The sequence below is a fragment of the Jejuibacter sp. L23 genome (assembly GCF_050815825.1).
In the GTDB taxonomy this organism is placed as follows: Bacteria; Pseudomonadota; Gammaproteobacteria; order Enterobacterales; family Enterobacteriaceae; genus Jejubacter; species Jejubacter calystegiae.
The window spans coordinates 4229262-4286932 of the sequence record NZ_CP138199.1 but is presented as its reverse complement, the minus strand read 5'-3'; the positions used below and the strand labels follow the sequence as shown (position 1 = coordinate 4286932).

Genomic DNA, 57671 nt, shown 5'->3' with positions numbered 1-57671 from the left:
TTAATAACGGCGTGACCAATACCTATACCGATCATGGCTATAGTCCGTCGCTGGTATTATCCATTTCACAAATGCTGTACGACTTCGGCAAAGTCGACAGCTCGGTGCGCGAAGCGAACGCCGCCGTGGCGCAGCAGCAGGCTATGGTGCTGCTGAGCATTGATAAAATCGCCCACGACGCCGGTGCGGCGCTGGTTCAGGTTCAGGGCTATCAACGGCTGGTAGCCATTGCGCAGGAACAACTGGCGGCACTGGATAAAATCGGTGTGCTGGCGCGTCAGCGCAATAGCGAAGGCGCCAGTTCGCTGTCGGATGTGGTGCAGACCGAAGCGCGTATCGAAGGTGCCAGAGCGACGCTGACCCAGTATCAGGCCAGCCTTGAACGCTGGCGGGCCACGCTCTCCACTTATCTGGGGTGGGAACAGACTCAATCAGTCAGTGACGTTTTCCCGCGTCAGATGGATGGCGCCTGCCAGGTATCGCATATCGACGACCAACTGGTACCGCAAGTGCTGGCAGCCCATGCCCAAATGAATCAGGCCGTGGCGCAGCTGGATAGCGCGAACGCCCAACTGCTGCCCACCATTTCTCTGGAACCTGAAGTTACCCACTACCTGAACGATCGCTATGCCAACAGTCAGACCCTGGATCGGACCCAGTATTCTGCCTGGGTCCGGGTGCAGATGCCGCTGTATCAGGGGGGAGCGCTAACCGCCAGTCGCGATGCGGCGCAGCACAGCGTGGCGGCGGCGACGGCGGCGGTAAGAACCGCGCAGTTAGAGGTTCGCCAGCAACTGAGCGAGGCCAGCAACGAAGCGGTCAGTCTGCAGCAGGCGCTATTGATTCAGGCCCGCCAACAGGCGCTGAGCGAGAAGACCCGCACCCTGTATCAGCAGCAATACCTTGAATTGGGCACCCGCCCGCTACTGGATGTGCTCAACATTGAGCAGGAGATCTTCCAGTCGCGCTTCGTGGAACAGCAAACCCGAAGTCAGCTCAGAAGCCTGCAACTCGACTGCCTGTACAGCACCGGGCGCACCCGTAGCGCCTTCTCTCTTGATAAACAAGCCATCCAGGGCGTGGAGATCCGTTCATGAGTGACATCCTTCCAGCGCCGCACGTAGAAACACCAACGGCGCAAGATATTGCCGACTGGCAGCGGGTTATCGCCCAGGTGGCCCGTCATTATCGTATTACATACTCCGCGGGCAGTTTGCAGGCGGTTGCCAACTGGCAGAGCGAACAGCCTCTGGCGCAGGTACTGAAAAACCTGGGACGCCAGGCCGGGCTACAGGCGCGAATTCTGAGCGAAGAGATCGGGCAGATTTCACGCTGGCAATTGCCGCTGGCAGTCCAACTGCGCGACGGTCAGATTGGCGTCATACTCAGCTTTGACGGCGAGGACCAGGTGGCGGTCAGCCTGACGCGCGATGAAGAGCTCATTAATCGCTACCCGCTTCAGGACCTGCTGTCGGAAATCTGTCTGGTGGTGGCGCTGCGCCCGTCGGCCCAGGCGCGGGATCCCCGTGCCAGCCGCTATCTGGAGGCTTTCCGGCCAGACTGGCTGCGTAAGCTTGCGATACAGAAACTGCGCCCTTACGGCCATGTGATGCTGGCTTCGCTGTTTATCAATCTGCTGTCGATGGCGGGCATTATTTTTTCGATGCAGGTTTACGATCGGGTCATTCCGGCTCAGTCGTACCCCACGCTGTACGTTCTGGCGTTTGGAGTGCTGATTGCGGTGCTGTTTGCCTTCGCGCTACGGCTGATGCGCGGCCACATTACCGACATACTGGGCAAACAGGCGGATATTCGTATTTCCGACCGGGTGTTTGGCCATGCCCTGCGACTGCGCAACAGTGCGGTGCCACGTTCTACTGGTAGTTTTATCTCCCAACTGCGCGAGCTGGAGCAGATTCGTGAAATGGTGACCTCGTCCACCGTTTCCGCCGTGGTGGATTTGCCCTTCTTCCTGCTGTTTCTGGTGGTCCTTTGCGTTATTGCGCCTCAACTGGCCTGGATTGCGCCGCTGGCGGCGATCCTGATGCTGGCGCCGGGTCTGATGCTGCAAAAAAAGCTGGCTCATCTGGCCCGTCAGAATGTGCAGGAATCGACCCTGCGTAACGCCGTGCTGGTCGAAAGTATCCAGGGGCTGGAAGACATTAAGCTGATGCAGGCGGAAAATCGCTTTTTGCAGCAGTGGAATGGCTATATCCAGATCACCGCCCAGTCTGGGGTTCGCACCCGTAAGCTGACCCAGGGGCTAATCGCCTGGGGGATGAGCGTTCAGGGCATGGTCTATGCTGGCGTGGTCATGCTGGGAGCGCCGTTGGTGATCGACGGTGACATCACGACCGGCGCGGTGGTGGCCGCTTCGCAGCTTTCTGCGCGCATGGTGGCTCCCATGACCGCGCTGTGCGGCGTTCTGGCGCGCTGGCAGCAGGCACGGGCCGCCAAAGCCGGACTGGACAGCATTATGAGTCTGCCGGTGGAAAATGGTCCGGATGAGCAGCGTATCGCCAGTCCGGTGCTGCACGGCAACTACCGTTTCAGCAATGCGCTGTTCCGCTATCACCAGGATGATCCCCAGGTACCGCTGCGGGTCGCGAAGCTTGAGATCGAGGCCGGTGAGCGTATCGCCGTACTGGGTCGCAACGGCGCCGGAAAATCGACCCTGCTACAGGCGCTGGCTGGCGGTATTCCTCTGATGGAAGGGGAACTGACTCTGGATAATCTGAGCCTGGGGCATATTGATATGGCGGATGTGCGGCGTAACGTCGGGCTGCTGACCCAAAACGCCCGACTGTTTCACGGCACGCTGCGCGAAAACCTGACTCTGGGGGCGCCGAATGCCAGAGACGATGAGGTTTTCGCGGCGCTGGAGGTGTGCGGCGGCGCGGACTTTATCCGCCGTCTGCCGTTGGGGCTCGACCATCTGGTGATGGAGGGGGGCAGCGGTCTGTCGGGCGGCCAGCGCCAGGCCATTCTACTGGCGCGAATGCTGCTACGCGATCCCAATATTGTGCTGCTGGATGAGCCCACCGCGGCGCTGGATGAACACACTGAACGCGACTTCCTGCAACGTCTTGAACGCTGGCTGGGAGGACGCACCCTGGTGGTGGCGACTCACCGCACCGCGGTAATGGCGCTGGTAGACAGAGTGCTGGTACTCAAAGAGGGGCAACTGGTGATGGATATGCCGAAAGAACAGGTGCTTAACCGGGCAGCGGCCCCGGCGGGAGGCGATAATGAAAAACAGTCAGCCTGAACAGGCGCTGCCGCTGCTGGCCGGAGTGGATAGCGACATGGATGATGGCGCGCTGTCCCGCTCCCAACGGGTGGTGGTGGTAATTGCGCTGCTGTTGTTGGTGACTCTGGTCTGGGCGTGGTTCGGCACTCTGGACGAAGTGTCCACCGGAACCGGGAAGGTGATTCCCAGCACACGCGAGCAGGTGATTCAGTCACTGGACGGCGGCATTCTGGTGGCGTTGGGGGTAAAAGAGGGGCAGCGGGTTCAGGCCGGTCAGATAATCGCCCGACTGGATCCGACCCGTTCGCAATCCAACGTAGGGGAGAGCGAGGCCCGCTATCGGGCGGCGCTGGCCGCCAGCGCTCGCCTGTATGCCGAAGTGAACGATCTTCCACTGACCTTCCCGGAAGCGCTTAAGGACTCTCCGCAGCTCATTTCCGCAGAGAGCCGCTTGTATCACGCCAGACGTAGCCAGTATGCCGACTCGCTGACTCAGATTAAGGCGTCTCTGGCGTCGGTAAGCCGGGAGCTGGAGATCACCCAGCGTCTGGTGAACACCGGCGCTGCCAGCAATGTGGACGCTCTGCGACTTCAGCGTCAGAAGGCCGATCTGCAACTGAAGATGCTGGATTTGCGTTCCCAGTATCTGGTTCAGGCCCGGGAGGAACTGTCCAAAGCTAATGCCGAATCCAGCACGTTATCGGAAGTTATTAAGGGACGAGCCGACTCCCTGCGGCGAATGACGGTGACTTCGCCGGTGCGCGGCATTGTGAAAAATATTAAAGTAAACACTATTGGCGGCGTGATTCCGCCTAACGGCGAACTGATGGAGATTGTGCCGATCGACGATAGATTGTTGATCGAGACGCGTTTGTCGCCGCGCGACATTGCGTTTATTCACCCGGGGCAGAAGGCGTTGGTGAAAATCACCGCCTATGACTACGCCATCTACGGTGGTCTGGAAGGGCAGGTAGAGAGCATTTCGCCGGACACTATACAGGACGAGGCCAAACCGGAAATCTACTATTACCGTGTCTTTATTCGTACTGATCACGACTTTTTGCACAACAAAGCAGGCAAACGCTTTTCGATCGTACCGGGTATGATCGCCAACGTGGATATCAAGACTGGCGAGAAAACGGTGCTGGATTATCTGATTAAACCCTTTAACCGCGCCAAAGAAGCACTGCGGGAACGCTAATTTTCCGGGAGGATGGCAATGTCTTTAAGTCATTTATTAGAGCGCGCCTGGCCGCAGGCGCAGACCCTGGTGCCAGAAAAGCAAGGCGATGGCTGGACGCTGTTTTTTAGCCTGGGGTCACCGGAAAGCCGTGCCCGGGTGGTAACGGCACGGGGACGCAGCTTTCCCGAAGCCTGGCTGGCTGGCGCTCAGGCGTTGCAAAAACAGCGCCATAAATCACAGGTGGAGCCCTGCTGGCTGCGGGTGGAGGTGGTGAACAAGATTGAGCCTCTGAACTGGGGTCAGCTTAAGGAAAAACTGGCGCGTACCAAGCGTAATTACTTCCGCTTTGGCCTGAGTTTTGACGCGCAATTCTCCCGGACGCTGCTGGAAATGGAAATCAACGCCAACGCTATTCTCTACGACGGCAAGATTCCGGTCGCCACGCCCAATGCCGGTAATCTGGCGCGCTACGGCGAACAGCGCTTTGGCGAAGCGCTAAGCTGGCCCGAAAGCGACAGCGAAACGCTGTGGCGCTTTACCACCTGCGGCCTGTTTACCGATGGCCGCCAGGTATGGGAACTCACTTCGCAGGGCCGTTATTCCGGTTTCCGGCAGGTAGAAAACTGGCAGCAGACGGCGTTGCCGCAGGCCATTACTCAGGGCTGCGATTTCCTGGCCCGCCAGGTACTGGCGCAAGGCAAGTATGAGTACGGCTGGTTCCCCTGTTTCGACCGGCGAATTGGTACCTATAATGCCCTGCGTCACGCCAGCAGTACCTGGGCGCTGATCGATGGCTGGTCACTGACGCGTAATCCGGAACATAAAGCGGCCATTGAGCGGGCGCTGGACTATTTAACCGGACAACTGATTCAGAATTTTTCATTGCCTGACGGCGGCAGCGCCGACTTTGTGGTGGATGTCGGTGATGAAATTAAACTCGGCGCTAACGCCGTGGCGATCCTGGCGCTGGCGAAGTACAGTGAAGTCACCGGCGAAACCCGCTATCTGGAGCAGATGAACCGGCTGGCGGAAGGCATTGCTTTTATGCAGGATCCGCACAGCGGCGGCTTTGTGCACGTGCTGAATGCGGCGGATCTGTCGCTCAAAGAGGCTCATCGCATTATCTATTACGATGGCGAAGCGGCCTTTGCGCTGATGCGTCTGTACAGCCTGACCGCCGAAGCCCGCTGGCTGGATCGCGTTAAAAAAGCGGTGGATCATTTTATCGTTAAGGAGCACTGGCGCGCCCACGATCACTGGCTGGGCTACTGTATTAATGAGCTGACGATCTACTGCCCGGAAGAGAAGTATTTCCGCTTTGCTCTGGACAATGTCCGCGATCACCTCGATTTTGTTGCCGAGCGGGTGACCACCTATCCCACGCTGCTGGAACTGATGATGGCGGCGCAACAGACCCTGACCCGACTGGCGAATTCTCCTCATCGTGGGCTGCTGGCGGATTTCGACCTCGCTAAATTTAACCGGGCGCTGGAAACCCGGGCGCGCTACTTGCTGAACGGCTTCTTCTGGCCGGAACTGGCGATGTATTTCAAACGACCCCGGCGCATTGTTGGCAGCTTTTTCATTCGTCATCACGGCTATCGGGTGCGGATCGACGATGTGGAGCACTATCTGTCGGGCTATGTCGCTTATCTGACCTGGCTGCGACGCAGTCAGCGCCAGCCGGTGGCATTAACGCCATGGTCCGCCACCCAGATTATGTTTCTGGGGGAAAACTTGCGTAATGTCGGCAACGGCATCGAAGTGGCGATGGCGCGGCGCGCCAGGCTGTTCGTTGAACGGCTGGGGCAGACGCCGTGCATTATGACGTCGGCGTGGAATCCGGCGCTGGGGCAGACGGTGGCGCAGTTTAAAGAGAGTGGCCGACTGCCGCAGGGCGTACGGGTAATGTCGATTTACGACGGACTGCTGGCGATGCGCGATCGCGGGGAACTATCGGCGCTGCCCTGGCAGGTGCCCGGGCCGCTACTGAACCGTACCCGCAGCGATGGTGGTCTGTATCGTTTGCAGTTTGCCCATAAGGACGCTCCGCAGCGCCTGGCGCTGGAGGTTTTTGTGGACGGCCACAGTCAGGCGCTGCTGCTGAAACACTATCAGAGCCGTAACGATCGTTCGGTGCTGACGCGCATCGACTGGCACCAGACCGGAAGCGGCATGGTCAGCTTCCTGAGCGAGTCGGCCTGGCTGGCGGCGGCGCTGAATGCCACTCTGGCGCCTGAGGTGCGCTGGCACTTTATCGTCGATAAAAATCTGCCGTGGCGTGATTTTGTCTTATCCGATCCCAGGTCGCGTTTTAACGCCACGGTGACGTCGGTTATTCATAATACCCACCGTTTGCGCAATGGGAAATTGAAGCAGTCCTACGCGCACCTGCTGGTGGCGGAAGCGCCGGTCGATCAAATTCTGGTGCTGACCCGGGAACAGCATGACGATCTGGTACGCGATGGCGTAAAACCCGAGATGCTGCGAATAATCCCGAATGAGGCTCCATTGGCTGGTATTACACCCACTAACAGGGATAACCGGCGGGTGCTCTATATGGCGCGCTATTCGGCAGAAAAACGTCACGATCTGCTGGTCAGGGTGTTTCAGCGAGTGCTACAGGCGGTGCCGGATGCGGAGTTACACACCTGGGGCGCCGGTCCGTTGCGTCAGGGGCTGGTGCGGCAGGTGGCGCAACTGGGGCTGGAGGCGTCGATAAAGATCCACGGTTTTACCGATGACATCGCCCGGCTCCATAGCGAAAGCTGCTGCGCGGTGCTCTGCTCCGACCAGGAAGGGCAGTCGCAGTTCGGTCTGGAGGCGCTAAGTTACGGGACGCCGTTGGTCAGTATGGCGGTGAAGTATGGTCCGCGCGATCTGCTGGCCGACTTCGACTGCGGCCGCCTGGTGCCGGATGGCGATGAACAGGCGCTGGCCGACGCGCTTATTGAGGTGCTGACCCATCCTGAGCAACAGTCCCGGATGCGCCAGCAGGCGCGGCTAAGCGCGGCGCGCTTCCATCCGGATATTGTGGCCGGGTACTGGCGCACCTGGTGGCAGGCGCGTAGCGAGGCGCCTCAGGCGCTTTTATGTGAATAGACGTCTGGATGGATATATGGTTATTCAATAACGGTATTTCCTCATTATGCAGGGCTGTGCTCCAATGGATGGCATCATTATTATTTATCATTGTGAATTAAAAGGAATTTTAAGATGAAAAAAATTGTAGCCGCCCTGCTGGCTGGCGCCTGCCTGTTGTTGACCGCCTGCTCTCAGGACGATGACAGTAAAGTAAAAGTGGCGATTAACACCGGTCCGGACCAGGCCATCTGGGATGTGGTGAAAAAAGTCGCTCATGAAAAATATCAACTGGATGTCGAAGTCGTCTCCTTTAATGATTACGTGTTGCCCAACGAGGCGCTGCGTAATAAAGACGTGGACGCTAACGCCTTCCAGAGCATTCCTTACCTGGAGGATCAGTCGAAAGAGCGCGGCTATCAGTTCGCGATCCTGACCAACACCTTCGTTTACCCCATCGCAGGCTATTCGAAGAAACTGAAAAACCTGTCTGAGCTGCCGGACGGCGCGACGGTGACTATCTCCAACGAAGCCACGACTCTGGGGCGTAGTCTGCTGCTGCTGGAAGCGAAAGGGCTGATTAAGCTGAAAGAGGATGTTGGCTTCCTGCCCACGACCCTGGACATTACTGCCAATCCTAAGCATCTGAAGTTTGTGGAAGTGGATACTCCGCAGTTGACCCGGACGCTGGATGACGGCAACGTCTATTTATCGATTATTAACAACAACTTCGCCTCGCAAATTGGGCTTTCCGCCACCCGTGACGGCCTGTTTATGGAAGATAAAGCCTCGCCTTATGTCAACGTGATGGTGGCGCGGAGCGAAGATAAAGACGATCCGCGACTGGCGAAGCTGGTTGAGGCGTTTCGCTCTGATGAAGTGGTGAAAAAGACCGAAGAGATCTACAAAGGGGATGCCATAAAGGGCTGGTAACCGGCTGGCGTTTCCAGTAAAGCCCCCATACTGCTCCGGCAGATGGGGGCTTTGTTTTCAGATAAAGAAGTCGCTTAATGCCCGGGCGGTGGCCAGGGGTTGTTCTTCCGGAATAAAGTGGCCGCAGTGGGCGATGGTCTGTCCTTCTATCCTGGTCACGAAGGGGCGCAGCGGTGCCGCCATATCGGGAATCGAACCCCGATCGGCGCTAAGAGCCAGTACCGGCACGTTAAGGGGGCCCGCCTGCTGTAGCTCGCGGTTCTGGCGGGCGGAAAGATCGGCGGCCCGATAGTAAGCCAGCCCCGCCCGCAGGCCGCCGCTGGTGGTAAATACCCGCAGATACTCATCGATATCCTGTTCTGAGAAAGCGTCCGGAAAGGCTGTTTTGCGGCGCAGGAACCAGTCGAGATAGAGCCGTTCGCGCCCGCTTATCAGGGCTTCCGGCAGATCGGCGATCATGTGGAACGCAAAGTGCCATGTCTTCCAGGCTTTATCGGGGGACAGTGGCAGTGCGTCCGGCAGGGTAATGCCGGGAATACCGGCATCAAGTAACGCCAGGCGTTTCACTTCATCGCGATAGCGGTTGGCAAAAGGCCAGGCGACCCAGGCGCCAACGTCGTGCCCGGCCAGATAGTAGCGGTGCACGCCCAGTTGCGCCAGCAGGCCATGGGCCTTATCGGCCAGGGTCAGGGTATCGTAGCCATCCAGCGGTTTATCGGAATCCCCCTGTCCCGGCAGGTCCGGCGCGATAATATAAAAGCGTGAGGCCAGCGCTTTCATGACCTTATGCCAGGCGTACCAGCTTTGCGGAAAACCGGCGAACAGCACCAGGGTAGCGCCTTCTTCATTGCCGCCAGCCACGTAGTGGAGCCGCAGGCCATCGACGGTAGCGTAACGATGTTCAAAGCCGGGAAGCGACGCCACCGGGCGCGATGCAGGGCCGTTGTTTAACGTGTTTGTTGGCATGGTGATTTCTCCCGTTGTGATATTTAGGAAATGATCAATTCCTAAATGGGTAAAATTTTTAGTCGAGCAGCTTCATGATCTGAGCGATGGCGGCATTGCCATCGCGAATTTCCGTCACCTTGCCCATAACGCGCATTCCCAGAGTCAGGCAGAGCAGCAGATCGGCCGTCAGTGTCGGATCGATACCGGCTGCGATCGAGCCATCGCGCTGGCCTTCGCGAATCATTTCGTCAATAAATGCCCGGTTGCGCATGACGGCCTGGCGCGCCAGGCCGGCCAGTTCTTCATCCAGCGCCTGGGATTCCACGGTGCTGCCTACCACCAGACAGCCGCGCCGTCCTTCCAGATCTGCTGCGGATTCCAGATAAAAGCGCAGCCATTCGGCTATACGCTCCCGGCCGCTGGCAAAAGGCGCCAGTCGGGCCTGCAGTGCTGCACTGCGCTGTGACAAATAGCGGGCGAAAACCTGAATAAACAGATTACGCTTATCCTTAAAGGCCTTATAGATACTGCCCGAAGTCAGGCCCATAGCGGTGCTTAAGTCGCCTATCGTGGCGGCGTGATAGCCCCGGTTGCGGAAAACCAGCATCGCCTGATCCAGGGCGCTGTCTGTGTCGAATTCCCGCGGTCGTCCACGCTCTTTAACCTGTGACTGACCCATGGCGCTCCCAAATTAGAAAATGATCATTTCCTAAATGATGGCAAAGAAAGCGCCGGGAGTAAAGCCGTGCCCGACTATACTGACAAACGCTTCCGGGTCCGGGAGTGACTCTGGCTATTAAGGAATTTGTCATGATCGTGAGGAATCACCTTTGCTTAGTTACGCTGTGCTGTCTGGCGTTGTCGGCCGCCCGGGCCGTGGCGGCGGATGGCAGCAGCTTTTCCCATAAGGACTGGGATCTGGTCTGCGATAACACCCTGACCTGTCGCGCCGCAGGCTATTCGCCGGAAGGGACAGAGCAGGCTGCCAGCGTATTGTTGATGCGTAAGGCGGGCCCAGGTACGCCGCTGGACAATCGGGTGCGGCTGGCTGAGTCAGAAGATGGGCAGAGCGCAGGCGATGCGCCGCAATTGATGGTAGCGAACCAGTCACTCGGAATGTTACAGCCCGCTGATGATGACGCCTGGCTGATGAATGGGCGCCAGCTCGACGCCTTTATGGCGGCGTTGCATAGCGGTAGCGCTATTGGTTTTCGTGATGCCCGCGGTACGTATCCGCTTTCCGGAGCGGGATCCAGCGCGGTATTGCTCAAAATGGATGACTTGCAGGGCAGGGTGGGTACCCGTGGCGCGCTGATTCGGCCTGGTACGCGAGATGAATCCGGCGTACGGCAGCCGAATCCCGCGACCGTTGTCGCGAAAGCGCCGGTGGCGGATAAAGAGAGCCGCGCCATGACGGCCGATGAGATCGCGCGGATAAAGCCGAATCTGATATCGCGCATTGAGGCCAGCGGCGATTGCGACGATGAATGGATGGGTGAACACTGGTATTTCGCCCGGCTGGACGATCGCTATGGGCTGGTGGGGGCATCCTGCTGGCGCGGTGCCTATAACAGCGGCGATATCTGGTTTGTTATCGACAACGAGAACCACGAACCGGTGCAGCTGGTGACCACTGGCGCTACGTCTTACCAGCAGGGAAGCCTCGAACTTTATCAGAAGGGACGTGGACTGGGCGATTGTATACGCTTTTCCAGCTGGACCTGGAACGGCCAGCGCTTCGTCGCCAGTTCGGATGGCGATACCGGCCGCTGCATGATGATTCGCCCCGGTGGCGCCTGGACGCTCCCGACCCTGGTTACTCGCCAGGTCCAGCGCTAATGATTTCCGGCGCCGGGCTTTGCCTGGCGCCGCACTCCTGAAGTTTGAACTCCGCCACATTTCCCGATGATTTTCGAAAAGTGCAAGTTTTGATGAAAAACTGGCCTTCTTTTTTCCCTCCGTCATATCAAAAATGCAATATCAATCATTTTTAAAACACAAATTAAACAAATAAATAACAATTCATCTGCGAGGTACCCTATGAAAACCCAGGTCGTTATCGTTGGCGCGGGTCCGTCCGGACTACTGCTTGGCCAGCTGCTGCAAGCTGCCGGAATCAGCAATATCATCCTCGAGCGTCAGTCCCCCGACTATGTGCTGGGCCGTATTCGCGCCGGTATTCTGGAAAGCGGTACGGTTGAGCTACTGCGTGAAGCAGGCGTCAGCCAGCGCATGGATTCCGAAGGACTGGTGCATGAGGGGGTGGAATTTCTGTTCGACGGGCAGCGTATTCCGGTGGCTCTTAAGGCCCTGAGCGGCAAAGCGGTGATGGTCTATGGACAGACCGAAGTGACCCGGGATCTGATGGCGGCGCGGGAGCAGGAAGGGGGCGCCTCGTTCTATGGCGTCAGCCGGGTGGAGCTGCACAGTCTTAAATCCGATAGGCCGCGGGTTACCTTCGAACAGGCGGGGGAACGTTACAGTATCGAGTGCGACTATGTGGCGGGCTGCGACGGCTTTCACGGCGTATCGCGCCAGGCGATTCCCAAAACGGTGCTGCGCGAGTATGAGCGCGCATATTCCTTCGGCTGGCTGGGGCTGCTGGCGGACACGCCGCCTTTGCATCACGAGTTGATCTACGCGCATCATTCCCGTGGTTTTGTACTGTGCAGTCAGCGCTCGTTGACCCGAAGCCGTTACTACCTTCAGGTGCCGCTTAGCGAAAAGGTGGAGCAGTGGTCGGACGCCCGCTTCTGGGATGAGCTGGAGCAGCGCCTGCCCGCCGAACTGACCGCCGGGTTGCAGACCGGACCGTCGCTGGAAAAAAGCATCGCACCGCTGCGCAGCTTTGTGGCGGAGCCCATGCAGTACGGGCGTCTGTTTCTGGTGGGGGATGCGGCACACATCGTGCCGCCGACCGGCGCCAAGGGCCTTAACCTGGCCGCGTCGGACGTCAATTACCTGTGGCGCATTCTCAGCAAGGTATATCACGAAGGGCGAACCGATCTGCTGGAACGCTATTCGGAACTGGCGTTACGCCGGGTGTGGAAAGGGGAGCGCTTTAGCTGGTTTATGACCGGCCTGCTACATGAATTCAGCGAGCAGAGCGGCTTCGAGCGCCGGATCCAACAGGCGGAACGCGAATATTACCTGACCTCCCGGGCCGGGCTGACCACCATTGCGGAAAATTATGTCGGCCTGCCGTTTGAAGAGGTGCGCTGACGGAGAATAAAGGCCCCAGCTTATTGAGCAGGAATTCGGCCACCCCATTAAACTCTTAGTGGGGGGCTTTGTCACCGGAGCATCCCCACAGCATGCGGCAGCTTCTGGCATATTGCCGTCGGTTCCGGTGGGGTGTGCACCGCAGGAGGGCCGCAACATCAGGTTTCCTGAGTCCGGAGGTGATTATGTCCCTGTTATTCAGCCCGCTTAAGGTCGGGCCGCTGACGCTGAAAAATCGCATTGTGGTTCCGCCCATGTCGCAATATTCCGCAGGGAGCGATGGCGTGGTGGCGCCGTGGCACGCGCGGCATATCGGTAGTCTGGCGATTTCCGGCGCCAGTATGGTGATTAGCGAGGCGCTGGGCGTGACGCCGGATGGCCGGATTACGCCGCACTGCCTGGGTTTATGGAACGATACCCAGGCGCGGGCGTTACAGAAGTTACTGACCGATATTCGTACTTACAGTGATACTCCCATCGGCGTGCAGCTTAATCACGCCGGGCGCAAGGCAGGCACCAGCCCGCCGTGGATCGAGCACGGCGCCCCGCTCGGCAGCGAACAGGGAGGATGGCATACGGTCGCTCCTTCCGCCGTCCCGTGGCGGCCGGGATGGTCCGTACCAGAAGCGCTGGATGAGCCCGGGATGGATCGCATTCTTCAGGCCTTTATCAGTGCCGCCAGGCGGGCGCTGGAAGCGGGAGTGGATTTTGCGGAACTGCTGGCGGCTAACGGCTATCTGCTGAGCCAGTTTTTGTCGCCGCTCAGTAACCAGCGTCGCGATGATTATGGCGGCAGTCCGGAAAACCGGATGCGCTTTCCACTGCGGGTGGCCCAGGCGCTGCGCGAGATCTGGCCAGCTTCGCTGCCGTTAGGCGTACGCTTTAACGGTGGCGAATTTGCTGATGGAGGGCTGGAACTGGCAGAAGCCGTTCAGTTTGCCCGGGAGCTGCATCGTCTGGGATATGACTACCTGAGCGTTTCCGGGGGATATAACGTTTATAACGAGACACCGCCCGCCGGGCAGCAGGGCTATATGGTACCCTTTGCCGCAGCGGTAAAAGCGGCGCTGCCTGATGCGATCGTCATTACGGTAGGCATGATCTATGAAGCGAAGCAGGCCGATGCGATCCTTCAGGAGCGCAAAGCGGATCTGATCGCGGTGGGGCGCGCTATTCTTGACGATCCTCACTGGCCGATCCATGCCGCGATCGCCATGGGTGAAAAGGCATCCTGGCCGAAACCTTACGATCGCTTTGGTTCCCGGGGCTGGCCGGGCCATAAACCACAGGAGGCGTAATGACCCTGGCGCGGCATATTCCAATCTTTAAGCTCTATGGCGAACGCCTGCACTGGCCAACGCCGGATCTGCTGCACTGTGAGTCTATTCGTAGCCGTAGCAGGCTACATGAGTGGCATATTCGTACCCATCAGCATACCGATCTTATACAGCTGCTTTATATGCATAAGGGGGAGGTGGAGATCGAGATTGAAGATGTGGTCCGGCGCTACAGCGAGCCCTGCCTGCAGGTGGTTCCGGCCCTGTGCGTGCACGGTTTTCGCTTTGCGCCGGGGACGCAGGGATTTTCTCTATCGTTGGCGGCGCCGCTGGTGGCGCGCTTTGAGCAGCAGTTTGGTCGTCCGTTGCAGGTGCTGAACCAGGCGGCCTGTATGAAGCCGGGGGCGTCCAGTAGTCGGATTAATGCGTTATTTGAGACGCTACAGCATGAATATCGGGCGGATCATGACGCCCGGGATATGATGATCCACTCGCTGCTCGGCACTCTGCTGGTCTGGCTTAATCGTCAGGGCGCGCCGCGTAAGGCGGTGAGTGACCGGCTGGAGCGGCGGCGTGCGGCCATCCGGCGTTTTAACCAACTGGTCGAACTCCACTATCGGGAACATCTACCAGTTGCCCATTATGCCAGCCAGATTGGTATGTCCGGCGCCCATCTTAATACCCTGTGCCGTGAATATCATGGATGCAGTGCGCTAAGCGTGCTGCATCAGCGTCTGCTACTGGAAGCGAAGCGCAGCCTGCGTTATACCAGCATGACGGTCAGTCAGGTCTCCGACTACCTTGGCTTTAGTGATGCCACCTACTTTTCCCGTTTCTTTCGGCGCTGCACGGGCGTCACGCCCAGAGATTTCCGCGACCGTTCCGGCGCGCGCCGCCTGGCGTAGCCCTCTGGCGCTTTCCTCAATACTGTCTCCTGTCACCCGCCTCTTTCAGACAAAGTAAAGATGCGGGTGATTTACACGTTTTCTGCAAATTGCTAAAGTGTCATTGTTAAGGATAATCCTAAAAATTGTTAAGAATGATCTGGTTTTTGATTATTTGCCGGAGAGAGATATTGAAGGACCATCAAAGAAAGTACCTTGCATGGCTGCTGGTCTTCCTGCTGGGAGCGCTCTTCTGGCTCACCCTTTTTCTGATATGGGTATACTGATGACAGCACAGGGGAAGCAGCAACCGCCGGATTCCGGGGAGTCGGAAACGGAAGGGCACAGGCAGATCCGCAACAGGATGGATCGTATGGGGTTGGATCCCGATCAGCGGCGTTTTATCGAAGAGATGCTGGATGACGAAGAGGATGGTACGCCGTCAGAGTGAGCGCCTGAACGGCAATGCTCTTTTCTCCCTCTTCATGAACATCTCTTTTCCCTTTACGGGCGCGATGCCTTAACCCATTCCCCCAGCGGTGCTGGCTGCTGACGAAACAGACGGAATCGCTGAGCCAGAAGCAGTTCTGCGGTGGCGATAGCGTCGCTCAGGGCGTGATGAGCCGGATATTCCGGCAGCCGGTAGCGGCGGCGCAGATCGGAAAGGCGCCAGCTAACGGCGCCGCGCTCGCTGGCCGCTGGGAAGGCCTGTTCTATCTTCAACGTATCCAGCCACACCAGCGGCAGTTCCGGTAGCGCGTTGCGCCGCAGGTACTGACGGGTAAATTCGCGCTCCATCACCGCCCCGTGAACCACCAGCACTTTGCCCGCCATTGCCGACCAGAGCTTATCAAAGGCTGCCGCTTCGCTGACGCCATGTTGCTGCATTTCCGGCACGATATGGTGCAGGGCGACGGCGCTGCCGTCGGTATCGGTCGATGCCTGTAACAGCAAATGACGGGCGCTTTCCAGCGCGATGATGCCCTGATGCACCTCCACCCAGCCCATGCTGACAATACGATCCCTTTCGGCGTTCAGGCCGCTGGTTTCGAAGTCAAAAACCAACAGCGGCAGTTGGCGAATATCCGTCTCTGCCGACGGCAGCGGCGTCCGGAGAATGGCCTGTATCCCCTCCGGCCATCCGGCCTGAACGGGGTCAAGCGCCTGCCGCTGCTGTTCCAGCTTTTTTAGCGGATCCTTTGCCGTAAACCAGTTCACATTAGCCTCCGAACTTCATTTTTGCGGCCTCCTGGAAGCCGGAAACGATGCTAAAGGCGTCTTTCAGGTGCTGGCGCTCGAAACTGCCGAAGCGGGCGGGATCCAGCATGTTGTCAGGCGGTTCGCCGCGGCTCAGGGCCAGACGCTGATGCAGGTAGCGCAACTGGGTCGCGTAGCGCCAGGTGCCGAGCATATCCTGGACAGACGCTTCGTTTAGCGCCTGGCGATCCTCCAGTTGCAGGATGCGATCCTCGGTATTCAGCGTTTCAATATCCGCATGCAGGGCGTAGATACGCACCAGATCCACCAGACAGTGGATGGCGGCGCGCTTGATATTGAGTACCTTCTTGTTGTCGCCGTCTTTTTCCAGCACCAGTTTATGGAAGATGCCCAGCGGTGGCCGCACCCTCAGGGCGTTACGCAACAGCGCCGCCAGTAGCTTAACGTTACGGCTGATTTGCTGGTGGCGATAGTCATCAAGCTGCCGGAACAGCCCGCCGTCGCCCGCCACGTGGCGGATTTCGATAAACACATTCAGATTGAGCAGCCATTCGTATTCCGGGTTGGTGGCCCATTTGCGGTAGTAGTTCTGCCACACCGTCAGACGCTGGCACCAGGTGGGGGTGACCGCCATAAAGCGACCGGAACAGAGGGTATAACCGCAGTCGGCGAGCCCCTTGCAGACGTACATCGCAAAGTGGTTGAAGTAGTGGCGATCGCTGTCAGTGGCGCCGTCGTCCAGCAGCAGGGCGTTGTCCTGATCGGAAGAGAGGTGCACTTCGCCCCGGGCGTGGGAGCCCGCCGCCATCCAGGACCAGGCGCAGGGCGGCTCCCCAAGGTAGCTGATAGCCAGTTCGGTCAGGCGCCGGGTAAAGGCGTCGTAGATCATGGTCAGCACCTGGGCGATAACCGTAGGAGAGACGTTACCGTCCACCAGCGCTTCGAAAATCGCCTGGCGGGTAGGGGTTAGCGCCTGGAGCTCCGCGCTGCTATGGGCCCGGCTAATCTGGTCGATCAGAAATATCGCCTGCACGCTGTTTTTCTGCACCAGTTGCTGGGGCGTGACCAGCCCCACGACGTGGTGCTGACGGTCGATGACCGGGATGTTCTGGATGTTGTATTGCATCATCAGGCCGGTGGCGCGAATCGCCAGTTCGTCCTGATAGACGGTATGCAACTGGTCGGTCATTACGCTGGCGATGGGCTGGCGAATATCGTGGCCGCGGGCCACCACCCGTTTGGTCATGTCCTTGTCGGTCATCATGCCAATCAGCGTGCGGTTTTCATCCACCACAAAGGCGCAGGAGGTACGGACCTGGTCGCGCATTATTCGCGCCACTTCCTGGATGGGGGTCTGGGGTGTGACGACGGCGATATTGCGGTTAGCCACATCCCCCACCGGCCGGAAGAACAGCCCTTTTTCCTGATCGGACCAGCGCACATTCAGCGAGGATTCCATTCGGCTCCAGGCGCTGAGCGCCAGTTGGGACACCACTTCTGGATAGTCGGCGATGGCGTCGAGCAGCGCCTGATAGCCGATACGGTAGATCAGGGTGTTGTCGATGGCCTGTACGCTGTAGTCCGGTGCGGGCTGCTGCCAGGATTCATGCAGCAGCCCGAAACCAAAGATATCTTCATCCCCCAGCCGGGCCCGCAGGCTGCCGTCGGGGTGGCGCTGTTCGATGGCGCCGGTGCGAATAATGTAGAGATAGCCGGTGCCGTCAGTCGGTTTATCCAGGGTTTCGCCCTGGCCCAGATAGAGAATCGCCATCTGCTCTGCGACCCGATGCAGCACCGGCACGGGAAGCTGATTAAAGGGCTTGATGGGCTGCAAAAAGGCGACGATGTTGGGTAGCAGTTCTTCCGTCATGACGACACACACTCCTGAATAAAAAAGGCCCCGCACCTGTCACAGTGCGGGGCCGGACGTCCTGCAGGCAGATTACCAGAACAGGGCGTAGATTACCGCCAGCGCGATGACGATGGCGTAAGCGGCAATGTTGAAGCTCCGCTCGGTGTGGAAGGTTTTGGCGGTCAGCACAATCCCTTTTTCGTCGTCGTCGGCTTCAGAGGTACTCAGGCTGGTCAGCGCAATCACCACCAGGGTGAACAGCAGCGTATAGAGCATCTGGTCCATAAACGGCATGTTCAGCGGCATAAACTTCAGGAACAGCGCGAACGGGATGGAGAGCACCACGCCCAGAATCGCCCCTTTGCTGGTGGTTTTCTTCCAGAACAGACCCAGCAGGAAGACCGCCAGAATGCCCGGGCTCACCAGACCGGTGTACTCCTGAATGTACTGGAACGCCTGGCCAATGTTACCCAGCAGCGGTGCTACCAGACAGGCGACGATCAGCGCAACAACGGCAGTGACGCGGCCCACGTTGACCAGTTTGTGATCGCCCGCTTTCGGGTCGATGTACTCTTTATAGATATCCATGGTGAAGATGGTGGCGGTGGAGTTCAGCATCGACGCCAGCGAAGAGACGATAGCCGCCGTCAGCGCTGCGAATACCACGCCTTTCAGACCAGCCGGCAGGAACTGGGTCAGCCACGGATAGGCTTTGTCCGCATGGGCGGCGGTCGGCATATTGTGGCCCGCAATGCTGCCCATATTAGCCATCAGCTCCGGCGAAGAGGTAATCACGTAGGCTGCAATACCCGGAATCACCACCAGGAACGGCACAATCATCTTCAGGAATGCGGCAAACAGAATACCTTTCTGCGCTTCCGGCACTGATTTCGCCGCCAGGGTACGCTGAATGATGTACTGGTTGAAGCCCCAGTAGTAGAGGTTCGCCACCCACAGACCGCCGATCAGCACCGCAATGCCCGGCAGGTTCATGTACTGCGGGTTGCTCTGATCGAGGATCATCTCGAAGTGACCCGGCGCTGCTTCGTACATTTTGGCGATACCGCTGAACCAGCCTTCGTCGCCGCCGATGAAGTGCACCGCCAGCCAGGTGGTCAGCAGGCCGCCCAGGACCAGGAAGAAGACCTGGATTACGTCGGTCCAGACCACCGCCGAAAGACCGCCGTAGATGGAGTAGACCAGGGCGAACAGCGCCAGACCAATGATGGAGTACATCAGCGGAATACCGAGGATGGTCTCCAGCGCCAGGCCGCCGAGGTAGAGGACGGAGGTCAGGTTAACGAAGATGTACAGGGCGATCCAGAAGATAGCCAGGATGGTCTTCAGGTTCTTGTTAAAGCGCTTCTCAACGAATTCCGGGATGGTGTAGATCCCTTTTTCGATGAACACCGGCAGGAAGTATTTGCCGACAATAATCAGCGTCAGCGCTGCCATCCACTCGTAGGAGGCGATAGCCAGGCCGATGGAGAAACCGGAACCGGACATGCCGATAAACTGCTCGGCGGAGATGTTCGCGGCGATAAGCGATGCGCCGACGGCCCACCACGGCAGGGATTTACCCGCCAGGAAGTAGTCTTCGGTACTCTTTTGCTTGCCTTTTTTGTCTCTGGAAACCCAGAGGCCGACGCCGATGATAATCGCAACGTAGACTGCGAATACCACCATGTCGAGAAGGCCTAAACCTTGTTCAATGTTAGCCATGACTTTTATTCCTACGGCAACCAGATATTCAGAGGCTAATGTAAGCGTTTCCACTGTAATTGAATGTAACCTGATTCACACTTTTATTAAATTTCTCATTGTCTGACATACCGATAAACATGAGTCTTTAAGAATCAACCTGGGTGACTACTTTCAGCCGCATAGTTAACCCGATAAAACATAAGGTGGTATGTGGTTTGCCTCAGATTAATATCCATGATTAGAACAAGCCTATTATCATGGCCTGGCATCGGAGATACCCGTGCGATGATGGCAGAGTCATCGGTGTGTGATAACGGTTACACTGCGGAAAAACGAAAGGCGCGCCGGGGGAAAATCGGTCGCGCCTGGGAGCTATTCATCAAGAATGGGAACAAAGCCGCCAAAGATCATGCGTTTTCCGTCAAAGGGCATTTCATCGCCCAGCGCTTTCATGCGTGGATCGCTCATGAGTTTCTGGTTCGCCGCATCGCGAACTTCCTGGGAAGGGTACTCAATCCAGCTGAACACCACCTCTTCATCCTCCTGCGCCTGCACCGCCATGCGAAAGTCGGTGACATTGCCGTCCGGCACGTCATCGGCCCAGCATTCCACAACGCGCAGAGCGCCAAACTCCTTAAAGAGCGGGGCGGCTTTGGCAGCCATCTCCCGATAGGCTTCTTTATTTGCGGCGGGTACGGCGACGACAAAACCGTCGACATACTTCATAGGTTTTTCTCCGGATTAAAGGGATTGGTCGGGCCGGTGGGGCAGGCCCGAACTAAGTATAGTCCGGGTCAGGCGTTCAGACCGTATTCCAGCAGGATCAGGGCATGACGTTCGATAACCTCCGCCGATAGCGCGGGCTGGGCGGGGCGGCTCTGGGCAGCCAGCGGCACCAGAATCAGGCTGAGCAACGAAGTGAACACCAGGGCGGGTTCAAGATCGCGGTGCAGTTTGCCTTCATCCTGCCAGCGGCGCAGGGTATCCAGCGCCATCTGTCGCTCGGCGCTGCCGTGACGGGCGTACATCTGCTGACGCAGCACTCCGGCATCGCTGGTGACTTCCTGGAGCCACAGCGGTGCGAACCAGGGATGACGCCGGGCCGCATCGGCGATCTTATGAACCAGCGCGCGGATGGCTTCCCGGGGGGCGTTAGCATGCGCAGTAAAGACGGCGGCGATATCACTGCGCAGCGGTAAAAAACGCTCCTCTATCATCACATCCAGCAGTTGTTCGCGGGTGTTGAAGTAGTAGTGAAGCACCGCCGGAGTGACACTGGCCTCTTTCGCAATGGCGTTCAGCGAGGTTTCCGCTATGCCCCGGCGGGCAAACAGATTCAGGGCGATATCGAGCAGATGCTCCCGGCGATCGTGACTTTTGGTCTGGCCCCTGGGGCGCCCTGGCCGACGACCTGCGGCCGTCGCGTTGACTTTCAGTGCTGTCATAATAACGGTATCCATTGACTCCGCGACATCATTATCTGAATATTAATTATTCGGTTAATTAATTTCAAATGAGTTAGGGTTATGAGCGCACAAAGTATAACGCACCGGCAAGGTAAGGCGACCGGCGGCGCACCTTCGATCCGGTTGCTGTTCAGCGCGCTGCTGCTGGTGATGCTGCTGTCCGCCCTGGATCAGACCATTGTCTCTACCGCGCTGCCGACCATTGTTGGTGAGCTGGGTGGGCTGGATAAGCTCTCCTGGGTGGTGACCGCCTATATTCTCTCTTCCACCATTGTGGTGCCGCTGTACGGCAAGTTTGGCGATCTGTTCGGTCGCAAGCGGGTGTTGCAGATTGCGATTGCGCTGTTTCTGCTGGGCTCGGTACTGTGCGGTCTGGCGCAGAATATGACCCAACTGGTGTTGATGCGCGCCCTGCAGGGGCTGGGCGGCGGCGGTCTGATGGTGGTCAGCATGGCGGCGGTGGCGGATGTGGTGCCGCCCGCCAGTCGCGGTCGCTACCAGGGGTTGTTTGGTGGCGTATTCGGTCTGGCAACCGTTGTGGGGCCACTGCTGGGCGGTTTTATCGTCCAGCACGCTTCCTGGCGCTGGATCTTCTATATCAACCTGCCGCTTGGGCTGTTTGCATTGGTCGTGATCGGCGCCGTTTTTCAGGGGGGCGAACGTCGGGCACGTCATGAGATCGACTATCTGGGCGCCTTCTGGCTCAGCCTGGCGCTGCTTAGCATTATCCTGTTCACCAGCGAAGGGGGCAGCGTCTACGGCTGGGATGAGCCGCGCTTGTGGTGCATTCTGGCCTTCGGGTTGGTGGGGATTGCCGGATTTATCTATGAAGAGAGGCTGGCGAAAGAGCCGATTATTCCGCTAGCGCTGTTTCGTAATCGCAGCTTTGCAGTGTGCAGTCTGGTGGGTTTTATCATCGGGATGTCGCTATTCGGTTCAGTAACCTTCCTGCCGCTCTGGCTGCAGGTGGTGAAAGGCTCAACGCCGACCGAGGCGGGGCTGCAGCTGCTGCCGCTGATGGGCGGACTGCTGGTGACCTCGGCCCTGAGCGGTCGCATTATCAGCCGTACCGGCCGCTATCGCATCTTCCCCTTACTGGGAACGCTGCTGGCATCGATCGGCATGGCGTTGCTGACCCGGCTGACCAATGATTCTTCCAGCTGGGCGCTCTGGCTCTATACCGGTCTGCTGGGAATGGGGCTGGGTCTGGTGATGCAGGTTCTGGTGCTGGCGGTGCAGAACAGCGTAGGGGCCGGGCAGATCGGCGTGGCCACCTCCGGGGTGACGCTGTTTCGCTCGGTCGGGGGCTCTATCGGGGTTGCGCTGTTTGGCGCCATCTTTACCCGGGTGCTGAACAATAACCTCTCCCGACTATTGCCTGAAGGGGCGGTACTGCCGCGTGAGCTGAATCCTGCGGCGATTCATCACCTGCCTGAGGCATTGCGTCATGACTATCTTCAGTCCTTTGGCGCCGCTATTCATGCCGCCTTTCTGGTCGCCGCCGCGGTAATGGTACTGGCGTTTGTCCTCTCATGGCTGATTCGCGAAGCCCCCCTCAAAACACATCACTAACGCTTTTCTTCTGCTGCGGCGCCGGCCGGCGCCGCCTCTTTCTTACCGATTCATAACATTTTGCGTGTGATATCTCTCAAATTTTTCAACAATTGCAGAAAAATTTGATAACAATGTGTTTAAGATAAATCCTGTCTGCCGAATGGAGAAGGACAGAGAGATGAAAGATGTGGTGATTGTCGGTGCTGTGCGAACCCCTATCGGCTGCTTTAAGGGCGGTTTATCCGGGCATTCGGCGACCGAGCTGGGTAGCGTGGTGGTGAAGGCGCTGCTGGAGCGTACCGGCGTGGATCCGCAGTCCGTAGATGAGGTGATTCTCGGCCAGGTGCTGACCGCTGGCGCCGGGCAGAATCCGGCACGTCAGACGGCGCTAAACAGCGGACTGCCGTGGTCGGTTTCGGCCATCACCATCAACGATGTCTGCGGATCGGGTCTGAAGTCCCTGCATCTGGCGACCCAGGCGATTCAGTGCGGTGAGGCGGAAGTGGTTATCGCCGGTGGCCAGGAGAATATGAGTCGCGCGCCGCGGGTGCTCAGGGAGAGCCATAATGGGGGGCTACCGGGAGGCGATCAATTGATTGACAGTCTGGTGCACGACGGCCTCTGGGATGCGTTTAACGACTACCATATGGGCGTGACGGCCGAGAATCTGGCCCGGGAGTACGGTATCAGCCGCGAATTGCAGGATGCCTACGCGCTGGCGTCGCAGCGTAAGGCGCGTGCTGCCATTGACGCCGGTCGCTTTCGCGATGAGATCGTGCCGGTACTGAATGACCAGGGCGAGAAGGTGGAGACCGACGAGCAGCCGCAGTTGGATCCCTCTGGTGAGGGGCTGGCGAACCTGCAACCGGTCTTTGATTTTGCCGGTAGTAGCGTGACCGCAGGTAACGCTTCGTCGATTAACGACGGCGCGGCGGCAGTGATGATGATGAGCGCCAGTCGGGCGGAGGCTCTGAATCTGCCGGTACTGGCGCGCATTCGCGCTTTTGCAAGCGTTGGGGTCGATCCTGCGCTGATGGGCATCGCTCCCGTGCACGCTACCCGGCGCTGCCTGGAGCGCGCGGGATGGCAGCTTGAGGATCTGGATTTGGTGGAGGCCAACGAGGCTTTTGCCGCTCAGGCGCTGTCGGTCAATAAGCTGCTGGAATGGGACGAGCAGCGGGTTAACGTTAACGGCGGCGCTATTGCGCTGGGCCACCCTATTGGCGCCTCCGGCTGCCGCATTCTGGTATCACTGGTTCATGAGATGGTGAAACGTAATGCCAAAAAAGGGCTGGCGACGCTTTGTATCGGCGGCGGTCAGGGCGTGGCGTTGGCTATCGAACGAGATTAGCCTTTCTTCCCCGGTATAAAGCCGCCGCAGATAACCTCTGCGGCGGCTTTTTTATTCAGATACGATGAGTTGAATGAGTGAAAAGTTAGTTAGCTGCATATCAATTTCATTGTAAATTATTTTATTTCAATTCTTATGCGTGACCGCTGACCAGCGGAAAATTCCCTCCTGATTAAACCCATCTTTGCCCATCTATCTGTGATCGCTGACAGGATATTTATCACATAATGCATTTTAAAGGTGAGGCTAGTCACGAATGTGGGCCTCTGTTTCTGTGTAATAAATATTTACGATCGCGATCACTAAAATAAAATTCTGTAAAAAATAAAATCACATTTCATAAAAATGAAACGCCATTTTATTAGGGGATTTTCATGTTAAAGAGAACTCTGGGATTGGCTGTGCTCTGTGGGGCTACATTTACCGCACAGGCGGTAACCGTAGATTTGCGCCATGAATATGTTGATGCAGGAAGCAATGCCGATCGCGTATCAGTTTCACATCGTTTTGCCAATGGGCTCGGCTTCGGGGTGGAAGCGAAATGGAAGTCGGGCGGCACTGACAAAGACCAGCCATTTACCGATATTATCGGTAATGGCCATGAAGAGTCCCTTAGCTGGCGCTGGAAGGCGACCGAAAATATTGCCCTTACGCCCGGTGCGAATATTGAAAGCAATGATAGCCGTACTATCTACAAGCCTTATCTGCATGCACAGTACAGCTTTAATAGCGGATTATATGTGGCGGCGCGTTATCGTTTTGAATATACCCGTTATCCTAACGACAAAGATGAAGAGGATAATAAAACCAATCGCGGCGATTTTTGGATAGGTTACGTATTGGGTGACTGGCGCATTGAATTTAACTATCTCTACAAGCGCAGCGAACATCAGGTACTGGCGGACAATAAGAAGTGGGCGGATGAATATGATGTGAAGCTGGCCTACAAAATCGACCAGAACTGGGCGCCTTATTTCCAGGTGGGGAACGTACCTGGCAGTAAATCCACTGATGAGCGCCAGACCCGTATGAGGGTCGGTGTGGCCTACGCCTTCTGATGTTGCCGCCGGCGCCCCGGAACTCTCCGCTGGGGCGCCGGAGTGGTCTCAGGCCGCGATATTCCTGTTACGTTTCGCCATCATATTCTTCATATCGATGCCCGACGGCTTCTGATAAATCTCCAGGCCAAAGTAGCGGGCGGTAGCGAACATATACTCAAAAATTTCCGACTGGGTATCTTCGTATTCGCTCCAGAACACGTTCGAGGTAAAGCAGTAGATTTCGAGCGGTAATCCTTCCGCCGTGGGGCTGAGCTGGCGCACCACCAGATACATATCGTTGCGCACATCGGTCCGCCGCTTCAGATACTCCAGCACATATTTCCGGAACAGCCCAAGGTTGGTGATACCCTGGTTGATAAGCTGACTGGCGGAAATTTCCTCCATGCGGCTGGTCAGCCAGTTTTCAAGCCCAACATATTTTTCGGGTGATATCTCTTGCAGCTGATTAAGTAGTAGGGGCGTGGCGAAAACAATGCTTGATTGATCGATAAAAAAGCTGCGCTTAATGCGACGACCACCGGACTCAAACATTGGCTGCCAGTTGGTATAGGGCTCGGTAATAAAATTCTTGGTCGGCACCCGGGAAACGGTGTTGTCCCAGTTGCGGATGGTAATGGTATGCAGGGCGATATCGGTCACTTCGCCGCTAATGTTATTTTGCGGCATCTCGATCCAGTCTCCCGGTTTTATCACGTTGGATGAGGAAACCTGAATATTGGCGACCAGGGAGATCAGGGTATGCTGAAACACCAGCATCAGCACGGCAGCTACGGCGCCAAGACTGGAAATAATGATAATCGGCGATTTGTTGGACAGCGTAGCGAGCACCAGAATGGTGGCAACAGACGAAACCAGAATTTTGGCTATCTGAATATAACCCTTTATTGAGTGGTGTTTCTCGCCGTGTTTTTTGATATAGGCTGAATTGGTGAGATCCAGCATTTCATTGACCAGCATGGTGATATTAATAATAAACAGCACGCCGCACAGGGTACGGATGGCATCCAGCAGGGGATCCGGCAGGCCCTTAATGACCTGGGATAAAAAGTAGACGGTAATCACTGGCGCGATATTGGCCAGACGGCGCGAAATGCGCATGTCCTTATCGTGGGGATCCGACTTTTTGGTGTGCAGGATAAAGCGCCGGACGATATTCAGCAGAAAGAATTTACAGACCACTGCTGAGATAAAGCCGGCGAACAGCATAAAGGCGATCGCCACCAGCGAGAAAATGATTTGGTGGTTCAGGACCCAGTTCCATATTGATAGCGCATCGTGCATAGGGGCGTTCCTCTGGATGGCGGAGAGACACATCATGATGGCTGTTTTCCAGGAATCATCTTTACAAAAGATGGGGATGACGCTAATTCAGACTTTTCTTGCCGGTGGTGAACCAAAAAAAAGCCCCATCGCAGCACGACGGGGCAAGGCCAGAAAAAAACAGCAAACTCAGGCAGTCATCATTTCTCGCTGCGCTGGCAGCTTCGCGATATAGAGCGCCGGTTTACCGTCTTTATCAGAAGTAAACAGCACCGCACTGTCATCCGGCGTAAAGGAGGGGTGTGGATGGGTCACCTGGCGGCTGTTGGCGAAGGTTTCCCAGGATGTATCGTGGCGCGCCACCCGGAACCAGGCTTTGCGCGCGACATCAAAAACATACAGATAAGGATCGTTTTCGATGCTGTAGCCACCGGTATCCTTCACGTCTACCGGGGTGCCGGATCCGTCGCCGACCAGCAGCGTTCCGTCGAAATTGCTCATCAGATGCGAACAGGCGGGCATCTGCATCAACGCTTCGTTCACACCGCTTTCAGGTTCGAAACGGAAGATGGTGCGTCCCTGTTGCCCTTTCAGATAAGAGACGTAGATCAGCGCAGAGCCATCCGGCACCCAGAATTCATGGGTGCAACTCTCACCTTCGGCGTGCTCTTTAACTTTACGGACGTTGCTGCCATCTTCATTGACCAGCCACATACGGGCATCGACCAGGTCGTGCGGCCCTTCGTGGCAGAAGGCGACGGTGCTGTCGTCAAACGGCCGGTAGATAGGGTGCCCCAGCCATATTTTGCCTTCGTGGATCGTAGCGCTGTCACCGCTTTGCAGATCGACGCGCAGCAGGCGGCAGTGGGGGCCTTTATGAAAGAAGTCATGGAAGATCTGCCAGTCGCTCAGGGGCACCCAGTCGCTTTTGGCGATCTCGATCCCCACCAGTTTGGTGCAGTCGCTATTGGCAACCCAGGTGCCGTAACCCACCCACTCATCCGGCACGCGGTACACCTCGCGCTCTGCCAGGGTTTCCAGAGAGACTTCGAACAGGGTGCGATCGTTTTTTACGTAGTACAGGAAGCGATCGTCAGGAGAGAGGAAACCGCCAAAGGTGTTGTCGCCCGGGCCTTCGGTTAACTGAACTGCCTGCCTGTTCGCCAGATCCAGCAGGTAATAGTTCCAGTGGCCATCGAACTCCCCGGCGAACAGCAGGTGACTGCCATCCCGGGTAAAGCATTTCTGATAGAAATAATTACGGTGGCAGGTTACTTCAGGGGGAGTTAAACGGGTTACCTCCGCGCCGGTATCCGGGTCGCGACTGACGTGATAAGTCAGGTCTACCCGCATTCCTTTAGCCATATTACGCTCCTTCCAGCTCGTCGAATTATATAATCAAAAAGATAGTGTTAATTTATAGAAACATTGTTTCATTTTTTGTGATGGTTCGCGCACTTTACCATTTTGATACGAAATTATGTGGTTATCCGGACCTGGCTATCGCGCGCTAACCCTAAAGAGGCAGGGGAAAGCTAAGATCGCCAACCTGGCTCACATAAAATGAAACATTGTTTTATTTAAAATTGAAATCGAGTTTCATGAATAATAGTATGCTGTTGTCAGTTAAGATTGGTTCCACGTAACGGGGCCACTGAGGGGGTTTGCAGGGGAAGGTGAGCAGGGGTTGCCGACGGAACCTGGACCAGATATCGCGCGGGGTGCCGTGCATCAGTAAAAGATTACCTGCCAGGCGGCAGGTCAGACAGATACTAAGGAAAATCATATGATTCTGGATTCATTCTCACTGCAGGGCAAAGTGGCTATCGTGACCGGCTGCGACACCGGTCTGGGGCAGGGCATGGCGCTGGGCCTGGCTCAGGCGGGCTGCGATATCGTCGGTATCAATATCGTTGAGCCGACCGAAACCATTGAACAGGTGACTGCCCAGGGGCGTCGCTTCCTGAGCCTGACCGCCGATCTGCGTAAAATCGATGCCATTCCGGAACTGCTTGAGCGCGCGGTAGCTGAGTTCGGTCATATCGATATTCTGGTCAATAACGCAGGCCTTATCCGCCGCCAGGACGCAGTCGATTTCAGCGAACAGGACTGGGACGATGTGATGAATCTGAACATCAAAACGGTCTTCTTTATGTCCCAGGCGGTGGCGAAGCAGTTTATCGCTCAGGGGAATGGCGGCAAGATTATCAACATCGCTTCAATGCTTTCATTCCAGGGCGGCATCCGGGTGCCTTCCTATACCGCTTCCAAGAGCGGCGTCATGGGCATTACCCGCCTGATGGCCAACGAGTGGGCAAAACACAATATCAATGTTAACGCCATCGCGCCTGGCTATATGGCCACTAACAACACCCAGCAGCTGCGTGCCGATGAACAGCGTAGCGCCGAGATTCTGGAACGTATTCCGGCGGGCCGCTGGGGTCTGCCGTCTGACCTGATGGGGCCCATCGTATTCCTGGCGTCCAGCGCTTCTGACTACGTAAATGGCTATACCGTGGCCGTTGACGGCGGCTGGCTGGCCCGCTAAACGCTTTTTGACCTTTGTTGTGCTTCTGCCTCCCGCCAGGGGGGCTTTTTTTTGGATAGCGGGTTTGAGCCGAAGATTAAAGGCGACGGTGTCTCCATCATGATGGCCCACGCCGGACTATGCATCCGGTATATCGAAATTGGGGAATCGGAAAGGGTCTGAGATTAAAAGATTATATAATCCTGTGATTCAGGGATTAAAAAACCCCGCCGTAATCGACGGGGTCTGTCAGCCGGATTAGTGGATTAGCGCATGGCGCGGCGCAGAATACGGTCGCCCTGGCGCTGGAAGTCGGCGGCGGTCTCCTCCACCGATTTCTTACCATAATCGATATACTGAATAGCGGTGCCAAACAGGGAGACTATCTGCGGATCGTCGAAGTAGGGCGATGTCGTAACGTGGTTCGGCAGCGACTGCGCCAGCTTCAGCCCGGCCACCGCCGGATCCTCATCTTTAATGGTGCCGTCTGCGGTCAGCTGTGCTACCGCCGCTTTACTTAGTGGTACGCCACGCTCAAGCCCCAGCGCCTCGACCCCTTCCTGACTGTTGAGCAGGAAGTTCATCAGAATCGCCGCCTCTTTCGGATGTTTGGTGCTGCGGCCGATAGAGAACATCTGAGCCGGTTTAAAGAACAGACCAGCATCTTTGGCGTCTGGCAGCATCGGGTAGTCACCCAGTTCCAGTTTTGCAGGTGGCTTCAGGTTGTCGGAATACTTGGTGATGGTAGAGTTCCACATGTAGGTACCCGCCCACTCGCCTTCGATCCAGGGGCGCATCTCATACATATTGTTCTTACCGAATGAGGCGTAGTGTTTACTGTCCGGCATCACGTGGCTATCCACCAGCTTTTTGTACATCTGGAAGAACTCGACCCACTGCTCTTTGCTCCAGGCAAACTTCTTGCCCTTTTCGTCAATGGCTGGCTGATTGTACTTCTGTACCATCCAGGAGTTCAGTAGCGCCAGCACGTCCTGGTGTTCCAGTACTACCGGGTAGTACTGCTTACCCAGTTTTTGTTCAAAGGTTTTACCGGCCGCCATCAGTTCATCCCAGGTTTTGGGGTAGCTGATACCGGCCTTCTTCCAGGTCTGATCGTTGTAGTAGAAGATCCTGGCGGTCACAGAGATCGGGATCCCGTTCAGCTTGCCATCGATCGTGGTGGTTTGCAGTTCTTTGGGATCGAACTGGTTAAGATCGAGCGCATCGCCCACCTGGTTAAGGTCGTAAAACCCGTTGCCGTTTTTCGAAAAGATCGGCAGCCAGTTCCAGTTGGTCTGCATAAGATCCGGCTCGGTGCGTCCGGCTATCTGGGTGGTCAGACGGGAAAGGTGCCCGTCCCAGCCAGTGTATTCCGCTTTAACCCGAATATTGGGGTGCTGTTTATGGAATTCTTCCAGCGCCTTCAGGGTTTGTTGGTGGCGGCCATTACCGCCCCACCAGGACATCCGTAAATCGACCTGCTCTGCCGCAAAAGAGGGCAGGGCGCTGAGTGCCAGGGCAGAGGTGACCAGCGCACTTAAGACTATTTTTTTCATTATCTCAGGGCTCCTTTACAGAGAGATGTTCTGTTCGGTTTTTGCGTCGAAGATATGGCATTTATCCATATCGAATCGGAACCAGACCTGACGGTTTAGCCCCTTGTCTAGCATCGGTCGGATCTCGTCGGAAGGTACTCGCGCTGTCAGCTCATAACCCGCGACCTTCAGGTAGACGAAGAATTCATGGCCCATATTTTCCACCCGCACCATATCGCCGCGAATGCCGCCTTGTGAGAACGGTTCATCGGAAACAGAGACAAATTCCGGGCGCACGCCGTAGAAAATCTCTTCATCGCGATGACCGGCCAGCTTCTGCTGATGGCGGGCCCCCAGCTCCAGGCTTTCGTCGCCCAGTGTGATATGCAGGCGGCCTGCTTTTTCCACCAGGCGGGACGGGCGAATATTCATCTCCGGCGCGCCGATAAAGCCTGCAACGAACATGTTTTTCGGGTGGTGGTAGAGGTTGTCCGGGGTATCCACCTGCATGATATGGCCGAGCTTCATCACGCAGATGCGATCGCCCATGGTCATGGCTTCAGTCTGATCGTGAGTGACGTACACCGTGGTGGCCGGTTTACCGCTCTGCTTCAGCTGTTTATGCAGATCGGAGATACGAATACGCATAGAAGCGCGCAGTTTGGCGTCCAGGTTGGAGAGCGGTTCGTCGAACAGGAACACGTCCGGTTTTTTCACGATGGCGCGGCCGACTGCCACGCGCTGGGCCTGGCCGCCAGAAAGCTGGCGCGGCAGCCTGTCCAGCAGCTCTTCCAGCTCAAGGATCTTCGCCGCTTCTTCCACCTGTCGCTTGATCTCATCCTTTGGCATTTTGCTGAGCTTCAGGCCGAAAGCGAGGTTTTCGCGCACCGTCATATGGGGGTAGAGCGCATAGTTCTGGAACACCATGGCGATACCGCGCTCTTTGGGCGCCAGATTATTGACCACCCGCTCGCCGATGCGTACTTCGCCGCCGCTGATGGTCTCCAGACCGGCCAGCATGCGCAGGGTGGTGGATTTAGCGCAGCCGGAAGGGCCGACAATCACCATAAATTCGCCTTCGGCAATGGTCAGGTCAATACCGTGTACCGCCTGAAAACCGTTGGAGTAGACCTTCTGCAGTTTGTTGAAAATCACTTCAGCCATGTTGATGTTCCCTCTTATCCTTTAATTCCACTGCTGGTCACGCCCTGTACGAAGTAGCGCTGAGCCAGGAAGAAGATGATGATGGACGGCAGAATAGAGATGCCTGCCATTGCCAGAATTTCGTTCCACGGCGCCCCTTCAGTCACGTCGATGGACATTTTCAGCGCCAGGGCGATGGGATATTTATCCACGCTGTAGACGTAGATCAGCGGCCCGATAAAGTCGTTCATCGACCACATAAACTGGAACAGTGCGACCGAGATAATGGCGGGCTTGAGGATCGGCACCACCACGTACCACAGCACCTGGAAGGAGTTGCAGCCGTCTATCTGCGCTGCTTCTTCCATGTCGCGCGGTACGCCGCGCAGGAACTGAATCAGCATAAAAACAAAGAAGCCCTGGGTGGCGAACGCCATTGGCAGATAGAGCGGCAGGTAGCTGTCCAGCAGGCCCATTTCGCGAAACATCAGGTACTGAGGAATCAACAGCACGGTACTCGGCAGCAGCATGGTGGCGATAAGCGTAGCGAACCAGAACTTCTTCCACGGAATCTCAAAGCGGGCAAAGCCGTATGCCACCACGGTGGAAGAGATAATGGTCAGCAACACCTTGGGGATCACATACTGGAAAGTATTCAGCATATAGTGACCGAAGGTGTATTCGGTACCGGTCTTCCAGCCGTTGGCAAAGCCATCCGTGGTGGGATTTTCCGGAATCAGCCCCAGGGTGGTGAAGATCTCATGGTTCGGCTTAAAGGCCGCCGAGAACATCCATGCCAGCGGATAGAGCATCAGCAGTCCGACCGCGATCAGAATGGTGTAGCGGATCCAGGCGTTGATCTTTTCGCGTCTCAGGGTGCGTTTGACTTCCTGTTCCGCCGTGCTGCCCGACACATCATTAATGGGTTGAATATCAGCCATTTTTGCCTCCCTTATCGGCGGAGTAGAAGACCCAGTATTTCGACGACTTAAAGGCTATGGAGGCAAAGACCGCCACCACCAGGAACAGCACCCATGCCAGCGCAGCGCCATAACCCATATCGAAGTATTTGAATGCGGTATCGTAGATATAGAGCGAGAACAGATAGGTGTAGTGGGTCGGACCGCCGCCGGTAATGATGTAAGGGGCGGTAAACTCCTGGAACGCCTGAGTGGTCTGCATAATGAAGTTGAAGAAGATAACCGGCGTGATCAGCGGTACGGTTACCTTCATAAACATCTGCCATTTCGATGCGCCGTCGATCATAGCGGCTTCGTACTGGGACTGCGGCACGTTCTGCAGCGCGGCCAGGAAGATCACCATCGCCGAACCAAACTGCCAGACGCGCAGCAGGGTGACCGACATCAGCGCCAGAGAGGGTTCGCCCAGCCAGTTCACCGGGTCAAAGCCCAGCACGCCGATAAAGCTGTTAAGCAGGCCATCGATGGCGAACAGGGCACGCCACAGTACGGCAATAGCTACTGAGCTACCCAGAATCGACGGGATATAGTAGGCGGTACGAAAGAAGCCGATGCCCCGCAGCTTGAAGTTAAGGACAAAAGCGATACCCAGCGCAAACGCCAGCTTTAGCGGGATGGTCAGGAAAACGTAGGCGAAGGTGACCCCCATGGACTTCCAGAACAGGTCATCCCCGGTCAGCATATAGCTGTAATTTTCCAGTCCGACGTATTCTGGCGGGTTCATCAGATCGTACTCGGTAAAGCTGAGCGCGAAGGATGAAATGAACGGGAAGGCGGTAAAGATAATCAGCCCGATGACATAGGGTGATATCCAGGCCAGTCCCAGCAGCTTGTTTTCATTCATACATACCTACCTGGCAGTTAAGTTTAAAAACTTTTGTTACAAGAGACGGCGCCCTGTGCCGTTTCGCTTCTGGAAGCGGCCCCATGCGCCGTAGCTGTGGTTCTGTGTTTGTATAGTCTTTTGAAAACAAAGATATTGTTCCTTAATCTGATTCTGTTGTCCGGCACCGCCGTTGTACCATGCCAGGAAAAATGAACTCTCATTCCCAATAAATAAAACGACGTTTTAATTCAGTTTATTGCTATTTGTAACGGCGTCATGCGTGGGATAGTGGAAATGTGATCGATGTCGGAACGCTGTTTCAATAATTTGATGGGGACGTGGTTTTTTCCGCTATCAGCGTTCAAAGGGCAGGGGGGAAATGCTGAACCAGACGGGGAGGAAACGGAAAAACAGGCGCCAGATCTGACCTGGCGCCGGAGGCGTTATTTATCCAGAAAATCTTCGCGCACGGGCGTGAAGGTATCGAGCAGTTTGCCTGCGCTGATGCAGACGCAGCCGTGCATGATGTGTGGCTCCTTATACAGGGTATCGCCGGCGCGGACGCGGTGGGTTTCATCGCCAATAGTGAAATCAAACTCGCCGGACAGCACATAGGTCAGCTGTTCGTGGGGATGATTATGCATCGGCCCCACGGCACCCGCTTCAAAGCTGACCTCTACCGCCATCATTTTGCCGTCGTGCGCCAGAATGCGACGCTTAACGCCATCGCCCAGATCTTCCAGAGTGGTTTGGTCGTAAAAGGTAAACATCGGTGGTTATCCTTATTAGTGAAACAATGTTTCAATTAATTTATGCAAGCGGCTGAAAAAAGCAAGCTCCGCGGGGGGCAAGAGTTCAGAAAGCCGATCGCTGTCGTGTTGGTTTTGCTGTTATATAGAGTATCTGAGATAAGAAGGGGGAAAGCATGAACACGATAGGGCTGCTCGGGGGCATGAGCTGGGAATCCACCATTCCTTACTACCGGCTAATTAATGAGGGCATCCGGGAACGCCTTGGCGGACTGCATTCGGGGCAAATTTTGCTGCACAGCGTCGACTTCCATGAGATAGAAGCCTGCCAGGCTTCGGGTGAATGGGAGCGGGCGGGGGCGATACTGACCGACGCTGCGAATGGTCTACAACAGGCCGGCGCTCAGGGCATTGTGCTGTGTACCAACACCATGCATAAGGTAGCCCCGGCCATTGAGGCGGGCTGTGAACTGCCATTTATCCACATTGCGGATGCTACCGGCGAGGCTATTCGGGGTCGTGGATTAACAAAGATCGCACTGCTTGGCACTCGCTATACCATGGAACAGGACTTTTACCGTGGGCGGTTGCAGGACAGCTACGCCATTGAAACGCTGATCCCGAACGAGCAACAGCGGGCGCTGATCAACCGGGTGATTTTTGACGAACTATGCATGGGGCAGTTTAGCGAACGTGCAAAGCGTGACTACCAGGCGATTATCGAAGCGCTGGTGACCCAGGGCGCTCAGGGGGTTATCTTTGGCTGCACCGAGATAGGTATGCTGCTGAACCAGCAGGACTGCCCGGTGCCGGTATTTGATACCGCGGCGCTGCATGCCGAAGCAGCGGTGAGTTTTATGTTGGGTTGAAGGGGGAATGGCAGGTATCGGTCCTGCCCATACCTGATTTAACGGTGTGGCATTTCCATCCGGATGCACTGAAATGACGATAACGAATACTGAACTTAATGTCCTGAAAGTAATGGCAGAGAAAGGCATTGAATGGACCTGGATGAGTCTGGATCGCACTCTTGCTATAAGGAATATCCCCGGCTTCAGCAATGTAGCGAATATAGTAACCAACCTCGCTAACCATGGCATAGTTGATATTGTTCACACCGAAGGGCAGTCAAAACCGCGCTACCGCGTATCAGAACAGGGTCATCGGCTACTGAGTGAACTTAACGAGTAACTCCTCGTCAATTTACCGTATACCCTTACAGGAACCGCTCTGTCATCTGACTAGTGACGCTCTGGCAGAGAGGCACCTGATAGCAAGAGAAAGGTTTCGGACTGTCTTTATAGCACCGAGCGAATCATGTTCACTCCCGCTACTACTTCTTATTCAGCATCGACTTTAAATCGGCAAAGGGATTATAGGTGGCCGCAGCAACGTCTTTCTGCGCATCTTCCCCTGCCACCACGGTGGTGCCGTACTGGTCGGCTTCGGTGTACTTCGAGTGTTCGTGGTCATGGCAGTAAAGGCACAGCAGCTCCCAGTTACTGCCATCTTCCGGGTTATTGGTATGGTCGTGATCGATATGGTGAACCGTGAGTTCACGCAGGTTTGAATAGGCAAATTCCCGCGCGCAGCGTCCGCATACCCAGGGATAGATTTTCAGTGCCTTTTCACGATAGCCGCTTTCCAGCCGCGCGTAGTTTTTTGGGATCAGTGCCATTGCTGATATTACCTGTTGCAAAGAGAGTGTTTTACGATAGTGCCCCACAATGTATCCATAATGGAACAGAAAGAGAATGGGTAATGTGTTCCAACCCCGGCCTGCACCGTAGTGCAGGCACTCTGGAGTACTGAAAAGCGTCCAACCCCTTAAACAAACCTGTTTTTACCTGCCTGCCATGCAAAACAGGCCTGAGCCAATGAAATCAAAAGCATAGTTGCCAACGTGGAATGCCAGCTATGGGTGTGGCCGTGCAGTATGCCCGCAAGGTATGGACCAGTGGAGCCAATCAAATAGCCAATACACTGTGCCTTACCGGACAACTGGCCCGCCTGATTGTGTTCCCGGGCTCTCAGGCCAAAGAGCGTCAGACAGGTGACCATGGACATGCCCGCGCCCGTACCGGCAAGCACGAGCCATAAAATGGAAAGCTCAGGCATGACCAGAAGACCGGCAATGCCAGCACTAATAAATAATGAGCATATCAGCCCCAGCAATCGCTGGTCTTTCAGACGTGCAATGAAAGCGGCAGTAGACAGATTGGCGACAACAGCAACAGCCTGGTAAATGAAAAGATGGAAACCCGCCGCTGTTGAGCTGACGCCATGCTCGCTTGCCATTGACGGATACCAGTCAATGAGCGTGTAAAACACCAGCGTATGCAGGGCCATAAACATTGAAACCTGCCACGCGACGGCGCTTCTCCATACAGACTTAGTCCCCTGTATATGCGGTTTTTCGGTTGTTGCGGGCTGCTGATTTGCTCTGGCACACACCTTCATCCATACAGCCAAAGCGATGGCCGCAGGTATTACCCAGACGCCAAGCGACAATTTCCATGTCGTGGTGCTGAATCCTGAAAGCGGTGCAGAAATGCCACTTGAAAATGCTGCGGTTAGCGCCATGGTTGCGGCATACAGGCCCACGCAGCGTGCAGTATGGTCAGGGAAATCTCGTTTGACTAATGGCACTACCAGCACATTCGCAATGGCGATCCCAAGCCCGGTCATAAAAGTGCCGGACCATAGACCGGTCAGCCCTGACAGCGAGCGGGCCAGACATCCCACAGCTATCAACACAAGTGCCATTAAAAGCGCTTTCTCAAGACCAATCCGGCGAGTGAGTACCGGTGCAAAAGGGGAGGCAAGGGCAAAAATGAGTAACGGCAGTGCGTTAAGCAGGCCCATGGCAGAGCCTGATAAATTAAACGAAGCAGCAATTTCATGAATAACCGGACCCAGAGCGGTAATTGGCGCCCTCAGATTCGTGGCTATCAGCAAAACACCGACTAAAGTCAGTGAGAAAAAGGGGTTTTTAGCGAGTGAGGTTTTATCTGATATGACAGACATATTAAGTCAACCCTGCAAATACGATACTTTGGTGCGATCGTAAGTCATGCGTTGGTTGACGTTAACGCTTACGCAATTCAGGTAGCCTGAAATGTCTGACGCGGAGGTTACCTTCGCTTGCGGTAGGTGTCAACATGCCCGGACGCATGTAACGTGGCCCACTTTTCACCTAAACAGAGCCCCCGTAAACGCCTGGTCTCGTCTTTATGTTAATGCCGCAAGACACCGCTTTTACGGTAGTTTCAGCGCCGCTTTTATGGATTGCGCTGCCCCGCTTGCCAGATGAGCGCAGAAGGCATCGACCAGCGCCGAGGCCGGGCGGTGTAGTGGGCGAATCAGGCTAACGGTAAAGGGCACTTCAATGCTAAATGGCCGCACTACCACGCCGCTGGCGGCGTATTCCAGCGCGGTTAGTGGATTCACTACCGACACGCCCACCCCGGCGCGCACCATGGCGCAGACCGAAGCGGCGCTGTGGGTTTCCACCACCATCCGGCGCCGTACCTCGTGCTGCTGGAACAGCGAATCCAGTAGCTGGCGATAGCTGTCGGTGCGCGACAGGCTGATATAGTTTTCACCGCTGAAATCGCCAGGCGTCAGTTGCGCCTTTGCGGTCAGTGGATGTCCGGCGGGCAGTACGCAAACCTCATTCAGCGTGAGCAAAGGAATACGTTCGGTACCGGCGGGGGCCGTGGCGGTCTCGGTCAGTCCCAGATCGTGGCGCTGGGCGGAAAGCCACTCCTCCAGCAGCGGTGATTCCTGGGGCACGATGCTCAGACTCAGTTCCGGGTAGCGGGCCAGAAAGGGCTGTACCAGTTCCGGCAGCAGCGAATGGGAAAATACCGGCAGGCAGGCAACGGAAAGCTCGCCCTGGCGGAAGTCGCGCAGACTCTCCGCCGTACTGAGAATCCGGTCCAGTCCATACCATGAACGCTGCACCTCTTCGAACAGCCGCAGCCCCTGTACCGTGGGATGCAGGCGCCCTCTGGCCCGCGTAAAGAGCTGAAGCCCCAGCAACGTTTCAAAGCGTGCCAGTTCGCGGCTGACCGTCGGCTGGGAGGTGTGCAGCAGTCGTGCGGCCTCGGTCAGGTTTCCGGCGGTCATGACCGCGTGAAAGATTTCGATCTGGCGCAGGTTGATGGCAGGCATGGTTTCTCTCCGTTAAGACTGTCCATCAGGCTATTTTATTTGCCATTTTGAACCTGGGCAGTGCTCGGAATCCTCACGTACTACGTGTACGCTCCGGTTCCAGCGCGCTGTCCGTGTTGCAACTGTCGGCATCAATAACGCCTGATGGCCGGGTCTTATAAACCATATCATTTTTGCATAGACAGGGCAGAAAACGATATTTTTTATTAGGCTCCGGCTGTGGCGTAATGGAGGAAATGAATTTCCGGAGGTTGTTCCGTGCCACACTCTCTTGACCATACCGACAGCGCGCTTAATGCCGCTACGCTGCTGACGCTGCCTTCCCGCTTCGGCGGCCCGCTCTGGGTTTATGACGCGGATATTATCCGCGGTCAGATAGCCAAACTGCGCCAGTTCGACGTGATTCGCTTTGCCCAGAAGGCCTGCTCCAATACCCATATTCTGCGCCTGATGCGAGAGCAGGGCGTGCGGGTGGATTCGGTTTCCCTGGGGGAGATCGAACGGGCGCTGACGGCAGGGTATACCCCAGCGGAGATCGTCTTCACCGCCGATCTGATCGATGAACCGACACTGGCACGGGTCAGCGAGCTGGGCATTGCGGTTAATGCGGGATCGGTGGATATGCTGGAGCAGCTTGGTCAGGTATCTTCCGGCCATCCGGTCTGGCTGCGGGTAAACCCCGGTTTCGGTCACGGCCACAGCCAGAAGACCAACACCGGCGGTGAAAACAGCAAGCACGGTATCTGGCATCAGGATCTGCCGCTGGCGCTGGCGACCATCGAGCGTTATGGCCTGCGACTGGTGGGCATCCATATGCATATCGGATCCGGGGTGGATTACGGGCATCTGGAGCAGGTGTGCGGTGCCATGGTCGATCTGGTGTTGTCTGTGGGTCAGGATCTGGAAGCCATCTCTGCGGGGGGCGGTCTGTCGATTCCCTATCGCGACGGCGAAGCGTCGGTGGATACCGGGCACTACTACGGGCTGTGGAGCGCGGCCCGGGATCGGATAGCCGAACGGCTGGGGCACCCGGTCACGCTGGAGATCGAGCCGGGGCGCTTCCTGGTAGCCGAAGCCGGTGTACTGATGACCCAGGTGCGCAGCGTTAAGCAGATGGGCTCGCGCCACTTTGTGCTGGTGGACGCCGGATTTAACGATCTGATGCGCCCGGCGATGTATGGCAGCTACCATGATATTTCGACGCTGGCGGCGGATGGTCGCGATCTTAGCGCCGCGCCCGCGCAGGAAACCGTGGTGGCAGGGCCGCTGTGTGAATCAGGAGATGTCTTTACCCAGCTGGAAGGGGGCATGGTGGAAACTCGCCTGCTGCCGTCGGTCGCGCCGGGTGACTGGCTGGTGATCCACGATACCGGCGCTTACGGCGCCTCGATGTCATCCAACTACAACAGTCGTCCGCTACTGGCGGAAGTGCTGTTCGACGGCGGTCAGGCGCGCCTTATCCGTCGGCGCCAGACCATTGAAGAGCTACTGGCGCTGGAGAACGTCTGACGCTATTCCGACCGGGGAGGCGCCACCGAGTGGCGCCTGACCAGAGTCGGATTAAACAGATGCGTTACCACCGGCGGCGTCAGGCCGTCGGCCAGCGCCAGGGCCAGTTCCGCGGCCTGGGTCGCCATAGTCACGACCGGATAGCGCACCGTGGTCAGGCGCGGGCGCACATAGCGTGATACCAGCACGTCATCAAAGCCAATCAGCGACAGTTCCCGCGGTACCTCAATGCCGTTATCGTTCAGCACGCCCATCGCCCCTGCGGCCATAGAGTCGTTATAGCAGGCCACGGCGGTCACGCCGCTGGCACGCCCCAGCAGTTCGGTCATGGCCTGTTCGCCACCGCTTTCGTCCGGCCCGCCAAAGGTGACCAGCCGCTCATCCCGGGGCATACCGTGCTCTTTCAGGGCATCGTAGTAGCCCTGCAGGCGATCGTCGGCATCCGAAATCGGGTGATTCGAGCAGATAAACCCGATGCGTTTATGGCCCATCTGAATCAGGTGACGGGTAGACAGCCAACCGCCGTAACGGTCGTCCAGCGCTACGCAGCGATGCTCAAACCCTGCCAGGCTGCGATTAATAATGACCATCCCCGGGATCTGCTGCATCAGTCCGGCCAGCTCCAAATCGGGAATCATTTTGGCGTGCACCACCAGCGCCGCACAACGGTGGCGGATCAGTTGCTCAATGGCCTGACGCTCTTTCTGTTCATTATGATAACCGTTGCCGATCAGCAAAAAGTTACCCGTGCGCCAGGCGACCTGGTCCAGCGCTTTCGCCATGGCGCCGAAGAAGGGATCCGAAACATCGGAAACCAGTAGCCCGATGGTTTCGGTGGTCTGCTGAGCCAGCGCCCGGGCATTGGCGTTGGGATGGTAGTTCAGCTGCGCCATGGCCTCGGCCACGGCCAGGCGTGATGCCTCGCTTGCTTTGGGCGAGTGGTTAATCACGCGTGAGACCGTGGCGACGGATACCCCCGCGAGTCGCGCGACATCCTTAATGGTCGCCATAGTTCACCTCTGATTGGGTAAGCGTTTACACAGCTTAGTTTTGCGGAATTTCACTGTTAGTTCAAGAAAATGACTGTTACCCAGTTCAAAAGCTGAATAAAAAAAATGCCAATAGTGAAAAAAGTTTCACAGCGAGTGTGGGTAATCGCCCGACAGGGAAGTGTGTCTGTGCTGCGGTGGGAAGGAACAGGCGTCAGGCCCGCGGCCTCTCCGGCATTCGGGGAATAAACCCGTAGTTTCAACAGTTTCAGTTCAAACCTTTGGTTACATTTTGCGAAGGGCTGTTGCGATTCAGTCTTAGGTCGGGAAAAGCCACACTGCTAAAGTTGAGATCCCAGAGGTATTGATAGGTGGTGTCAGCTTTACGCTTGTCACAACAGTTACACCAACCTGCGCGGATGCGCAGGTTTTTTTTTGCTTCGCTCCCCCTCCTTACTCGTATAATCTGCCGTAGCTACACTTAAATAATAACGTTCTCAGCTATAAAGGGATTTCGATGCTATTTCGTCTTTTTCGTAACCTCTGTCGGATTCTGTTTCGCGTGCAGATCCATGGGGATGTAGGAGCGCTCAGTCAGCAGCGAGTGCTGATTACGCCCAATCATGTCTCCTTCCTGGATGGCGTTCTGCTGGCGCTGTTTCTGCCCGTTCGTCCCGTTTTTGCCGTTTACTCTTCGATTAGCGATCGCTGGTTTATGCGGGCGCTGAAGTCGCTTATCGACTTTGTCCCCCTGGATCCCACTAAACCGATGTCCATCAAACATCTGGTGCGTCTGGTGGAACAGGGGAGACCGGTGGTGATCTTCCCGGAAGGACGCATTAGCGTCACGGGCTCGCTGATGAAGATCTACGACGGCGCCGGTTTTGTGGCGGCTAAATCGCGCGCCACCGTGGTGCCGATGCGCATCGAAGGGGCCGAACTCACCTTTTTCAGCCGTCTGAAAGGGCGGGTACGCCAGCGCCTGTTCCCGCGTATTACCCTGCATATTTTACCGCCGACCAGCATCCCGATGCCGGAAGCGCCCCGGGCCAGAGACAGGCGCCGTATCGCCGGTGAAATGCTGCATCAGGTGATGATGGAAGCACAGATGGCGGTACGCCCGCGTGAAACGCTGTTCGAAGCACTGCTGAGAGCAAAGTCGCGCTACGGCGCCCGTAAAAATTGCATTGAAGACATTAACTTCACGCCAGACAGCTATCGCGGCCTGTTAACCAAAACGCTGTTTGTCGGGCGGATTCTGGATAAATACAGCCGCCAGGGGGAAACCATCGGCCTGATGTTGCCAAATGCGGCCATCAGCGCGGCGGTTATTTTTGGCGCCGTCTCCCGTGGCCGGGTTCCGGCCATGATGAACTACACCGCCGGGGTTAAGGGACTGACCAGCGCCATCAGCGCTGCGCAGATCTCCACGGTGTTCACCTCCCGCCAGTTCCTGGAAAAGGGCAAACTCTGGCATCTGCCGGAACAGGTCACTCAAGTGCGCTGGGTGTTTCTTGAGGATCTGAAGGCTGATATTACCCTTGCCGATAAGCTCTGGATTTTTGGGCATCTGCTGGCGCCGCACCTGGCTCAGGTGAAACAGGAGCCGGAAGATGCCGCTATTGTGCTGTTCACTTCGGGCTCAGAGGGCAATCCCAAAGGGGTGGTGCACAGCCATAAGAGCCTGCTTTCCAACGTGGAGCAGATTCGCGCCGTAGCTGACTTCACCGCCGACGATCGCTTTATGTCGGCGCTACCGCTGTTTCACTCCTTCGGTCTGACTGTGGGGCTGTTCACGCCGCTGCTGACCGGGGCGGAGGTCTTCCTTTATCCCAGCCCGCTCCACTATAGGGTAGTGCCGGAACTGACCTATGACCGTAACTGTACGGTGCTGTTCGGGACTTCGACTTTTCTTGGCCACTATGCCCGCTTCGCGAACCCCTATGACTTCTATCGGGTGCGCTATGTAGTCGCTGGTGCTGAAAAACTCCAGGAGAGCACCCGCCAGATTTATCAGGATAAATTCGGACTGCGCATTCTTGAAGGCTATGGCGTGACCGAATGCGCGCCGGTGGTGTCGATCAACGTTCCCATGGCGGCGAAGCCGGGCACCGTCGGAAGGTTCCTGCCTTCCATGGATGCCCGACTGCTGGCGGTTCCTGGCATTGAGCACGGTGGGCGCCTGCAGCTTAAGGGGCCGAATATTATGAAAGGCTACCTGCGGGTGGAAAACCCCGGCGTGCTGGAAGCGCCTGCGGCAGAAAACGCGCAGGGCGAACTGGAAAATGGCTGGTACGACACCGGCGATATTGTTGCCATTGATGAGCAGGGCTTCTGCGCCATTCAGGGGCGTGCGAAGCGCTTTGCCAAGATTGCAGGCGAGATGGTGTCGCTGGAGATGGTGGAGCAACTGGCACTGGCGGTATCTCCGGATAAACAGCACGCCACGGTGGTTAAGAGCGATGCCAGCAAAGGCGAGGCGCTGGTGCTCTTCACCACAGATGGCGAACTTAAGCGCGAAAACCTGCAACGCCACGCTCGCGAAAGCGGCGTGCCGGAACTGGCGGTGCCGCGCGATATTCGCTTTATGAAGCAGTTGCCGGTGTTGGGCAGCGGTAAGCCTGACTTTGTGACGCTAAAAGAGATGATTGAACAAGCGGAGAGCACCAATGACTGAGTCGGGAGCCGCCAGCGCCTCTATCTGGTCCCGGGGAATGATGGCGGTGATAGCCGCCCAGTTCCTCTCGGCCTTTGGCGATAATGCACTGCTGTTCGCTACTCTGGCGGTGCTGAAGGAGTTCCACTACCCGGAGTGGAGCCAACCGGTGCTGCAAATGGTGTTTGTGGGCGCTTACATTGTGTTTGCTCCCTTCGTAGGCCAGGTGGCGGATAGCTTCGCTAAGGGGCGGGTGATGATGGTGGCGAACGCCCTCAAACTGCTGGGTGCCGGGATGATCTGCTTTGGCATGAATCCCTTTGTTGGCTATACCCTGGTGGGGATTGGCGCGGCCGCATACTCACCGGCCAAGTACGGCATTCTGGGGGAACTGACCACTGGCGACAGGTTAGTAAAGGCTAACGGACTGATGGAGGCCTCGACCATAGCGGCTATCCTGCTGGGTTCGGTGGCGGGCGGCGTACTGGCGGACTGGCATCTGACGGCGGCGCTGGTGGTTTGCGCAGTGGTCTATGCCGGTGCCGTGGTGGCTAACCTGATGATTCCGCGTCTGCCTGCGGCGCGTCCGGGTCACTCCTGGCGCCCGCGGGAAATGGCTCGCGGCTTTGTTCATGCCTGCGTCACGCTGTGGCGCGACGGCGAAACCCGCTTTTCCCTGCTTGGTACCAGCCTGTTCTGGGGCGCGGGCGTTACGCTGCGCTTTCTGCTGGTGCTCTGGGTGCCGGTGGCGCTGGGGATCGCCGATAACGCCACGCCCACCTACCTGAACGCTATGGTGGCTGTCGGCATCGTTGTCGGAGCGGGTGCTGCGGCGCGTCTGGTGACCCTGGAAACCGTGGCGCGCTGTATGCCTGCCGGGGTGTTGATCGGCGTAGTGGTGGTGGCCTTCGCGCTTCAGCATCAGCTGCTGCCCGCTTATGGGCTACTGGTGCTGATCGGTATTCTGGGCGGTTTCTTCGTGGTACCGCTAAACGCGCTGTTGCAGGAGCGCGGCAAACGTAGCGTCGGTGCCGGTAACGCTATTGCGGTACAGAATCTGGGCGAGAATGCGGCGATGCTGCTGATGCTGGGGCTCTATTCGCTGGCGGTGAAGGCCGGGGCGCCGGTCGTTGCTATTGGCGTGGGCTTCGGAACGCTGTTTGCGCTGGCGATTGCCGGGTTGTGGATCTGGAAGCGATTGCGTTAGGTCTGACGGAGAATTAAAACAGGGGCGCTGCGTGCGCCCCTGTTGCTTTATTATGGGGCAGGATAGGTCCAGTTGCGGTGTACCGCCTCCAGCTCTTCCCGCACCTCGGCACTCAATTCCAGGTGTTGGCTGTCGATGTTGCTCTTAAGCTGTTCCATGGTGGTGGCGCCCAGCAGGGTACTGGCGACAAACGGCTGCTGACGCACGAAGGCCAGCGCCATCTGGGCCGGATCCAGTCCGTGTCGGCCGGCAACCTCGACATAGGCGGCCACGGCCTGATTCGCCGGTTCGCCGCTATAGCGCGTAAAGCGGCTGAACAGCGTATTACGCGCGCCGGCAGGGCGGGCGCCGTTCAGGTATTTTCCGGTCAGGGTACCGAAGGCCAGGCAGGAATAGGCCAGTAGCTCAATGCCTTCGTGTTGGGCTATCTCGGACAGACCCACTTCGAAGCTGCGGTTCAGCAGGCTGTAGGGATTCTGGATGGTGACAATACGCGGCAGATCGTGTTTTTCCGCCAGTTGCAGATAGCGCATCACGCCCCAGGCGGTTTCGTTGGAGACGCCGATATAGCGAATCTTACCGGCCCGCTGGCAGTCGGCCAGCGCTTCCAGGGTTTCCAGCAGGGTCACCGGCGGCGTGCTGTCGTTCCATTCATAGCCGAGCTTGCCGAAGCAGTTGGTCGCACGCTGGGGCCAGTGCACCTGATAGAGATCGAGATAGTCGGTTTGTAGTCGTTTCAGGCTGGCGTCCAGCGCTTCGCGAATGTTTTTGCGGTCCAGAATCTGGTTAGGGCGGATGCTGCTGTCGCTGTTGCGGGACGGACCGCTGACTTTGGAAGCGATAACCAGCTTTTCACGATTACCGCGCTTATGCAGCCAGTTACCCACATAAGTTTCGGTGAGTCCCTGAGTTTCGGGACGTGGCGGTACGGGATACATCTCCGCGACGTCGATCAGGTTGATCCCCTGAGCGACGGCATAGTCGAGCTGCTCGTGAGCGTCGGCTTCGCTATTCTGCTCGCCGAAAGTCATGGTGCCAAGACCCAGTCGGCTTATCTCCAGCGAGCTGTGAGGGATTCGGTGATAGTGCATTGCCGGTTTCCTTTTCTCTTTCTTGTGATGACATTGTTGCGATAAGTTGTGTCGTAACGCGTCGGCGCACGTCCTGTAACCATGACAGAGCCAGCGTAAAAGGGAAAGAGGAAAGCGGGGAAGGCGTTATAAAAAAGGCCAGCGAGGCTGGCCTTTTATCGTTTAACGTTCAATGATTTGCGAAACATCATCGCGGTTAATCTGCATTTCATTGCCCTGATTATCGCGATAGCTGACCAGCCCGGTATCATCGTCGACCTGCGGCTTGCCTTCGGTCAGAATCATCCGACCATCTTTGGTCGCCATGACGTAATCACTGCTACAGCCGGAAACAGCAAATACCATGCCGACGGCGGAAATTGCTACAGCCCATTTTTTCATTCTATTCTTCCTCAGCGAATTCTGTATGTGCCTATATTTTAGTAATAACCTGGCGAGATAAATTAAAAAAGGGGGCAAGTCTTAAAAACGGAGTATTATTGTAAGAAAGTTCCCTGGAAGTGGGGTAAAACGCAACAAAAGCTGCGTTTTACCCGCTAACTCACAGTGGATTCTTTTTGTTGCGTAGCAGATTCAGACATTCCACTGCAATCGAGAAGAACATGGCGAAATAGATGTAGCCTTTGGGAACTTCGACATCAAAGCTTTCCAGAATCAGGGTAAAGCCCACCAGAATCAGGAAAGAGAGCGCCAGCATCTTCACCGACGGGTGCCTGTCGACAAACTCGCCGATGGGGCGCGCAGCGAACATCATCATACCCACAGCGATCACTACGGCGGCCATCATAATAAACAGATGATCGGAAAGACCAACCGCGGTAATGACGGAATCAAGACTAAAGATAATATCCAGCAGCATAATCTGGATAATCGCCCCCCAGAATGAGTGGACGTTGGTTTTCATCTCTTCTCCGCCGCCTTCTATCGATTCATGTACCTCCATACTGGCCTTCCAGATCAGAAACAGCCCCCCCATCAGCAGGATCAGATCCCGCGCCGAGATGGCTTCGCCAAACAGAGTAAACAGCGTCTGGGTAAGATGGCTGAGCCAGGCAATGGAGGCCAACAGCGCCAGACGCATTACCATGGCGCCCAGCAGCCCCAAACGGCGGGCTTTATTCTGCTGATGTTTTGGAAGCTTCGCGACGACCAGAGAAAGGAAGATGATATTGTCGATCCCCAGAACGATTTCCAGCAGCGTCAGCGTACCGAGCGCCAGCCAGGCATTGGGATCCGTAATCCATGCAAATAACATTAACTATCCTGCCAAAAAAGAGAGAACAATAGCTTATCAGGCTATTTTATCTGTCGGCCTTGCGGCGTTCCTGATAAGCGCAAACCCTAATTATAAGCGCGCCTGTACTTGCTTTTACAACAAGAAGTGGCGCGCCAACAGCGCGGCGGTAAAAGGTTTCTTGAGATAAAAGCCACGCGGTCGGGTCAAAATGGTCTCACCATTAGCGCCGATGGCGTCGGTCAGCGCCTGGCCGTTTGCGGCTTTGGGACGGATCTGCAGTACCTCTCCGTGGCGCGCGGTAATACGCTCGACCTGGCCCAGCACAATCATATCCATCAGCTCTTCCCAGTCGCGGCGCAGCTGCATCTCTTCCTCTTCAGAAGGGCTCCACAGCAGCGGCGATCCTACCCGGCGCTCGGCCAGCGGAATGGTGCGCTCTCCTTCCACCGGCACCCAAAGCACGCGCTTTAGCTTGTGGCGCACGTGGCAGGTTTCCCAGACCACGCCGCTGTTGCCGGTGAGTGGGGCTACGCAGACAAAGGTGGTTTCCAACGGCCGTCCCTGCCTGTCGATAGGGATCGTTTTTAGCTCCACACCAATAGCGGCGAAGTCCTGCTCTGGCTTGCTGCCGGCGCTGGCGCCCAGCCACATCTCGAGCAGAATGCCGATCCAGCCTTTATCGCGGCGCAGATCCTTCGGCACCGGCAGGCCCGCCATGGCCCCCAGCTCCCCAAGACTGCAACCGGCGAGTAATCGGGCCTGTTCCAGCAACTGTGCTTCATTTTCCGGGGGGCTAACAGGCAGGTGTAATGATTCCATAAATGGCTCAATGCGGGTGGTGAAAAAATAGACGCACTTTCAGGTGCTTGTGGAAAGAGTTTACTCCTTTGTGGCTTTAAAAACCAATATGATGATTTATATAGGTTTTTACCATCTTTTCGGCAGCGGATTTGCCAGGCGAGACGGGTTTTTCAATAATGGTCACCGACAATGAACAGGATCTTACACCGGGTTATCCACAGAAAAATGGGATAACTGGGCAAATCCGCCACTACTGTTTCGATTTACAGCCTTGACGGCAGGCGAAAAAGGAATTTTCAGGCGATTTGTGTCTAACTTATTGACACAATCTGTGGATAAAAACGGCGCTGCTCGATCTTTCATCACTCTGGGATCCATGAGTGTGATGATCGTCACTAAATCTGTCATTCAGACATATCTTGTTGTTTTAATTTCATGATATATAATCATTTATTATTCAGTGCGCTTTGCGCAACTTAAGTGGCAGGATAAGTTTTCCCGTGTTAATTAGCCAGTTCTACACAGTGATATCCACAGAAAAAGTGAATAAAACCGCTCTGAATTGCACCTGCCTGTTTATAACCTTGATCTTATCTGTGAGTTATTCAATTGTTATACCTGTCGCGTCCCTGACATAGAGTGGTTTACCGCCTTTCGGGAGTATGAAACAATCGCAGCATTCAGGTTTATTTTGGGGTAGTCCAGTGATCGACGACGATGGCTACCGCCCGAATGTGGGTATCGTGATCTGTAACCGGCAGGGGCAGGTAATGTGGGCCAGACGTTTTGGCCAGCACTCCTGGCAGTTTCCCCAGGGGGGAATTAACCCTGGCGAGTCCGCGGAACAGGCGATGTATCGGGAACTGTTCGAAGAGGTGGGGCTGCAACGTAAAGACGTGCGGCTGCTTGCCTCTACCCGTAACTGGTTACGTTACAAGTTACCGAAACGTTTGGTGCGTTGGGATACAAAGCCGGTTTGTATCGGCCAGAAGCAAAAATGGTTTCTTCTGCAACTGATTAGCAATGACAGCGACATCAATATGCAAACCAGCAGCACGCCGGAGTTCGATGGCTGGCGGTGGGTAAGCTATTGGTATCCGGTGCGCCAGGTGGTCTCATTCAAGCGCGATGTCTATCGCCGCGTGATGAAAGAGTTCTCGGGCGTTGTAATGCCCTTACAGGATGCGGCGCCGCAGCGTAACGCTTCCTCTGGATGGCGAAGAAAAAGAGGTTAAGCCACTCCCCGTATGCTCACTCAGTTACGAGAGATTGTCGAAAAGGTTGCCAGCGCCCCGCGCCTGAACGAGGCGCTGGAAATACTGGTGAATGACATCTGCCAGGCTATGCATACCGAGGTCTGCTCGGTTTACCTCGCCGATCGCGATCGCCACTGCTTTTACCTGATGGCAACGCGCGGGCTGAAAAAGCCGCGCGGCCGGATAGTCACCCTGGCCTTTGATGAAGGCATTGTGGGGCTGGTGGGCAGGCTGGCGGAACCCATAAACCTGGCCGATGCCCCAAAGCACCCGAGCTTTAAATATGTGCCAGGTGTTAAGGAGGAGCGTTTCCGCGCCTTCCTTGGGGTGCCGATTATTCAGCGCCGCCAGTTACTGGGGGTGCTGGTGGTGCAGCAGCGCGAGCTGCGCCAGTTCAACGAGACCGAGGAGTCCTTCCTGGTCACGCTGGCCACGCAGATGGCCGCCATTCTTTCCCAGTCCCAGCTTACCTCTTTATTTGGCCAGTACCGCCAGGCGCGGATTCGTGCACTGCCCGCGGCTCCCGGCGTGGCGGTCGCAGAAGGGTGGATGGACACCACGCTGCCGCTGATTGAACAGGTTTCGGCGGCCTCCACGCTGGATATCGCCCGGGAGCGGGAACGCCTGGGTGAAGCGCTGGAAGAGGCGGGGGCCGAATTCCGCCGCTACAGCAAACGCTTCAGCGGCGGGGCCCAGAAAGAGACGGCGGCGATCTTCGATCTCTACTCGCACCTGCTTTCCGATCCACGTCTGCGTCGCGAACTGTATGAAGAGGTGGATAAAGGCTCGGTGGCTGAATGGGCGGTTAAAACAGTCATTGAAAAGTTCGTCGAGCAGTTCTCCGCCCTGAGCGAAGGTTACCTGAAGGAGCGCGCGGGCGATCTGCGTACCCTGGGCCAGCGGCTACTATTCTTCCTGGACGATACTATTCAGGGGCCCAACACCTGGCCTGAACGCTTTGTGCTGGTAGCGGACGAGCTTTCGGCCACCACCCTGGCGGAGCTACCCCAGGATCGTCTGGCCGGCGTAGTGGTGCGCGACGGGGCATCGAACTCCCACGCCGCTATTATGGTACGCGCCCTGGGGATCCCCACGGTGATGGGCGCCGATATCCAGCCAACTTTCCTGCACGAACGCATGCTGATCGTCGACGGCTATCGCGGTGAAGTGCTGGTGGATCCAGAACCGGTACTGATTGCCGAATACCAGCGTCTGATAAGCGAAGAGAACGAACTGAGCCGTCGGGCGGAAGATGGCGTAGAGCAGCCAGCCTGCCTTGCCAGCGGCGAACGGGTGCATGTCATGCTTAACGCCGGCCTTAGCCCTGAACATGAACAGAAGCTTGGCGCCTGGATCGATGGTATTGGCCTGTATCGCACCGAAATCCCCTTTATGTTGCAGAGCGGCTTTCCTTCGGAAGAGGAGCAGGTAGCCCAGTATCAGGGCATGTTGCAGATGTTCCACGATAAGCCGGTGACGCTGCGAACCCTGGATGTCGGGGCGGATAAACAGCTGCCCTATATGCCCATCAGCGAAGAGAACCCTTGCCTGGGATGGCGCGGTATTCGCATTACCCTCGATCAGCCAGAGATCTTCCTGATCCAGGTGCGTGCCATGCTACGTGCCAATGCCGCCACCGCCAACCTAAGTATCCTGCTGCCGATGGTCTCCAGCCTGGACGAGATCGACGAGGCGCGCAGGCTTATCGATCGCGCTGGTCGGGAGGTGGAAGAGACGCTGGGCTATGCACTGCCGGCGCTGCGTATTGGGGTGATGATCGAGGTCCCCTCAATGCTCTATTTGCTACCGCAGCTGGTGGGGCGAGTCGACTTTATCTCGGTCGGGACCAACGATCTGACCCAGTATCTGCTGGCGGTGGACAGGAACAACACCCGGGTGGCTTCGCTGTATGACAGCCTGCATCCGGCAATGTTGCGCGCCATGGCCCAGATAGCCCGGGAAGCGCGAGCGGTTGGTATCGAGCCCGGGGTGTGTGGAGAAATGGCAGGCGATCCGATGTGTGTGGCGCTGCTGGTCGGCATGGGTTATCGCTCGCTGTCGATGAATGGCCGTTCCGTCGCCAGGGTGAAATACCTGCTGAAACGTATCGATCTGGAAGATGCGCAGAATCTGGTGCAGCGCAGTCTGGAGGCCCAGTTAACGACTGAAGTGCGCCATCAGGTGGCGTCTTTTATGGAGCGACGCGGTCTGGGCGGTCTGATTCGCGGCGGGCGCTGATTCCATTACGTTTCTTTTACATCTTCATGACCGCACCGCCCGCGGCCTTTGTGGTATGATTCGCGGCTTTGGGAGCGCGCCTGAACGGCGCGCGGCTAATTTTCCCGCCCCTTCCACACCGGCGGGACAACAATGCTTTGTGGTGACCGATGAATAGTGGCTATCTGCGTTTCCCCGACTTCGATCCGGTAATTTTCTCCGTGGGACCGGTTTCGCTCCACTGGTATGGTCTGATGTACCTGGTGGGTTTTGTTTTCGCTATGTGGCTTGCGGTTCGCCGCGCCAAACGTCCGAACAGCGGTTGGACCCAGAACGAGGTTGAAAACCTGCTGTATGCCGGCTTTGTCGGCGTGTTCCTCGGCGGCCGCATCGGCTATGTGTTGTTTTATAACCTGCCGCTGTTCCTTGAGGATCCGCTCTATCTGTTCCGGGTATGGGATGGCGGGATGTCGTTCCACGGTGGCTTGATTGGCGTCATCTGCGTGATGCTTATCTTCGCCCATCGCACCAAACGCACCTTTTTCCAGGTCTCTGATTTTATTGCGCCGCTGATCCCCTTCGGTCTGGGCGCCGGTCGCCTTGGTAACTTCATTAACGGTGAACTCTGGGGCCGCGTCGATCCCAACTTCCGCTTCGCCATGCTGTTTCCCGGCTCGCGTTCAGAAGATATCGGCCTGCTGGCGAGCCATCCGGAATGGCAGCAGCTGTTTAATACCTATGGCGTACTGCCGCGCCACGCTTCCCAGCTCTACGAAATGGCGCTGGAAGGGATTGTGCTGTTCATCATCCTGAACCTGTTTATTCGCAAACCGCGCCCCACCGGCTCCGTTTCCGGGCTGTTCCTGATCGGCTACGGTGCGTTCCGCATTATTGTGGAATTTTTCCGCCAGCCGGACGCGCAGTTCACCGGCGCCTGGGTGCAGTACATCAGCATGGGGCAGATTCTCTCTATCCCGATGATCGTGGCCGGTATTGCGATGATGGTCTGGGCGTATCGCCGCCCGCAGAAGCAGATTTCGTGAGGATGTATGAAACAGTATCTTGATTTAATGAAAAAAGTGCTGGAAGAGGGCACGCCGAAGGACGATCGAACCGGTACGGGGACGCTCTCTATCTTTGGTCACCAGATGCGCTTTGATCTCCAGCAAGGGTTTCCGCTGGTGACCACCAAGCGCTGTCACCTGCGCTCTATCATCCACGAACTGCTCTGGTTCCTGAATGGCGACACCAACGTTGGCTATCTGCGTGACAACAAGGTCACTATCTGGGACGAATGGGCTGATGAAAACGGCGACCTGGGGCCGGTATACGGCAAGCAGTGGCGCGCCTGGGGAGCGCCAAATGGCCAGACCATCGACCAGATCTCCCGGGTTATGGAACAGCTGAAAAGCGATCCTGATTCTCGGCGTATCATCGTTTCCGCCTGGAACGTGGGGGAGCTGGACCAGATGGCGCTGGCGCCGTGTCACGCCTTCTTCCAGTTCTATGTGGCGGACGGGCGTCTCTCCTGCCAGCTCTACCAGCGCTCCTGCGATATTTTCCTGGGACTGCCGTTTAATATCGCCAGCTATGCGCTGCTGGTGCATATGATGGCGCAGCAGTGCGACCTGGAAGTGGGCGACTTCGTCTGGACCGGCGGCGACACCCATCTGTACAGCAACCATCTGGAACAGACCCGCCTGCAGCTGACTCGCGAACCGCAGCCGCTGCCGAAACTGGTCATCAAACGTAAGCCTGATTCGCTGTTTGACTACCGTTTCGAGGACTTCGAGATCGAAGGTTACGATCCCCATCCTGCCATTAAGGCGCCTGTCGCCATCTGATTTTCGGATGGATAGCCAGTCGCAATAACGCCAGCCGGTGATTCCCCCGGCTGGCGTTTTTTTATGGGCACATTTTGCGAGTCAGCTTCGTAGATGGCTGCAAGCTGGTGTATCTGCGCATCTTTGTTCCGGGCTGTCTCGCAGCGTCACATTCCCGCACTGGCGTTTTTCTCCGCCGTTGGCAGACTGGCGCTATGAACAGAAAGTCAATGGGATTTACGCTGCCTGAACTGTTGGTGGTCATTGCGCTGACCCTGGTGCTGAGCGGTATGGCTACGTATAGCGGGTATAGCTGGCAGCAGCGTCAGCGTCTGTGGCATAGCGCTCAGTTGCTGAGGGCCTGGCTACAACTGGTGCGTGACGATGCCGGTGCCTTTAACCGTGAGCGAAAGCTACAGGTGCTGCGTAACGGCGAGCGCTGGTGTCTGGTCAGCGAACCGACGCTGCATTGCGGGGGAGGGCGGTTTAGCTTTTCGGTCCCCTGGGAGGATGTCCGGCTGACCTCGATAACCGGTGAACCGGGTTTTTTTGGCCTGCGTAATACCGCCTGGCCGGGGCACCTGACCCTGGAAAATGGAGCGGGGAGCTGGCAGGTGGTGGTATCGGTATGGGGGCGCATCAGGCTGTGCAGGCCAGAGGAGGAGAAATGTCGGTGATGCCACGAGGTTTTACCTTACCGGAGCTTCTGATCGCCATGGCGCTGGCCAGCCTGATTGGGTTGGGCGTGGCCCGGGTGTTGCCCGGGCTCTACCTGGCGACGCTGAATGAAGTGCAGCGTCAGTGGCAGCAGGAGGATCTTTGGCGGCTGGCGTTTACCCTGGGCAAGGTTATCCAGCGGGCGGGATACTGTCAGCGTCAGTGCTCGGGGCCTGGGTTATGGCTGGCAGAGCAGGGGCGTTGTCTGCGGGTACAGTGGCAGGGTAGCGACGTTCAGGGATTCCGCCTGCGGAATGATTCCCTGGAAACCTTGAGTGGCGCTGCCGACTGCGCGGGAAGTCACTGGGAAAAAATGACGGAACCCGGCCGACTGAAGATTGTGGATTTTCAGGTACGCCGGGTGGTGCGCTCAGAGCTGGCGCCGCTGTGGGTGGTGGAAATTACCGGCCAGGCTGCCGGTCCAGGGGAGCCGTTTGTCGCCCGCTATGCCGTCAGCGGGTTTAACCTGTGAACCGGGGGCGGCGCCAGCGTGGTTCGGCGCTGCTGATGGTGCTGATGACCCTGGCGTTAGGCACGCTGCTGCTGCGGGGGCTGGGGTTACATCATCGGCTGCGCCAGCCCATTCTGGCGCTGGAAATTCAGCGCATTCAGATGAGCAGCAGGGCGCATTCGGCGCTGGCATGGGGAATGCGGCAAACCTGGGTGCCGACCCCCACGTGGCAGTGCCGGGAGGCACCGGACCAGGGGAGGGCTTGCCTGCGAGCTACCGCCAACGATGAAGGCGTTCTGATGGGCCTGGATAGTACAGAAACGATGCGCTACTGGCAGTGGGTCACGATAACGGAGGAGCGGATACGGGCGCAGCCCCGGGGCTGGAGCGACTTCTGTCCGCTGGCAGACGGGGGGTGTGAGCTGCCATGACGCGAAGAAATTCCGGCTTTAGTCTGGTGGAAACGCTGGTGGCGCTGGTGCTGTTTAGCCTGGCGTTAAGTGGTCTGCTGGGCTGGCAGCGCTCGCTGATGCTGGGTCTGCGCGAGCAGCACCAGATGCTGCTACGCTGGCGAGAAGCTGAACGCCTGCTCGAGGTTCAGGCGCCAGCATCCACCGTTCCTGGCGTTATAAGAGGCGAGACAATAAAAGAGGGATGTGTCAGCATCTGGGTTATGATTAGCGGCGCTACGGGCGGCAATACGCGGCTTTCACGCCTTCACTGCCCGGGTTTTAATACCGGTTCTGCCCTGAATACCCCCTCTCCCCTTAGGGGAGAGGGATGAGGGACATTTTGAAGTTGTGCAGGAGTCTTTATGCTACGGGTCTACCACTCTAACCGGCTGGATGTGCTGGAAGAGATCATGGAGTTTATTGTGGAGCGCCAGCCGCTGGCGGATCCCTTTGAGTCCGAGGTGGTACTGGTGCAGAGCGTCGGTATGGCCCAGTGGCTGCAAATGACTCTTGCCGAACGCTTTGGTATTGCCGCCAATATCAACTTTCCGCTGCCTTCCAGCTTTATCTGGCAGATGTTTGTGCAGGTGCTGCCCGGCATTCCTGAGGAGAGCGCCTTCAGTAAAAGCGCCATGAGCTGGAAGCTGATGAGCCTGCTGCCATCACTGCTTGAGCAGCCGGAATTTGAAGCTCTGCGCCACTATCTGGCTGAGGATAACGATCGCCGTAAGCTGTTCCAGTTGGCAAGCCGGGTGGCGGATCTGTTTGACCAGTATCTGGTCTATCGCCCGGAGTGGTTGCTGACCTGGGAGCGCGGCGAACAGGTGGAAGGACTGAGCGCCGTTCAGGGGTGGCAGGCGCCGCTGTGGCGCGGGCTGGTGGAACTGACCGCGAAACTGGGTCAGGCGCCCTGGCATCGCGCTAATCTCTATCGCCGCTTTATCCGCACCCTTGAAGAGAGTGACAACTGCCCGCCGGGGTTGCCGTCGCGTATCTTCATCTGTGGCATCTCGGCGCTGCCGCCGGTTTACCTCCAGGCGCTACAGGCGCTGGGGCGCCATATCGATGTCCATCTGCTGTTTACTAACCCCTGTCGCTATTACTGGGGCGATATTAAAGATCCTGCTTTCCTGGCCCGACAGTTGAGCCGCCGCCGCCGGGTTCACGGCAGCCAGCAGAGTCTGCCGCTGTTTCGCGACACGGACCAGGCGGCAGGGCTGTTTAACGAGGATGGCGAACAGATGCTGCCTAACCCGCTGCTCGCCTCCTGGGGCAAGCTGGGGCGCGACTACAGCTTCCTGTTATCGGATCTGGAACAGACGGCGGAGATAGACGCTTTTGCCGACGTGCCGCCAGATACGCTGCTGCACCGGCTACAGGCCGATATGCTGACCCTGGAAAATCATGAGGTCGTGGGGCTGAATGAACAGGAATACGCGCGCAGCGATAATAAACGGCTGCTCGATTCTCAGGATCGCAGCGTTACGGTCCATCTTTGCCATAGCGCCCAGCGGGAAGTCGAGGTGCTGCACGATCGCCTGCTGGCCATGATGGAAGCCGATCCTGCCCTGACGCCCCGCGACATTATCGTGATGGTGGCGGATATCGACAGCTACAGTCCCTTTATCCAGGCGGTATTTGGCAGTGCCAGCGAAGAACGACGGCTGCCTTTCGCCATCTCTGACCGACGGGCCAGAGAGGCACACCCGGCTATTCAGGCCTTCCTGGCATTACTGGCTCTGCCGGACAGTCGCTTTACCTCTGAGGATGTGCTCTCACTGCTGGAGGTGCCCGCGCTGGCTGCCCGCTTTGCTATTGATGAAGAGGGGCTGCGCTACCTGCGCCAGTGGGTCAGCGAATCCGGCGTGCGCTGGGGGATGGACGACGATAACGTCCGGGAATTTGAGCTGCCGGCCACCGGACAGCACACCTGGCGTTTCGGACTCACGCGCATGCTGCTGGGCTATGCCATGTCGAGTAGCGCCGGTGAGTGGCAGTCGCTGCTGCCCTATGATGAATCCAGCGGGCTGATTGCCGGTCTGGTCGGGCACCTGGCGGATCTGCTGGCTCAACTAAGCGAATGGCGCAATCAGCTGGCACAACCCCGGGCGTTGAACGAATGGCTACCGGTCTGCCGCGAAATGCTGAATGCTTTTTTCCAGGCGGACACCGAGACCGAAGCGGCGCTGGCGCTGATCGAAAAGCAGTGGCAGGGGGCGATTAGCCAGGGGATAGAGGCCGACTATCAGGATACCGTGCCGTTGACGCTGCTGCGCGACGAACTGGCACGGCGGCTCGATCAGGAGCGTATCAGTCAGCGCTTCCTGGCAGGACCGGTTAACTTCTGTACCCTGATGCCAATGCGCTCCATCCCTTTTAAAGTTGTCTGCTTGCTGGGTATGAACGATGGCGTTTATCCCCGCACGCTTTCACCCCTGGGTTTCGATCTGATGAGCGAAAAACCAGTGCGTGGCGATCGCAGCCGCCGTGACGACGACCGTTATTTGTTTCTGGAAGCGCTACTCTCTGCCCAGCAGCAGCTTTATATCAGCTACATTGGCCGCTCGGTGCAGGATAACAGCGAGCGTTTCCCTTCGGTGCTGGTGGATGAGCTGGTGAACTACATTTCTCACAGTCACTATCTGCCGGGGGATGAAATCTGTAACAGTGACGAAAGCGCTCGTCGGGTGAAAGCGCATATCTGCTGGCAACATCCGCGCACGCCCTTTGATGCCCAAAGCTATCTGCCGGGGGATGAACGTCAGAGTTATGCCCGGGAATGGTTGCCTGCGGCCAGCGAGCGGGGTGAAGCGCACGCCGATTTTATCCAGCCGATTGCCGAACAGCCGCTGACCGCACTTTCCTTCGAACAGCTCCAGCGTTTCTGGCGCCATCCGGTACGGGCTTTCTTTCAGATGCGTCTGAGAGTCAGTTTCGCCGTCGAGGAGACCGAGCTGCCAGATGCTGAACCCTTTACCCTGGATGCCCTGGAGCGTTTTCGGGTTAATCAGCAATTGCTGAATACCCTTGTGCGTCAGGAAGATCCCCAGCGCCTCTACCGCCGTTATCGGGCAGCGGGTGAGCT

General features: G+C 56.9%; 51 protein-coding genes (2 of these 51 cut by a window edge). 28 read left to right on the top strand and 23 right to left on the bottom strand.

The features are described 5' to 3' along the window. The 5 genes from SCU88_RS20545 to SCU88_RS20525 all read left to right on the top strand — a co-directional run. Nucleotides 1–1097: the 3' portion of a TolC family outer membrane protein gene (locus SCU88_RS20545; RefSeq protein ID WP_421805381.1), read on the top strand. Its footprint begins 268 nt before the window's first position; 1097 of the gene's 1365 nt are visible here — the last part of the coding sequence; its start codon lies beyond the left edge, outside the window; its stop codon occupies nucleotides 1095–1097. Next, on the top strand, nucleotides 1094–3268 hold the full coding sequence (locus SCU88_RS20540; protein ID WP_175341013.1) for a type I secretion system permease/ATPase: 2175 nt from the start codon (nucleotides 1094–1096) through the stop codon (nucleotides 3266–3268). Before SCU88_RS20545 ends, SCU88_RS20540 begins: the two co-directional genes overlap by 4 nt. 37 nt (nucleotides 3269–3305) lie before the next feature. Next, entirely contained in the window at nucleotides 3306–4451 is a 1146-nt protein-coding gene (locus SCU88_RS20535; protein WP_421805379.1) for an HlyD family type I secretion periplasmic adaptor subunit, read from the top strand. An 18-nt stretch (nucleotides 4452–4469) separates the two neighbouring features. Continuing rightward, nucleotides 4470–7535: a glycosyltransferase gene (locus SCU88_RS20530; RefSeq protein WP_175341012.1), complete on the top strand. Its 3066-nt coding sequence runs from the start codon at nucleotides 4470–4472 to the stop codon at nucleotides 7533–7535. 114 nt (nucleotides 7536–7649) lie between these two features. Further along, nucleotides 7650–8447: a MetQ/NlpA family lipoprotein gene (locus SCU88_RS20525; RefSeq protein ID WP_175341011.1), complete on the top strand. Its 798-nt coding sequence runs from the start codon at nucleotides 7650–7652 to the stop codon at nucleotides 8445–8447. 57 nt (nucleotides 8448–8504) lie between these two features. On the opposite strand, the gene SCU88_RS20520 is transcribed toward SCU88_RS20525, so the two are convergent. Both SCU88_RS20520 and SCU88_RS20515 read right to left on the bottom strand, forming a co-directional pair. Then, on the bottom strand, nucleotides 8505–9413 hold the full coding sequence (locus SCU88_RS20520; RefSeq protein WP_175341010.1) for an alpha/beta fold hydrolase: 909 nt from the start codon (nucleotides 9411–9413) through the stop codon (nucleotides 8505–8507). 58 nt (nucleotides 9414–9471) lie between these two features. Continuing rightward, nucleotides 9472–10074 carry a TetR family transcriptional regulator C-terminal domain-containing protein gene (locus SCU88_RS20515; protein WP_175341009.1) on the bottom strand — a complete coding sequence of 201 codons (603 nt, stop codon included), beginning with the start codon at nucleotides 10072–10074 and terminating at the stop codon, nucleotides 9472–9474. 131 nt (nucleotides 10075–10205) lie between these two features. On the opposite strand from SCU88_RS20515, the gene SCU88_RS20510 reads away from it, so the two are divergent. The 5 genes from SCU88_RS20510 to SCU88_RS20490 all read left to right on the top strand — a co-directional run bounded on the left by SCU88_RS20510 (nucleotide 10206) and on the right by SCU88_RS20490 (nucleotide 15229). Beyond that, nucleotides 10206–11234 carry a DUF1176 domain-containing protein gene (locus SCU88_RS20510; protein WP_138093326.1) on the top strand — a complete coding sequence of 343 codons (1029 nt, stop codon included), beginning with the start codon at nucleotides 10206–10208 and terminating at the stop codon, nucleotides 11232–11234. Nucleotides 11235–11435: 201 nt separating this feature from the next. Continuing rightward, a complete protein-coding gene (pobA, locus tag SCU88_RS20505; RefSeq protein WP_175341008.1) occupies nucleotides 11436–12617 on the top strand; it encodes a 4-hydroxybenzoate 3-monooxygenase in 1182 nt (393 codons plus the stop codon). Nucleotides 12618–12802: 185 nt separating this feature from the next. Then, nucleotides 12803–13915, top strand: a complete 1113-nt coding sequence (locus SCU88_RS20500; protein ID WP_175341007.1) for an NADH:flavin oxidoreductase/NADH oxidase — start codon at nucleotides 12803–12805, stop codon at nucleotides 13913–13915. Then, on the top strand, nucleotides 13915–14799 hold the full coding sequence (locus tag SCU88_RS20495) for a helix-turn-helix domain-containing protein (protein WP_175341006.1): 885 nt from the start codon (nucleotides 13915–13917) through the stop codon (nucleotides 14797–14799). The genes SCU88_RS20500 and SCU88_RS20495 overlap by 1 nt, the downstream gene beginning before the upstream one ends. A gap of 265 nt (nucleotides 14800–15064) precedes the next feature. Further along, nucleotides 15065–15229, top strand: a complete 165-nt coding sequence (locus SCU88_RS20490; protein ID WP_168198746.1) for a hypothetical protein — start codon at nucleotides 15065–15067, stop codon at nucleotides 15227–15229. Between the two features lie 53 nt (nucleotides 15230–15282). On the opposite strand, the gene SCU88_RS20485 is transcribed toward SCU88_RS20490, so the two are convergent. The 5 genes from SCU88_RS20485 to SCU88_RS20465 form a co-directional block, all read right to left on the bottom strand. Then, a complete protein-coding gene (locus SCU88_RS20485) occupies nucleotides 15283–15996 on the bottom strand; it encodes a 3'-5' exonuclease (RefSeq protein WP_206665543.1) in 714 nt (237 codons plus the stop codon). 1 nt (nucleotide 15997) lies between these two features. Next, nucleotides 15998–17866: a DUF294 nucleotidyltransferase-like domain-containing protein gene (locus SCU88_RS20480; protein WP_138093314.1), complete on the bottom strand. Its 1869-nt coding sequence runs from the start codon at nucleotides 17864–17866 to the stop codon at nucleotides 15998–16000. A gap of 72 nt (nucleotides 17867–17938) precedes the next feature. Continuing rightward, a complete protein-coding gene (locus tag SCU88_RS20475; RefSeq protein WP_138093311.1) occupies nucleotides 17939–19570 on the bottom strand; it encodes a sodium/sugar symporter in 1632 nt (543 codons plus the stop codon). Between the two features lie 354 nt (nucleotides 19571–19924). Beyond that, nucleotides 19925–20278: a DUF1428 family protein gene (locus SCU88_RS20470; protein ID WP_175341005.1), complete on the bottom strand. Its 354-nt coding sequence runs from the start codon at nucleotides 20276–20278 to the stop codon at nucleotides 19925–19927. A 68-nt stretch (nucleotides 20279–20346) separates the two neighbouring features. Further along, nucleotides 20347–20997: a TetR/AcrR family transcriptional regulator gene (locus SCU88_RS20465; protein ID WP_138093305.1), complete on the bottom strand. Its 651-nt coding sequence runs from the start codon at nucleotides 20995–20997 to the stop codon at nucleotides 20347–20349. 81 nt (nucleotides 20998–21078) lie between these two features. Here SCU88_RS20465 and SCU88_RS20460 point away from each other — a divergent pair, with 81 nt between their 5' ends. The 3 genes from SCU88_RS20460 to SCU88_RS20450 all read left to right on the top strand — a co-directional run bounded on the left by SCU88_RS20460 (nucleotide 21079) and on the right by SCU88_RS20450 (nucleotide 24981). Continuing rightward, on the top strand, nucleotides 21079–22590 hold the full coding sequence (locus SCU88_RS20460) for an MDR family MFS transporter (protein WP_138093302.1): 1512 nt from the start codon (nucleotides 21079–21081) through the stop codon (nucleotides 22588–22590). Between the two features lie 160 nt (nucleotides 22591–22750). Further along, a complete protein-coding gene (locus SCU88_RS20455) occupies nucleotides 22751–23923 on the top strand; it encodes an acetyl-CoA C-acyltransferase (RefSeq protein ID WP_175341004.1) in 1173 nt (390 codons plus the stop codon). 374 nt (nucleotides 23924–24297) lie between these two features. Continuing rightward, the gene (locus SCU88_RS20450; RefSeq protein WP_175341003.1) at nucleotides 24298–24981 is read left to right on the top strand and encodes an oligogalacturonate-specific porin KdgM family protein; all 684 of its coding nucleotides are present in this window, start codon (nucleotides 24298–24300) and stop codon (nucleotides 24979–24981) included. 48 nt (nucleotides 24982–25029) lie between these two features. On the opposite strand, the gene SCU88_RS20445 is transcribed toward SCU88_RS20450, so the two are convergent. Together SCU88_RS20445 and SCU88_RS20440 are read right to left on the bottom strand one after the other, a co-directional pair. Further along, nucleotides 25030–26265, bottom strand: coding sequence for a mechanosensitive ion channel family protein (locus tag SCU88_RS20445; RefSeq protein WP_138093293.1), 1236 nt, complete (start codon nucleotides 26263–26265; stop codon nucleotides 25030–25032). A 168-nt stretch (nucleotides 26266–26433) separates the two neighbouring features. Then, nucleotides 26434–27609, bottom strand: coding sequence for an oligogalacturonate lyase family protein (locus SCU88_RS20440; protein ID WP_138093292.1), 1176 nt, complete (start codon nucleotides 27607–27609; stop codon nucleotides 26434–26436). 421 nt (nucleotides 27610–28030) lie between these two features. Here SCU88_RS20440 and kduD point away from each other — a divergent pair, with 421 nt between their 5' ends. After that, the gene (kduD, locus tag SCU88_RS20435) at nucleotides 28031–28792 is read left to right on the top strand and encodes a 2-dehydro-3-deoxy-D-gluconate 5-dehydrogenase KduD (RefSeq protein WP_138093289.1); all 762 of its coding nucleotides are present in this window, start codon (nucleotides 28031–28033) and stop codon (nucleotides 28790–28792) included. Between the two features lie 245 nt (nucleotides 28793–29037). Here kduD and SCU88_RS20430 read toward each other — a convergent pair whose 3' ends face one another. The 5 genes from SCU88_RS20430 to SCU88_RS20410 form a co-directional block, all read right to left on the bottom strand. Next, the gene (locus SCU88_RS20430; protein WP_175341002.1) at nucleotides 29038–30327 is read right to left on the bottom strand and encodes an extracellular solute-binding protein; all 1290 of its coding nucleotides are present in this window, start codon (nucleotides 30325–30327) and stop codon (nucleotides 29038–29040) included. Between the two features lie 15 nt (nucleotides 30328–30342). Continuing rightward, a complete protein-coding gene (locus SCU88_RS20425) occupies nucleotides 30343–31470 on the bottom strand; it encodes a sn-glycerol-3-phosphate ABC transporter ATP-binding protein UgpC (RefSeq protein ID WP_175341001.1) in 1128 nt (375 codons plus the stop codon). Between the two features lie 14 nt (nucleotides 31471–31484). Continuing rightward, nucleotides 31485–32390 carry a carbohydrate ABC transporter permease gene (locus SCU88_RS20420; protein WP_138093280.1) on the bottom strand — a complete coding sequence of 302 codons (906 nt, stop codon included), beginning with the start codon at nucleotides 32388–32390 and terminating at the stop codon, nucleotides 31485–31487. Then, a complete protein-coding gene (locus tag SCU88_RS20415; RefSeq protein WP_138093277.1) occupies nucleotides 32383–33273 on the bottom strand; it encodes a carbohydrate ABC transporter permease in 891 nt (296 codons plus the stop codon). Before SCU88_RS20415 ends, SCU88_RS20420 begins: the two co-directional genes overlap by 8 nt. 425 nt (nucleotides 33274–33698) lie before the next feature. After that, nucleotides 33699–34025 (bottom strand): cupin domain-containing protein, encoded by a 327-nt coding sequence (locus tag SCU88_RS20410; protein WP_175341000.1) that lies wholly within the window; start codon nucleotides 34023–34025, stop codon nucleotides 33699–33701. Between the two features lie 155 nt (nucleotides 34026–34180). Here SCU88_RS20410 and SCU88_RS20405 point away from each other — a divergent pair, with 155 nt between their 5' ends. Both SCU88_RS20405 and SCU88_RS20400 read left to right on the top strand, forming a co-directional pair. Then, the gene (locus tag SCU88_RS20405) at nucleotides 34181–34873 is read left to right on the top strand and encodes an amino acid racemase (RefSeq protein WP_175340999.1); all 693 of its coding nucleotides are present in this window, start codon (nucleotides 34181–34183) and stop codon (nucleotides 34871–34873) included. Nucleotides 34874–34946: 73 nt separating this feature from the next. Further along, the gene (locus tag SCU88_RS20400) at nucleotides 34947–35195 is read left to right on the top strand and encodes a MarR family transcriptional regulator (protein ID WP_175340998.1); all 249 of its coding nucleotides are present in this window, start codon (nucleotides 34947–34949) and stop codon (nucleotides 35193–35195) included. A 142-nt stretch (nucleotides 35196–35337) separates the two neighbouring features. Here SCU88_RS20400 and yajD read toward each other — a convergent pair whose 3' ends face one another. The 3 genes from yajD to SCU88_RS20385 form a co-directional block, all read right to left on the bottom strand. Then, nucleotides 35338–35682, bottom strand: a complete 345-nt coding sequence (gene yajD / locus SCU88_RS20395; protein ID WP_175340997.1) for an HNH nuclease YajD — start codon at nucleotides 35680–35682, stop codon at nucleotides 35338–35340. 149 nt (nucleotides 35683–35831) lie between these two features. After that, complete coding sequence (locus tag SCU88_RS20390) at nucleotides 35832–37031, bottom strand: MFS transporter (RefSeq protein ID WP_175340996.1); 1200 nt, start codon at nucleotides 37029–37031, stop codon at nucleotides 35832–35834. Nucleotides 37032–37262: 231 nt separating this feature from the next. Then, a complete protein-coding gene (locus tag SCU88_RS20385) occupies nucleotides 37263–38180 on the bottom strand; it encodes a LysR family transcriptional regulator (RefSeq protein WP_175340995.1) in 918 nt (305 codons plus the stop codon). Between the two features lie 258 nt (nucleotides 38181–38438). Here SCU88_RS20385 and lysA point away from each other — a divergent pair, with 258 nt between their 5' ends. After that, nucleotides 38439–39689 (top strand): diaminopimelate decarboxylase, encoded by a 1251-nt coding sequence (lysA, locus tag SCU88_RS20380; protein WP_175340994.1) that lies wholly within the window; start codon nucleotides 38439–38441, stop codon nucleotides 39687–39689. 2 nt (nucleotides 39690–39691) lie between these two features. On the opposite strand, the gene galR is transcribed toward lysA, so the two are convergent. Beyond that, nucleotides 39692–40699 (bottom strand): HTH-type transcriptional regulator GalR, encoded by a 1008-nt coding sequence (galR, locus tag SCU88_RS20375; RefSeq protein ID WP_138093259.1) that lies wholly within the window; start codon nucleotides 40697–40699, stop codon nucleotides 39692–39694. Nucleotides 40700–41195: 496 nt separating this feature from the next. Between galR and aas the strand changes: the two genes are divergently transcribed. Both aas and lplT read left to right on the top strand, forming a co-directional pair. Then, a complete protein-coding gene (aas, locus tag SCU88_RS20370) occupies nucleotides 41196–43355 on the top strand; it encodes a bifunctional acyl-ACP--phospholipid O-acyltransferase/long-chain-fatty-acid--ACP ligase (protein WP_175340993.1) in 2160 nt (719 codons plus the stop codon). Continuing rightward, nucleotides 43348–44541 carry a lysophospholipid transporter LplT gene (lplT, locus tag SCU88_RS20365; protein ID WP_175340992.1) on the top strand — a complete coding sequence of 398 codons (1194 nt, stop codon included), beginning with the start codon at nucleotides 43348–43350 and terminating at the stop codon, nucleotides 44539–44541. Before aas ends, lplT begins: the two co-directional genes overlap by 8 nt. Nucleotides 44542–44591: 50 nt before the next feature. Here the strand turns inward: lplT and SCU88_RS20360 are convergent, their stop codons facing one another. From SCU88_RS20360 to SCU88_RS20340, 5 genes are all read right to left on the bottom strand, one after another. Next, a complete protein-coding gene (locus tag SCU88_RS20360) occupies nucleotides 44592–45632 on the bottom strand; it encodes an NADP(H)-dependent aldo-keto reductase (RefSeq protein ID WP_175340991.1) in 1041 nt (346 codons plus the stop codon). A gap of 162 nt (nucleotides 45633–45794) precedes the next feature. Beyond that, nucleotides 45795–46013, bottom strand: a complete 219-nt coding sequence (locus tag SCU88_RS20355; RefSeq protein ID WP_138093247.1) for a YgdI/YgdR family lipoprotein — start codon at nucleotides 46011–46013, stop codon at nucleotides 45795–45797. Between the two features lie 160 nt (nucleotides 46014–46173). Next, on the bottom strand, nucleotides 46174–46887 hold the full coding sequence (locus SCU88_RS20350; RefSeq protein ID WP_175340990.1) for a TerC family protein: 714 nt from the start codon (nucleotides 46885–46887) through the stop codon (nucleotides 46174–46176). 114 nt (nucleotides 46888–47001) lie between these two features. Next, nucleotides 47002–47688 carry a DNA mismatch repair endonuclease MutH gene (gene mutH / locus SCU88_RS20345; protein ID WP_175340989.1) on the bottom strand — a complete coding sequence of 229 codons (687 nt, stop codon included), beginning with the start codon at nucleotides 47686–47688 and terminating at the stop codon, nucleotides 47002–47004. Between the two features lie 183 nt (nucleotides 47689–47871). After that, nucleotides 47872–48078 carry a hypothetical protein gene (locus SCU88_RS20340; RefSeq protein ID WP_175340988.1) on the bottom strand — a complete coding sequence of 69 codons (207 nt, stop codon included), beginning with the start codon at nucleotides 48076–48078 and terminating at the stop codon, nucleotides 47872–47874. Nucleotides 48079–48374: 296 nt separating this feature from the next. Between SCU88_RS20340 and rppH the strand changes: the two genes are divergently transcribed. From rppH to recC, 9 genes are all read left to right on the top strand, one after another. Beyond that, entirely contained in the window at nucleotides 48375–48905 is a 531-nt protein-coding gene (rppH, locus tag SCU88_RS20335; protein WP_138093238.1) for an RNA pyrophosphohydrolase, read from the top strand. Nucleotides 48906–48917: 12 nt separating this feature from the next. Then, nucleotides 48918–51164: a phosphoenolpyruvate--protein phosphotransferase gene (ptsP, locus tag SCU88_RS20330; protein WP_175340987.1), complete on the top strand. Its 2247-nt coding sequence runs from the start codon at nucleotides 48918–48920 to the stop codon at nucleotides 51162–51164. A 149-nt stretch (nucleotides 51165–51313) separates the two neighbouring features. Then, a complete protein-coding gene (gene lgt, locus SCU88_RS20325; protein WP_138093232.1) occupies nucleotides 51314–52186 on the top strand; it encodes a prolipoprotein diacylglyceryl transferase in 873 nt (290 codons plus the stop codon). Between the two features lie 6 nt (nucleotides 52187–52192). Next, nucleotides 52193–52987 (top strand): thymidylate synthase, encoded by a 795-nt coding sequence (thyA, locus tag SCU88_RS20320; RefSeq protein ID WP_175340986.1) that lies wholly within the window; start codon nucleotides 52193–52195, stop codon nucleotides 52985–52987. 194 nt (nucleotides 52988–53181) lie between these two features. Further along, nucleotides 53182–53643: a prepilin peptidase-dependent protein gene (locus SCU88_RS20315; protein ID WP_175340985.1), complete on the top strand. Its 462-nt coding sequence runs from the start codon at nucleotides 53182–53184 to the stop codon at nucleotides 53641–53643. Then, on the top strand, nucleotides 53643–54155 hold the full coding sequence (locus SCU88_RS20310; protein WP_175340984.1) for a prepilin peptidase-dependent protein: 513 nt from the start codon (nucleotides 53643–53645) through the stop codon (nucleotides 54153–54155). The genes SCU88_RS20315 and SCU88_RS20310 overlap by 1 nt, the downstream gene beginning before the upstream one ends. Next, a complete protein-coding gene (locus SCU88_RS20305) occupies nucleotides 54152–54565 on the top strand; it encodes a DUF2509 family protein (protein WP_175340983.1) in 414 nt (137 codons plus the stop codon). The genes SCU88_RS20310 and SCU88_RS20305 overlap by 4 nt, the downstream gene beginning before the upstream one ends. Next, nucleotides 54562–54918, top strand: a complete 357-nt coding sequence (locus SCU88_RS20300) for a prepilin-type N-terminal cleavage/methylation domain-containing protein (RefSeq protein ID WP_175341058.1) — start codon at nucleotides 54562–54564, stop codon at nucleotides 54916–54918. Before SCU88_RS20305 ends, SCU88_RS20300 begins: the two co-directional genes overlap by 4 nt. Nucleotides 54919–54948: 30 nt before the next feature. Then, nucleotides 54949–57671, top strand: the 5' portion of a protein-coding gene (recC, locus tag SCU88_RS20295) for an exodeoxyribonuclease V subunit gamma (protein ID WP_175340982.1). It continues 652 nt past the right edge of the window; only the first 2723 of its 3375 coding nucleotides appear in the window; its start codon is at nucleotides 54949–54951; its stop codon lies off the right edge, out of view.

Coding starts and splice junctions, on each gene's coding strand:
- galR (WP_138093259.1), bottom strand. CDS start 40,699: ATGGCGACCATTAAGGATGTCGCGCGACTCGCGGGGGTATCCGTCGCC.
- SCU88_RS20510 (WP_138093326.1), top strand. CDS start 10,206: ATGATCGTGAGGAATCACCTTTGCTTAGTTACGCTGTGCTGTCTGGCG.
- SCU88_RS20445 (WP_138093293.1), bottom strand. CDS start 26,265: ATGCACGATGCGCTATCAATATGGAACTGGGTCCTGAACCACCAAATC.
- pobA (WP_175341008.1), top strand. CDS start 11,436: ATGAAAACCCAGGTCGTTATCGTTGGCGCGGGTCCGTCCGGACTACTG.
- SCU88_RS20360 (WP_175340991.1), bottom strand. CDS start 45,632: ATGCACTATCACCGAATCCCTCACAGCTCGCTGGAGATAAGCCGACTG.
- SCU88_RS20490 (WP_168198746.1), top strand. CDS start 15,065: ATGACAGCACAGGGGAAGCAGCAACCGCCGGATTCCGGGGAGTCGGAA.
- SCU88_RS20340 (WP_175340988.1), bottom strand. CDS start 48,078: ATGACAGATTTAGTGACGATCATCACACTCATGGATCCCAGAGTGATG.
- kduD (WP_138093289.1), top strand. CDS start 28,031: ATGATTCTGGATTCATTCTCACTGCAGGGCAAAGTGGCTATCGTGACC.
- SCU88_RS20530 (WP_175341012.1), top strand. CDS start 4,470: ATGTCTTTAAGTCATTTATTAGAGCGCGCCTGGCCGCAGGCGCAGACC.
- yajD (WP_175340997.1), bottom strand. CDS start 35,682: ATGGCACTGATCCCAAAAAACTACGCGCGGCTGGAAAGCGGCTATCGT.
- SCU88_RS20465 (WP_138093305.1), bottom strand. CDS start 20,997: ATGACAGCACTGAAAGTCAACGCGACGGCCGCAGGTCGTCGGCCAGGG.
- SCU88_RS20385 (WP_175340995.1), bottom strand. CDS start 38,180: ATGCCTGCCATCAACCTGCGCCAGATCGAAATCTTTCACGCGGTCATG.
- mutH (WP_175340989.1), bottom strand. CDS start 47,688: ATGGAATCATTACACCTGCCTGTTAGCCCCCCGGAAAATGAAGCACAG.
- SCU88_RS20440 (WP_138093292.1), bottom strand. CDS start 27,609: ATGGCTAAAGGAATGCGGGTAGACCTGACTTATCACGTCAGTCGCGAC.
- thyA (WP_175340986.1), top strand. CDS start 52,193: ATGAAACAGTATCTTGATTTAATGAAAAAAGTGCTGGAAGAGGGCACG.
- SCU88_RS20460 (WP_138093302.1), top strand. CDS start 21,079: ATGAGCGCACAAAGTATAACGCACCGGCAAGGTAAGGCGACCGGCGGC.
- SCU88_RS20405 (WP_175340999.1), top strand. CDS start 34,181: ATGAACACGATAGGGCTGCTCGGGGGCATGAGCTGGGAATCCACCATT.
- SCU88_RS20495 (WP_175341006.1), top strand. CDS start 13,915: ATGACCCTGGCGCGGCATATTCCAATCTTTAAGCTCTATGGCGAACGC.
- SCU88_RS20355 (WP_138093247.1), bottom strand. CDS start 46,013: ATGAAAAAATGGGCTGTAGCAATTTCCGCCGTCGGCATGGTATTTGCT.
- SCU88_RS20310 (WP_175340984.1), top strand. CDS start 53,643: ATGCCACGAGGTTTTACCTTACCGGAGCTTCTGATCGCCATGGCGCTG.
- SCU88_RS20430 (WP_175341002.1), bottom strand. CDS start 30,327: ATGAAAAAAATAGTCTTAAGTGCGCTGGTCACCTCTGCCCTGGCACTC.
- SCU88_RS20315 (WP_175340985.1), top strand. CDS start 53,182: ATGAACAGAAAGTCAATGGGATTTACGCTGCCTGAACTGTTGGTGGTC.
- SCU88_RS20350 (WP_175340990.1), bottom strand. CDS start 46,887: ATGTTATTTGCATGGATTACGGATCCCAATGCCTGGCTGGCGCTCGGT.
- SCU88_RS20400 (WP_175340998.1), top strand. CDS start 34,947: ATGACGATAACGAATACTGAACTTAATGTCCTGAAAGTAATGGCAGAG.
- SCU88_RS20470 (WP_175341005.1), bottom strand. CDS start 20,278: ATGAAGTATGTCGACGGTTTTGTCGTCGCCGTACCCGCCGCAAATAAA.
- SCU88_RS20540 (WP_175341013.1), top strand. CDS start 1,094: ATGAGTGACATCCTTCCAGCGCCGCACGTAGAAACACCAACGGCGCAA.
- SCU88_RS20410 (WP_175341000.1), bottom strand. CDS start 34,025: ATGTTTACCTTTTACGACCAAACCACTCTGGAAGATCTGGGCGATGGC.
- SCU88_RS20300 (WP_175341058.1), top strand. CDS start 54,562: ATGACGCGAAGAAATTCCGGCTTTAGTCTGGTGGAAACGCTGGTGGCG.
- SCU88_RS20475 (WP_138093311.1), bottom strand. CDS start 19,570: ATGGCTAACATTGAACAAGGTTTAGGCCTTCTCGACATGGTGGTATTC.
- SCU88_RS20455 (WP_175341004.1), top strand. CDS start 22,751: ATGAAAGATGTGGTGATTGTCGGTGCTGTGCGAACCCCTATCGGCTGC.
- aas (WP_175340993.1), top strand. CDS start 41,196: ATGCTATTTCGTCTTTTTCGTAACCTCTGTCGGATTCTGTTTCGCGTG.
- lgt (WP_138093232.1), top strand. CDS start 51,314: ATGAATAGTGGCTATCTGCGTTTCCCCGACTTCGATCCGGTAATTTTC.
- SCU88_RS20525 (WP_175341011.1), top strand. CDS start 7,650: ATGAAAAAAATTGTAGCCGCCCTGCTGGCTGGCGCCTGCCTGTTGTTG.
- SCU88_RS20520 (WP_175341010.1), bottom strand. CDS start 9,413: ATGCCAACAAACACGTTAAACAACGGCCCTGCATCGCGCCCGGTGGCG.
- SCU88_RS20480 (WP_138093314.1), bottom strand. CDS start 17,866: ATGACGGAAGAACTGCTACCCAACATCGTCGCCTTTTTGCAGCCCATC.
- ptsP (WP_175340987.1), top strand. CDS start 48,918: ATGCTCACTCAGTTACGAGAGATTGTCGAAAAGGTTGCCAGCGCCCCG.
- SCU88_RS20415 (WP_138093277.1), bottom strand. CDS start 33,273: ATGAATGAAAACAAGCTGCTGGGACTGGCCTGGATATCACCCTATGTC.
- SCU88_RS20420 (WP_138093280.1), bottom strand. CDS start 32,390: ATGGCTGATATTCAACCCATTAATGATGTGTCGGGCAGCACGGCGGAA.
- SCU88_RS20515 (WP_175341009.1), bottom strand. CDS start 10,074: ATGGGTCAGTCACAGGTTAAAGAGCGTGGACGACCGCGGGAATTCGAC.
- SCU88_RS20450 (WP_175341003.1), top strand. CDS start 24,298: ATGTTAAAGAGAACTCTGGGATTGGCTGTGCTCTGTGGGGCTACATTT.
- SCU88_RS20425 (WP_175341001.1), bottom strand. CDS start 31,470: ATGGCTGAAGTGATTTTCAACAAACTGCAGAAGGTCTACTCCAACGGT.
- SCU88_RS20390 (WP_175340996.1), bottom strand. CDS start 37,031: ATGTCTGTCATATCAGATAAAACCTCACTCGCTAAAAACCCCTTTTTC.
- SCU88_RS20535 (WP_421805379.1), top strand. CDS start 3,306: ATGGATGATGGCGCGCTGTCCCGCTCCCAACGGGTGGTGGTGGTAATT.
- SCU88_RS20500 (WP_175341007.1), top strand. CDS start 12,803: ATGTCCCTGTTATTCAGCCCGCTTAAGGTCGGGCCGCTGACGCTGAAA.
- lplT (WP_175340992.1), top strand. CDS start 43,348: ATGACTGAGTCGGGAGCCGCCAGCGCCTCTATCTGGTCCCGGGGAATG.